Annotated in this window: 55 protein-coding genes and 1 pseudogene (1 of these 56 cut by a window edge); 30 read left to right on the forward strand and 26 right to left on the reverse strand. The window is 72.2% G+C overall.

The window, feature by feature from the left end; genetic code table 11:
• Positions 1-1,885: the 3' portion of an ABC transporter ATP-binding protein gene (locus tag ACWGR4_RS19525; RefSeq protein ID WP_452130667.1), read on the forward strand. The gene continues 17 nt to the left of window position 1, outside the view; only the last 1,885 of its 1,902 coding nucleotides appear in the window; the start codon falls outside the window, past its left edge; it ends in the stop codon at positions 1,883-1,885.
• 68 nt (positions 1,886-1,953) lie between these two features.
• Positions 1,954-3,183 carry an FAD-dependent monooxygenase gene (locus ACWGR4_RS19530; RefSeq protein ID WP_452130666.1) on the forward strand — a complete coding sequence of 410 codons (1,230 nt, stop codon included), beginning with the start codon at positions 1,954-1,956 and terminating at the stop codon, positions 3,181-3,183.
• 13 nt (positions 3,184-3,196) lie between these two features.
• Here the strand turns inward: ACWGR4_RS19530 and ACWGR4_RS19535 are convergent, their stop codons facing one another.
• The 3 genes from ACWGR4_RS19535 to ACWGR4_RS19545 are packed head-to-tail and all read right to left on the reverse strand — an operon-like array spanning position 3,197 to position 4,841.
• On the reverse strand, positions 3,197-3,541 hold the full coding sequence (locus ACWGR4_RS19535) for an Asp23/Gls24 family envelope stress response protein (RefSeq protein WP_380011201.1): 345 nt from the start codon (positions 3,539-3,541) through the stop codon (positions 3,197-3,199).
• Positions 3,538-4,296: an Asp23/Gls24 family envelope stress response protein gene (locus ACWGR4_RS19540; protein ID WP_452130665.1), complete on the reverse strand. Its 759-nt coding sequence runs from the start codon at positions 4,294-4,296 to the stop codon at positions 3,538-3,540. Before ACWGR4_RS19540 ends, ACWGR4_RS19535 begins: the two co-directional genes overlap by 4 nt.
• Complete coding sequence (locus ACWGR4_RS19545) at positions 4,287-4,841, reverse strand: RNA polymerase sigma factor (RefSeq protein ID WP_078977714.1); 555 nt, start codon at positions 4,839-4,841, stop codon at positions 4,287-4,289. The genes ACWGR4_RS19540 and ACWGR4_RS19545 overlap by 10 nt, the downstream gene beginning before the upstream one ends.
• 292 nt (positions 4,842-5,133) lie before the next feature.
• Between ACWGR4_RS19545 and ACWGR4_RS19550 the strand changes: the two genes are divergently transcribed.
• The 6 genes from ACWGR4_RS19550 to ACWGR4_RS19575 all read left to right on the forward strand — a co-directional run bounded on the left by ACWGR4_RS19550 (position 5,134) and on the right by ACWGR4_RS19575 (position 7,819).
• A complete protein-coding gene (locus ACWGR4_RS19550) occupies positions 5,134-5,625 on the forward strand; it encodes an Asp23/Gls24 family envelope stress response protein (RefSeq protein ID WP_380011195.1) in 492 nt (163 codons plus the stop codon).
• Positions 5,622-5,900 (forward strand): hypothetical protein, encoded by a 279-nt coding sequence (locus tag ACWGR4_RS19555; protein ID WP_380011192.1) that lies wholly within the window; start codon positions 5,622-5,624, stop codon positions 5,898-5,900. The genes ACWGR4_RS19550 and ACWGR4_RS19555 overlap by 4 nt, the downstream gene beginning before the upstream one ends.
• 126 nt (positions 5,901-6,026) lie before the next feature.
• Complete coding sequence (locus ACWGR4_RS19560) at positions 6,027-6,209, forward strand: hypothetical protein (RefSeq protein ID WP_078977717.1); 183 nt, start codon at positions 6,027-6,029, stop codon at positions 6,207-6,209.
• Positions 6,209-6,565: an Asp23/Gls24 family envelope stress response protein gene (locus ACWGR4_RS19565; protein WP_126641336.1), complete on the forward strand. Its 357-nt coding sequence runs from the start codon at positions 6,209-6,211 to the stop codon at positions 6,563-6,565. Before ACWGR4_RS19560 ends, ACWGR4_RS19565 begins: the two co-directional genes overlap by 1 nt.
• Entirely contained in the window at positions 6,562-7,179 is a 618-nt protein-coding gene (locus ACWGR4_RS19570) for a DUF6286 domain-containing protein (RefSeq protein ID WP_380011188.1), read from the forward strand. Before ACWGR4_RS19565 ends, ACWGR4_RS19570 begins: the two co-directional genes overlap by 4 nt.
• Before the next feature lie 4 nt (positions 7,180-7,183).
• Positions 7,184-7,819 (forward strand): hypothetical protein, encoded by a 636-nt coding sequence (locus ACWGR4_RS19575; RefSeq protein WP_395788810.1) that lies wholly within the window; start codon positions 7,184-7,186, stop codon positions 7,817-7,819.
• Positions 7,820-8,334: 515 nt separating this feature from the next.
• Here ACWGR4_RS19575 and ACWGR4_RS19580 read toward each other — a convergent pair.
• On the reverse strand, positions 8,335-9,096 hold the full coding sequence (locus ACWGR4_RS19580; protein WP_452130664.1) for an SDR family oxidoreductase: 762 nt from the start codon (positions 9,094-9,096) through the stop codon (positions 8,335-8,337).
• An 82-nt stretch (positions 9,097-9,178) separates the two neighbouring features.
• Between ACWGR4_RS19580 and ACWGR4_RS19585 the strand changes: the two genes are divergently transcribed.
• Positions 9,179-9,937, forward strand: coding sequence for an SIR2 family NAD-dependent protein deacylase (locus ACWGR4_RS19585; RefSeq protein ID WP_452130663.1), 759 nt, complete (start codon positions 9,179-9,181; stop codon positions 9,935-9,937).
• A gap of 18 nt (positions 9,938-9,955) precedes the next feature.
• Here the strand turns inward: ACWGR4_RS19585 and ACWGR4_RS19590 are convergent, their stop codons facing one another.
• A complete protein-coding gene (locus ACWGR4_RS19590; protein ID WP_452130662.1) occupies positions 9,956-10,759 on the reverse strand; it encodes an SURF1 family cytochrome oxidase biogenesis protein in 804 nt (267 codons plus the stop codon).
• A gap of 341 nt (positions 10,760-11,100) precedes the next feature.
• On the opposite strand from ACWGR4_RS19590, the gene ACWGR4_RS19595 reads away from it, so the two are divergent.
• Positions 11,101-11,781 (forward strand): hypothetical protein, encoded by a 681-nt coding sequence (locus tag ACWGR4_RS19595; protein ID WP_452130661.1) that lies wholly within the window; start codon positions 11,101-11,103, stop codon positions 11,779-11,781.
• The gene (locus ACWGR4_RS19600; protein ID WP_380011170.1) at positions 11,778-13,412 is read left to right on the forward strand and encodes a serine/threonine-protein kinase; all 1,635 of its coding nucleotides are present in this window, start codon (positions 11,778-11,780) and stop codon (positions 13,410-13,412) included. The genes ACWGR4_RS19595 and ACWGR4_RS19600 overlap by 4 nt, the downstream gene beginning before the upstream one ends.
• Before the next feature lie 36 nt (positions 13,413-13,448).
• Here ACWGR4_RS19600 and ACWGR4_RS19605 read toward each other — a convergent pair whose 3' ends face one another.
• A complete protein-coding gene (locus ACWGR4_RS19605) occupies positions 13,449-14,366 on the reverse strand; it encodes a zinc-binding dehydrogenase (RefSeq protein WP_452130660.1) in 918 nt (305 codons plus the stop codon).
• Between the two features lie 100 nt (positions 14,367-14,466).
• Between ACWGR4_RS19605 and ACWGR4_RS19610 the strand changes: the two genes are divergently transcribed.
• From ACWGR4_RS19610 to ACWGR4_RS19625, 4 genes are all read left to right on the forward strand, one after another.
• Positions 14,467-15,042: a TetR/AcrR family transcriptional regulator gene (locus ACWGR4_RS19610; protein ID WP_452130659.1), complete on the forward strand. Its 576-nt coding sequence runs from the start codon at positions 14,467-14,469 to the stop codon at positions 15,040-15,042.
• Between the two features lie 262 nt (positions 15,043-15,304).
• Positions 15,305-16,039 carry a hypothetical protein gene (locus ACWGR4_RS19615; RefSeq protein WP_380011161.1) on the forward strand — a complete coding sequence of 245 codons (735 nt, stop codon included), beginning with the start codon at positions 15,305-15,307 and terminating at the stop codon, positions 16,037-16,039.
• A 63-nt stretch (positions 16,040-16,102) separates the two neighbouring features.
• On the forward strand, positions 16,103-17,380 hold the full coding sequence (locus tag ACWGR4_RS19620; protein ID WP_452130658.1) for an MFS transporter: 1,278 nt from the start codon (positions 16,103-16,105) through the stop codon (positions 17,378-17,380).
• 53 nt (positions 17,381-17,433) lie between these two features.
• On the forward strand, positions 17,434-17,871 hold the full coding sequence (locus ACWGR4_RS19625; RefSeq protein WP_380011155.1) for a nuclear transport factor 2 family protein: 438 nt from the start codon (positions 17,434-17,436) through the stop codon (positions 17,869-17,871).
• Here ACWGR4_RS19625 and ACWGR4_RS19630 read toward each other — a convergent pair.
• The 5 genes from ACWGR4_RS19630 to ACWGR4_RS19650 form a co-directional block, all read right to left on the reverse strand.
• Positions 17,841-18,644 carry an SAM-dependent methyltransferase gene (locus ACWGR4_RS19630; RefSeq protein ID WP_380011152.1) on the reverse strand — a complete coding sequence of 268 codons (804 nt, stop codon included), beginning with the start codon at positions 18,642-18,644 and terminating at the stop codon, positions 17,841-17,843. The two genes, ACWGR4_RS19625 and ACWGR4_RS19630, sit on opposite strands and share 31 nt — an antisense overlap.
• Positions 18,645-18,807: 163 nt before the next feature.
• On the reverse strand, positions 18,808-20,094 hold the full coding sequence (locus ACWGR4_RS19635; RefSeq protein ID WP_380011149.1) for an amidohydrolase family protein: 1,287 nt from the start codon (positions 20,092-20,094) through the stop codon (positions 18,808-18,810).
• A gap of 6 nt (positions 20,095-20,100) precedes the next feature.
• Positions 20,101-21,483 (reverse strand): amidohydrolase family protein, encoded by a 1,383-nt coding sequence (locus ACWGR4_RS19640; RefSeq protein ID WP_452130657.1) that lies wholly within the window; start codon positions 21,481-21,483, stop codon positions 20,101-20,103.
• Positions 21,484-21,489: 6 nt separating this feature from the next.
• A complete protein-coding gene (locus tag ACWGR4_RS19645; protein ID WP_452130656.1) occupies positions 21,490-22,380 on the reverse strand; it encodes an SDR family NAD(P)-dependent oxidoreductase in 891 nt (296 codons plus the stop codon).
• Positions 22,381-22,438: 58 nt separating this feature from the next.
• Positions 22,439-23,236, reverse strand: coding sequence for an acetoacetate decarboxylase family protein (locus tag ACWGR4_RS19650; protein WP_380011140.1), 798 nt, complete (start codon positions 23,234-23,236; stop codon positions 22,439-22,441).
• Between the two features lie 244 nt (positions 23,237-23,480).
• On the opposite strand from ACWGR4_RS19650, the gene ACWGR4_RS19655 reads away from it, so the two are divergent.
• Entirely contained in the window at positions 23,481-24,086 is a 606-nt protein-coding gene (locus ACWGR4_RS19655; RefSeq protein WP_380011137.1) for a TetR/AcrR family transcriptional regulator, read from the forward strand.
• An 891-nt stretch (positions 24,087-24,977) separates the two neighbouring features.
• The gene (locus ACWGR4_RS19660) at positions 24,978-26,027 is read left to right on the forward strand and encodes a response regulator (RefSeq protein WP_452130655.1); all 1,050 of its coding nucleotides are present in this window, start codon (positions 24,978-24,980) and stop codon (positions 26,025-26,027) included.
• 206 nt (positions 26,028-26,233) lie between these two features.
• Here the strand turns inward: ACWGR4_RS19660 and ACWGR4_RS19665 are convergent, their stop codons facing one another.
• Entirely contained in the window at positions 26,234-27,445 is a 1,212-nt protein-coding gene (locus ACWGR4_RS19665; protein WP_452130654.1) for a hypothetical protein, read from the reverse strand.
• Positions 27,446-27,542: 97 nt separating this feature from the next.
• Here ACWGR4_RS19665 and ACWGR4_RS19670 point away from each other — a divergent pair, with 97 nt between their 5' ends.
• The 3 genes from ACWGR4_RS19670 to ACWGR4_RS19680 all read left to right on the forward strand — a co-directional run bounded on the left by ACWGR4_RS19670 (position 27,543) and on the right by ACWGR4_RS19680 (position 29,699).
• On the forward strand, positions 27,543-27,869 hold the full coding sequence (locus ACWGR4_RS19670) for a DUF6412 domain-containing protein (protein ID WP_452130653.1): 327 nt from the start codon (positions 27,543-27,545) through the stop codon (positions 27,867-27,869).
• Between the two features lie 130 nt (positions 27,870-27,999).
• Entirely contained in the window at positions 28,000-28,683 is a 684-nt protein-coding gene (locus tag ACWGR4_RS19675) for a YidC/Oxa1 family membrane protein insertase (RefSeq protein WP_452130652.1), read from the forward strand.
• Positions 28,684-28,736: 53 nt separating this feature from the next.
• Entirely contained in the window at positions 28,737-29,699 is a 963-nt protein-coding gene (locus ACWGR4_RS19680) for an exonuclease domain-containing protein (RefSeq protein WP_452130651.1), read from the forward strand.
• A 33-nt stretch (positions 29,700-29,732) separates the two neighbouring features.
• On the opposite strand, the gene ACWGR4_RS19685 is transcribed toward ACWGR4_RS19680, so the two are convergent.
• Positions 29,733-30,425 (reverse strand): ABC transporter ATP-binding protein, encoded by a 693-nt coding sequence (locus ACWGR4_RS19685; RefSeq protein WP_380011119.1) that lies wholly within the window; start codon positions 30,423-30,425, stop codon positions 29,733-29,735.
• Between the two features lie 116 nt (positions 30,426-30,541).
• The gene (locus ACWGR4_RS19690) at positions 30,542-31,618 is read right to left on the reverse strand and encodes an ABC transporter permease (protein ID WP_452130650.1); all 1,077 of its coding nucleotides are present in this window, start codon (positions 31,616-31,618) and stop codon (positions 30,542-30,544) included.
• 165 nt (positions 31,619-31,783) lie between these two features.
• Here ACWGR4_RS19690 and ACWGR4_RS19695 point away from each other — a divergent pair, with 165 nt between their 5' ends.
• The 3 genes from ACWGR4_RS19695 to ACWGR4_RS19705 all read left to right on the forward strand — a co-directional run bounded on the left by ACWGR4_RS19695 (position 31,784) and on the right by ACWGR4_RS19705 (position 34,906).
• Positions 31,784-33,121, forward strand: a complete 1,338-nt coding sequence (locus tag ACWGR4_RS19695) for a histidine kinase (RefSeq protein ID WP_452134221.1) — start codon at positions 31,784-31,786, stop codon at positions 33,119-33,121.
• Positions 33,118-33,747, forward strand: coding sequence for a response regulator (locus ACWGR4_RS19700; protein ID WP_452130648.1), 630 nt, complete (start codon positions 33,118-33,120; stop codon positions 33,745-33,747). The genes ACWGR4_RS19695 and ACWGR4_RS19700 overlap by 4 nt, the downstream gene beginning before the upstream one ends.
• Before the next feature lie 73 nt (positions 33,748-33,820).
• Positions 33,821-34,906, forward strand: coding sequence for an amidohydrolase family protein (locus ACWGR4_RS19705; protein ID WP_380011110.1), 1,086 nt, complete (start codon positions 33,821-33,823; stop codon positions 34,904-34,906).
• Positions 34,907-34,922: 16 nt separating this feature from the next.
• Here ACWGR4_RS19705 and ACWGR4_RS19710 read toward each other — a convergent pair whose 3' ends face one another.
• Positions 34,923-35,414, reverse strand: a complete 492-nt coding sequence (locus ACWGR4_RS19710) for a DUF6924 domain-containing protein (protein ID WP_452130647.1) — start codon at positions 35,412-35,414, stop codon at positions 34,923-34,925.
• Between the two features lie 200 nt (positions 35,415-35,614).
• On the opposite strand from ACWGR4_RS19710, the gene ACWGR4_RS19715 reads away from it, so the two are divergent.
• A complete protein-coding gene (locus ACWGR4_RS19715; RefSeq protein ID WP_452130646.1) occupies positions 35,615-35,809 on the forward strand; it encodes a hypothetical protein in 195 nt (64 codons plus the stop codon).
• A gap of 1 nt (position 35,810) precedes the next feature.
• Here ACWGR4_RS19715 and ACWGR4_RS19720 read toward each other — a convergent pair whose 3' ends face one another.
• Genes ACWGR4_RS19720 through ACWGR4_RS19735 form a run of 4 tightly spaced genes read right to left on the reverse strand, consistent with a single transcriptional unit; the run spans position 35,811 to position 39,716 of the window.
• A complete protein-coding gene (locus tag ACWGR4_RS19720; protein ID WP_380011086.1) occupies positions 35,811-36,491 on the reverse strand; it encodes an ABC transporter ATP-binding protein in 681 nt (226 codons plus the stop codon).
• The gene (locus ACWGR4_RS19725) at positions 36,491-37,231 is read right to left on the reverse strand and encodes an ABC transporter ATP-binding protein (RefSeq protein ID WP_380011089.1); all 741 of its coding nucleotides are present in this window, start codon (positions 37,229-37,231) and stop codon (positions 36,491-36,493) included. The genes ACWGR4_RS19720 and ACWGR4_RS19725 overlap by 1 nt, the downstream gene beginning before the upstream one ends.
• On the reverse strand, positions 37,228-39,150 hold the full coding sequence (locus tag ACWGR4_RS19730) for a branched-chain amino acid ABC transporter permease (RefSeq protein ID WP_452130645.1): 1,923 nt from the start codon (positions 39,148-39,150) through the stop codon (positions 37,228-37,230). The genes ACWGR4_RS19725 and ACWGR4_RS19730 overlap by 4 nt, the downstream gene beginning before the upstream one ends.
• A gap of 5 nt (positions 39,151-39,155) precedes the next feature.
• Complete coding sequence (locus ACWGR4_RS19735) at positions 39,156-39,716, reverse strand: hypothetical protein (protein ID WP_452130644.1); 561 nt, start codon at positions 39,714-39,716, stop codon at positions 39,156-39,158.
• Between the two features lie 302 nt (positions 39,717-40,018).
• Here ACWGR4_RS19735 and ACWGR4_RS19740 point away from each other — a divergent pair, with 302 nt between their 5' ends.
• Complete coding sequence (locus tag ACWGR4_RS19740) at positions 40,019-40,675, forward strand: hypothetical protein (protein ID WP_380011098.1); 657 nt, start codon at positions 40,019-40,021, stop codon at positions 40,673-40,675.
• A gap of 56 nt (positions 40,676-40,731) precedes the next feature.
• A complete protein-coding gene (locus ACWGR4_RS19745) occupies positions 40,732-42,117 on the forward strand; it encodes an ABC transporter substrate-binding protein (RefSeq protein ID WP_452130643.1) in 1,386 nt (461 codons plus the stop codon).
• Between the two features lie 83 nt (positions 42,118-42,200).
• Here ACWGR4_RS19745 and ACWGR4_RS19750 read toward each other — a convergent pair whose 3' ends face one another.
• Positions 42,201-43,175 (reverse strand): D-alanyl-D-alanine carboxypeptidase family protein, encoded by a 975-nt coding sequence (locus ACWGR4_RS19750; RefSeq protein WP_452133710.1) that lies wholly within the window; start codon positions 43,173-43,175, stop codon positions 42,201-42,203.
• A gap of 187 nt (positions 43,176-43,362) precedes the next feature.
• On the opposite strand from ACWGR4_RS19750, the gene moaA reads away from it, so the two are divergent.
• Positions 43,363-44,370: a GTP 3',8-cyclase MoaA gene (moaA, locus tag ACWGR4_RS19755; RefSeq protein ID WP_452133709.1), complete on the forward strand. Its 1,008-nt coding sequence runs from the start codon at positions 43,363-43,365 to the stop codon at positions 44,368-44,370.
• A gap of 45 nt (positions 44,371-44,415) precedes the next feature.
• Here moaA and ACWGR4_RS19760 read toward each other — a convergent pair whose 3' ends face one another.
• The 5 genes and pseudogenes from ACWGR4_RS19760 to ACWGR4_RS19780 form a co-directional block, all read right to left on the reverse strand.
• Positions 44,416-44,673 (reverse strand): hypothetical protein, encoded by a 258-nt coding sequence (locus ACWGR4_RS19760; RefSeq protein ID WP_380011076.1) that lies wholly within the window; start codon positions 44,671-44,673, stop codon positions 44,416-44,418.
• A 519-nt stretch (positions 44,674-45,192) separates the two neighbouring features.
• Positions 45,193-45,498, reverse strand: a pseudogene (locus ACWGR4_RS19765) (DUF3099 domain-containing protein); the annotation flags it as partial.
• 112 nt (positions 45,499-45,610) lie between these two features.
• Positions 45,611-46,150 carry an RNA 2'-phosphotransferase gene (locus ACWGR4_RS19770; protein ID WP_452133708.1) on the reverse strand — a complete coding sequence of 180 codons (540 nt, stop codon included), beginning with the start codon at positions 46,148-46,150 and terminating at the stop codon, positions 45,611-45,613.
• A 444-nt stretch (positions 46,151-46,594) separates the two neighbouring features.
• A complete protein-coding gene (locus tag ACWGR4_RS19775) occupies positions 46,595-48,004 on the reverse strand; it encodes a metallopeptidase TldD-related protein (RefSeq protein ID WP_452133707.1) in 1,410 nt (469 codons plus the stop codon).
• Positions 48,001-49,524 (reverse strand): TldD/PmbA family protein, encoded by a 1,524-nt coding sequence (locus ACWGR4_RS19780; protein WP_380011070.1) that lies wholly within the window; start codon positions 49,522-49,524, stop codon positions 48,001-48,003. The genes ACWGR4_RS19775 and ACWGR4_RS19780 overlap by 4 nt, the downstream gene beginning before the upstream one ends.
• Positions 49,525-49,942: 418 nt before the next feature.
• Between ACWGR4_RS19780 and fabG the strand changes: the two genes are divergently transcribed.
• Together fabG and fabI are read left to right on the forward strand one after the other, a co-directional pair.
• Complete coding sequence (fabG, locus tag ACWGR4_RS19785; protein ID WP_380011068.1) at positions 49,943-50,647, forward strand: 3-oxoacyl-[acyl-carrier-protein] reductase; 705 nt, start codon at positions 49,943-49,945, stop codon at positions 50,645-50,647.
• 4 nt (positions 50,648-50,651) lie between these two features.
• Positions 50,652-51,431: an enoyl-ACP reductase FabI gene (gene fabI / locus ACWGR4_RS19790; RefSeq protein WP_452133706.1), complete on the forward strand. Its 780-nt coding sequence runs from the start codon at positions 50,652-50,654 to the stop codon at positions 51,429-51,431.
• 120 nt (positions 51,432-51,551) lie between these two features.
• Here fabI and ACWGR4_RS19795 read toward each other — a convergent pair whose 3' ends face one another.
• Positions 51,552-51,845 carry a hypothetical protein gene (locus ACWGR4_RS19795; protein WP_126641373.1) on the reverse strand — a complete coding sequence of 98 codons (294 nt, stop codon included), beginning with the start codon at positions 51,843-51,845 and terminating at the stop codon, positions 51,552-51,554.
• 440 nt (positions 51,846-52,285) lie between these two features.
• Between ACWGR4_RS19795 and ACWGR4_RS19800 the strand changes: the two genes are divergently transcribed.
• Positions 52,286-54,634 carry an MMPL family transporter gene (locus ACWGR4_RS19800; RefSeq protein WP_380011061.1) on the forward strand — a complete coding sequence of 783 codons (2,349 nt, stop codon included), beginning with the start codon at positions 52,286-52,288 and terminating at the stop codon, positions 54,632-54,634.
• Positions 54,635-54,779: the final 145 nt, after the last annotated feature.

Genomic DNA, 54,779 nt, shown 5'->3' on the forward strand with positions numbered 1-54,779 from the left:
GATGGGGATGAACCTGCGCTCCTACACGCGCGACGCGTCCGTGGTGGAGCGAAAACTCGCGCCCGGCACGGTGCGCCGGGTGGGCGAGTTCGCGAGACCGTTCGCGCGGCAGATCACCGCGTACCTGGTCCTGGTGGTGATCGGCGCGGTGCTGACCATCGTGCCGCCGCTGCTCGCGCAGCGGATCGTGGACCAGGGTGTGCTGAAGGGCGACGGTCACCTGGTGACCGTGCTCGCGATCGTGGTGGCGGGCGTCGCGCTGCTCGCCGCCGGGTTCGGCCTGGCCGAGCGGTGGTACTCGGCGCGGATCGGCGAGGGTTCGATCTACGCGCTGCGCAGCAAGGTGTTCGCGCACGTGCAGCGCCAGCCGATCGCGTTCTTCACCCGGACCCAGACCGGCGCGCTGATCTCGCGCCTGAACAACGACGTGCTCTCCGCACAGCGCGCGTTCACCTCGACCCTGGCGGGCGTGGTGTCCAATCTGGTCAGCCTGGTCCTGGTGGCCGGGACGATGTTCTACCTCGCCTGGCAGATCACCCTGGTCTCGCTGGTGCTGCTGCCGCTGTTCCTGCTGCCGGCCAAGTGGATCGGCCGCCGGCTGCAGGCGATGACCCGCGAACAGATGCAGTTGAACGCGGAGATGTCGACGGTGATGACCGAGCGGTTCAATGTCTCCGGCGCGACGCTGGCCAAGATCTTCGGCCGGCCCGAGGAGGAGGACGCGCTGTTCTCCGGGCGGGCCGCGCGGGTGCGCGACATCGGCATCCGGATCGCGTTGGTGAACCGGGTGTTCGCCACCGCGCTCACCCTGGTCGCCTCGCTCGCGACCGCGCTGGTGTACCTGATCGGCGGGCATCTCGCGGTGGACGGTCGGCTCACCGTGGGCACCCTGGTGGCGCTCACCGTGCTGCTCGGCCGGCTGTACGGGCCGCTGACCGCGCTGGCCAACGTGCGGGTGGACGTGATGACCGCGCTGGTCAGCTTCGAGCGGGTCTTCGAAGTCCTCGACCTGCCCGCGATGATCGCCGACAAGCCGGACGCGAAGCCGCTGCCGGCGGACGCGGCCACGGTGGAGTTCGACGCGGTCGGCTTCGCCTACCCGGGGGCCGACGAGGTTTCGCTGGCCTCGCTGGAGAGTGTCGCGGTGCTCGATCGGCGGCGCTCCGAACCGGTGTTGCACGACGTGTCGTTCCGGGCCGAACCGGGTCAGTTGGTGGCCCTGGTCGGACCGTCGGGCGCGGGCAAGACCACGATCACCTCGCTGGTCGGCCGGCTCTACGACGCGACCGAGGGGACGGTACGGATCGGCGGACACGATGTGCGCGACGTCACCATGGCCTCGGTGCGCGACACGGTCGGCGTGGTGACCCAGGACTCGCACATGTTCCACGACACGATCCGCGGCAACCTGCGCTACGCCAAGCCGGACGCGAGCGACGAGGAACTGTGGGCGGCGCTGCATGCGGCGAACATCGGCGACCTGGTCGAGGGACTGCCGGACCGCCTGGAGACGGTGGTGGGCGAGCGCGGACACCGGTTGTCCGGCGGGGAGAAGCAGCGTCTGGCGATCGCCCGGCTGCTGCTCAAGTCGCCGCGTGTGGTGGTGCTCGACGAGGCCACCGCGCACCTGGACTCGGAGTCGGAGGCCGCCGTGCAGCGCGCGTTGGCCACCGCCCTGGTCGGTCGTACCGCGCTGGTGATCGCCCACCGACTGTCCACCGTGCGCGACGCGGACCTGATCCTGGTGGTGGACGACGGCCGGATCGCCGAACGCGGCACGCACGCCGAGTTGTTGGCCCGGGACGGTCTGTACGCGGATCTGTATCACCGTCAGTTCCGGGACCGGGAAGAGGATCCGATCGATTCCGCGGTGCTCGCGAGTTGACCGACCGCAGCCCGGGGCGCCGGGTAGTGTGGTGATATTCCAAATGGTTGGCAAGAGGGGCTTTCCGGGTGCGTGTTCTCGTCGCCGGCGGCGGCATAGGTGGTCTTGCTGTGGCACTCAGCCTGCACGACGCGGGCATCACCGAGGTGACGGTGATCGACGCGGCACTGAGAATCCGGCCCCTGGGGCTCGGGATCAGCCTCCTGCCCCACGCGGTGCGCGAACTCGTCGAACTCGACCTCTACCATCCGATCGCCAACCTGGGCGTGCCGCTGTCCGGGGTGGCCTTCCCCGACCGCCGTGCGACCCGGGTGGTACTGGCCCCGCGCGGGCAGCGGGCGGGCTTCCTGTGGCCGCATCTGTCCGTGCACCGGGGTGAGTTGCAGGTCGCGCTGCTGCGCGCGGTGTATCAGCGGCTCGGCCGCGCGGCGGTGCGTACCGGGTCCCGGCTGACCGGGTTCGACCAGGACGACGACGGGGTGACCGCGTATTTCGTGGACGGCGAGGGCCGGCCCTGGCAGGAGCGGGCCGACGTGCTGATCGGCGCGGACGGGATCAACTCGGCGACGCGCGCGACGTTGTTGCCGGACGAGAGCGCGCCGGTCGCCCAGCCGCGCATCCTGATGCGCGGCACCACGCGCTGCGCGCCGTTCGCCGACGGGCACACCATGATCATGACCGCGCACGGCGAGGCGCGGTTCATGGCGCACCCGATCAAGCCGATCGATCCCCGTGACGGGTACACGCTCACCAACTGGCTCGCGGAGCTGCCCGATCGGCAGTCGGCGGGCGAACTCGGCGACACCGGCTGGAACGGCCCGGCGGACCTGCGCCGGCTGGCCCGGGTCTTCCGCGGCTGGAGCATCGCCGGGGCCGACATCGGGGCCATGGTCAGGTCGCCCACCGAGGCGTCCGGCTATCCGCTGGTGACCCGACCGCCGCTGGACCAGTGGTCGTTCGGCCGGGTCACGCTGCTCGGCGACGCGGCCCACCCGTTGTACCCGTACGTGCTCGGCGGCGCGTCCGAGTCGATCGTCGACGCGCGGGTGCTGGCCCGCTCGCTGGGCTCGTACCGGGACCCGGTCGAGGCGCTGGAGATGTACGAGCGGGCCCGGCTGCCGCTGAACAAGTGGCTGCAACTGATCGGCCACGGCCGGGTGCCGCGCGCCGAGGACGCGACCGGGCCGCTGACCGCCACCGAGGAGATCGGCGGCATCATCGGTGCCTACGGCCACCTGCCCGGACACGACCCGGCGGCACTGAACGAGCGGCCGTCGTACGGCCTGGCGAAGGTCTGAGCGAGGGCCTGCTTCACGCCCCCGCGTCGGTGACCAGGACGTGTACCACCACACGTTGCCGGCCCGTGCGCTCGCGCACCTCCGCGGTGACCGCCGTGCGCACCGCGCGAGCCACGTCCAGGACGCGGTGGTCGGCCGCGGCGCGGAACTGCACGTCCACGTGCAGCACTCCGTCGAGCACGCGCGTGGTCACCCCCGGGACCCGGCCCGGGAGCAGGCCGCCCGAGACCTGGGCGACTGCGTCGAGCAGACCCGGTTGCAGGTCCACCACGCCGGGGACGGCCAGCGCCGCGCCGCCGGCGGTGGTCCGGGCCAGGACGGACATCTCGCGGGACGCGCGCTGCGCCGGCTGCCTCATCGGTTCCCCTCCCGAGCGTCGGCGGCCGGTTCCAGGCCCACCACGTCCACGTCCACCTTCGCCACTTCCAGCCCCAGTCGCTCCATCGCGGTCCGGCGCACCCGCTCGCGCAGCCGATCGGCCAGCGCGTGGATCGGCTCGCCGTACGGCACGCCGACCGACAACCGCACCGTCACCGGACCCGGCACCGCCGCCCCTGCCCGGTTCTCGAACGGCCGGATCCGGCAACTGCGGGCCTGCACGCCGGGCTCGGCGTCGGCCGCCGCGCGCAGCGTGCGCGCCGCGGCGGTCTCGGTCAGCATCAACTGCTCGTCCGGTTCGCCCAACGGGAGCAGCCGACCGGTGTGCAACTCGGCCCGGACCAGGCGCATCACCCGAGTGCCCAGATCATCCGGCACCGGGACCGGCAACTCGGCCCACTCGCGGGTGACCTGATCGAGCACCGAATGGTCGCGCAGCACCGCCTGGCACTCCGGACACGAGCGCTCGTGCTCGTCCAGCGCGTCCGCGGCGGCGTGTTCGAGCACCGACTCCGGTTCGCGCCCGCAGGGCAGCAGCTCCTCGTCCGGGTCGAAATCCGCCGGCTCGCCGAAGCCCGAGTCCGGGTCCGGGTCCGGGATCGAGCCCGAGTCCGGGTCGGCGCCGAGGCCCGAGCCCGGGCTCGGCGACGCCCCGCGGGTCCCCGCGAGCAGTTCCGCCGCGGACGGCAGCCGCAGCGCGTCAGGGGCGTCGCCCGTCTCGTCGGTCACGTCCACGGTCGCATCGCCTCCGCCAGGGTCTGTCGTGCTCGGAAGATCCTGCCCCGCACCGCGTTCGTCCCGATCCCCACGGCCGCCGCGATCTCGTCGTAGCTCTGGCCGTGCATCTCGCGCAGTACCCAGCAGGCCCGCTGCTCCTCGGTCAGTGTGGTCATCGCCTCCTGGAGCGCCTTCAGTGCCGCCGATCCCTCCGCCCGTCGCTCCGGATTGTCCGCCATCTGCTCTATCGCCCGATCGGGTACCTGGTCCAGGCCGACCGTGGGTCGCCGGGTCCGGGCGATGTTCAGGGCGCGGTTGGTGACGATGCGATACATCCAGGTCAGGAACGACGAGTCGGCGCGGAACCCGGGCAGTCGGCGCCACGCGCTGATGAACGCCTCCTGTACCGCGTCCTCCGCGTCGCCGGCGCTGCCCAGGATGCGCAGCGCGAGCGTGTACAGGGATCGCCCGTGCCGACGCATCAGCACCTCGAATGCCTCGGCGTCACCCTCTCGAGCGCGCACCACCAGGGTGCCCTCGTCGAGCTCGGCCTCGTCGGCCATCGGCTTTCCCTCCTCGTCCCAACCCGGCGAACGGTACTGCGCTCGGGGGCGCAAGACGAGAACCGCCACCCGAACGGCGGGCCGCGCGTTGGGTACGTGCCCGCGACCGCCCCGGCGGGATAGCGTCGGATTCCGCGAAACATCCTCCGATCGACGCGTGACGTTCGCCCGGTGTGTGTGTCGTACAGGTGTGGTGAACCCGGCAAGGGGCACCGATGACAGGCGGGACCGAGTGGGGTTCCGGTCGCAGGGTTTCGGGCATTCGCAGCCAGTCGAGGAAGGAAGTGCGCCGATGGCGGACACAACGACCCAGGGCAAGACCGGCACGCAGGCGCTCCAGAAGGACGAAGAGCGTTCGGTGGGCAACGGCGCTCGTTCCACGGAGGTCGTCAAGCTGGCCACCGACAAGGGACGCACGTCGATCGCGGACGGCGTGGTGGCCAAGATCGCGGGCATCGCGGCCCGGCAGATCCCGGGCGTGTACGCGCTCGGCGGCGGCGCGGCCCGGGCGTTCGGCGCGGTGCGTCAGCGCATTCCGGGGGGCAAGCCCAACGTGGCCCAGGGCGTCAGCGTCGAGGTGGGCGAGCGGCAGTGTGCCGTGGATCTCAACATCGTCGTGGATTACGGCGTGCCCATCGCCGAATTGGCGCAGGCCGTCCGGGAGAATGTCATCGACTCCGTCGAGCGGATGACCGCGCTCGAGGTGGTCGAAGTCAACATCGCGGTGGACGACATCCACATCGACTACGACGGCGACGACTCCAAGGAGCGCCAGCTTCAGTGACGCGTGCGCCCGGCGACGACGAGCGGCGACAACTGCTGCGCGAATACCGGGAATTCATCCGCACGAGTCACCCCGATCGTGGGGGTGACCCGGCGGAGTTCGTCGCCGGACTCGAACGTTTCAGGGCGCTGATCGACGCGGCGGGACCACCCGCGCCGATCCGTTCGGGGGCCGCGGCGGAGACTACGGTCTACCGCCGCGGCCGCTTGCCGGGCCGGCTCTGGCGGCAGTTGACGGAGCGCCATCGGCGGCGCAACAACCCGCGTGTCGAGTAGCGGGCGGGCGCGGCACCGATGGATTCCGGACAGCTCCGCGGCAGGACACCTCCGCGGCATTCGGCCCGACAGGGGTCGGCAACTCGGCAACAACCAATGGTCGGTTCAGTGAGGAGTCGTTCGCCAATGACTACACCCATGGTCGGCCTGTTGGTCGGCATGGCCCTCGGCCTGGCCGCCGCGCTGGGCGGGTTCGGGGCCTTTCTCCTGGTCGCCGCCCTCGGGGTGGTCGGCTTCCTGGTCGGCCGCTTCCTGGACGGTGACCTGGATCTCGGTGAGCTGTTCAGCTCGCGCAATCGGCGCCGCTGATGCGCGCGGTACCGGCGGAGGGCCTGGCGCCGGCCGCGCACCGCGGAGTACTGCAGATCGGCGGACGGGTGGTGGAGAAGATCGCCGCGCGCGCGGCGCGTGAGGCCACCACCGAGGCCGCCCCGGACACCGTGCTGCGCGCCCCGAGGGCGGGCGCCACGATGCACCACGACCACGCGACGGTGAACCTCGACGTGGACGTGCCCTATCCCGGCCCGGTGGTCGAGATCGCCCGGACCATCCGGCAACGGGTGCGCGCCGACGTGGAGTACCTGACCGGGATGCCCGTGGTGCGGGTGGACGTGACGGTGGCCCGGTTGACCCGTGGGGGGCACGGCAAGAGGAGAGTGCAGTGAGCCTGGAGGCTTCGCCGGAGGCGCAGGCCGACGGCTCGACGGCCCTGGCGGCCGACGACGACTGGGGCGACGGCGCGAAGGTGCGCCGGGCCTGGTCGACGCGGGGGCTGCCGGCCGCGCTGGTGGCGCTGGTCGTGGGCGGCATCGCGGGCACCGCGCTGTACATCGGCGTGACGGCCCGGATCGATCGGGCGCCGCGCTGGTCGCGGGACCTGTTGGAGCGGGCCCAGACGCACGTGTGGCGCGACGGCTGGACCATCGCCGCCGGGGCGATCGCCGCCGCGGTGGGCCTGTGGCTGATCGTGCTCGCGCTCACCCCCGGACGGCGTGCGCTGCTGCGACTGCGCTCGCCCGGCGGCGGGATGACCGTCTACATGACCCGGCGTACCGCCGCCTCGTTCCTGCGGCACACCGCGCTGGCCTCCTCGGGCGTGTTGGACGCGCGGGTGCGGATGGGGCGGCGCAAGGCGGTACTGCGGGTGGACTACCACTTCCGTGATCCGGACGATCTGCACGACGAGTTGATCGAACGCCTGGAGGAACGCGCGAACGCGCTCACGCTGGCCCGGGTGCCACGCGTGGACCTGCGCCTTCAGCCCGTGAGCGGGAGGTGAGGCGATGATGCGCACGGTCTGCAACCGGATCCTGCTGTTCCTGGCCGGGCTGGTCCTGATCGTCGGCGGGCTCGCCGTCGCCGCGCGCGGTCGGGGCTGGTACCCCGACCTGCTGCACACCGCGGACAAGCCGTTCATCACCGCGAGTCAGGCCGAGCGGCTGACCGACCACGGCTGGTGGTGGTGGGTCGCCTTCGGAGTGCCGGGGCTGATCCTGGTGCTCGCGCTGTGGTGGCTGCTGGCCCAGGTGGGGCGGCGTCCGGTGCGGTCGGTGCGGGTGCACGACACGAGCGACCACGCCGGCGAGGGCCCGTCGGGGCTCGGCACCGGGTTCGGCATGGTCGGCGACGAGGCGGACACGCTGACCGTCTCGGGCAACGCGCTGGCCGACGCGATCGAGGACGACTTGGCCTACGTGGCGGGCGTGGAGCACGTCACCGCGCATCTGGTGCGCCGGCGGCACGGGCCCACGTTGCAGGTGCTGGTCCGGGCCGAGCCGGGGGCCGAACCGCGCGAACTGCTCGGCGCGGTGCGCGACCGGGTGTTGCCCAACGCGCGCGAGGCGGTGGGCCTGGAGACGCTGCCCACGGTGCTCACGCTGCGGACCAGCCGAGGGCTGCCGAAGCGACACCTGGACTGACCGGGGCACGGGCCGGGAACGTCACCCCCGGCCCGCACCTCGGCTCTCGGACGGCCTCCGACTCGCCGGCTGCGTCCGGCTGATGCGGCTGCCTCCGGCTGATGCGGGCTGCCTCTGGCCGATGTGCCATTTTCGGCTCGTGTGCCGCGTTCGGCTGCGCGGTCGGGATCCGGGTGTGGTGTCGGGTTGGGGTGGCGTCTTGGGTCTGTGGGCGCGTTGGGTCGGTGTGCTGTTCTCGGCTTGCGTGGCGCGTTCGGCTTGTGCGCGGGCTTCCGGCTATGCGCGTCGTTCGGTTTGCGCGCCGCTCAGGGCCGGGCCCACGCGCCGGGTCGGCTCGTGCGCCGTCTTCGGCCCGCGAGCCTCGCCCGGCTTGCGGCGCCGCCTCCGGGGTGGCGCCGCCGCCGGTCCGCGGGCTGCTCCGGGCGGCGTGCCGCGTTGGGGTCGTGTGCCTACCGACGGGCCGCAGGCCGGTGTGTACGCCCCGGCGTCGGCTCGGGCCGGGGTCGGGGTCGGGGTCAAAGCGAACGGGCCAGGCCGCCGTCGATCGGGATCAGCAGGCCGCTCAGGTAGGACGCCGCCGGGGAGAGGGCGAAGGCGGCCACTCGGCCGAACTCCTCCGGGGCGCCGTAGCGGCCCAGCGGGATGGCCTCGCTCTGCCGGGCCCGGGTGGCCTCCGCGTCGCCGCTGAGGTCGTCCAGCTCGCGGACCCGGTCGGTGTCGATCCGGCCCGGCAGCAGGCCGAACACCCGGATGCCGCGCGGGCCCAGCTCGTCGGCGAGGGACTTGGCCACCCCGGCCAGGCCGGGCCGCAGGCCGTTGGAGATGCCAAGCCCGGGAACCGGCTGACGCGCCGACGAGGAGAGCACGAAGCCGATCGCGCCGCCCGCGTGCAGCGCCGCCGAGGTGGCCCGGGCCAGCCGTACCGCGCCCAGGAAGACCGACTCGAACGACTCCCGCCACTGATCGTCGTCGACCGCGCCGATCGTGCCGGCCGGCGGGCCGCCCACGCTCACCAGTGCGCCGTCCAGCCGCTCGAAGCGGGCCAGCGCGGCGGCGACGAGGCGTTCGGCCGTGCCGCTGTCCCCGTTGTCGGCGGCGATGCCCAGCGCCCGCTCGGGACCGCCCAGCGCGGCCACGGCCTCCGCCGCGCGCTTTTCGTCCCGCCCGGAGACCACCACCCGGGCGCCGTCGTCCACCAGCGCTCGGGCGGTGGCGAAGCCGAGGCCGCGGGTGCCGCCGGTGACCAGATACACACGATCGCGAAGTCCAAGATCCATGCCACCCATCCTGCCCGCTACCGGCCCCGGAGCCCGGTAAATGACAGGCCGTCGCTTCGGCCGGGTCGCTACCCTCGGTGCCATGACCGAACAGATCGACCTCGTGCGGAAGTGGATCGCGGCGGCCGAGGACGGCGTCACCGTGCTGACCGGAGCGGGCATCTCGACCGACTCCGGGATCCCCGACTACCGGGGGCCGCAGGGCGTGTGGACCAAGGATCCCGACGCCGAGAAGTTGGTCACCTACGGCTACTACATGGCCGACGAGGACATCCGCCGTCGCTCGTGGCTGCTGCGCCGGGACAACCCCGCGCGACTGGCCGGGCCGAACGCGGGACACGCCGCGCTGGTCGCGCTGGAACGGGCCGGTCGGCTCAACGCGTTGATCACGCAGAACGTGGACGGGCTGCACCGGCGGGCCGGCACTTCCCCGGAGAAGATCATCGAGCTGCACGGCACGATGTTCTACGTCCTGTGCACCGACTGCGACACGCGCACCACGCTGGACGCCGCCCTGGAGCGGGTCGAGATGGGCGAGGACGACCCGCGCTGCCTGCAGTGCGGCGGGATCCAGAAGACCGCGACGATCATGTTCGGCCAGGGGCTCGACCACGGGGTGCTGGAGCGGGCCGCGATCGCCGCGCAGATCGGTGATCTGTTCCTGGCCATCGGCACCTCGCTCCAGGTGGAGCCGGCCGCGTCGTTGTGCCGGGTGGCGCGGGATTCGGGGGCCCGCCTGGTGATCGTCAACGCGGGGGAGACGCCCTACGACTCGATCGCCGACGCGGTGATCCGGGAGCCGATCGGCGAGGTGTTGCCGGAGCTGGTCGAGGGGTTGTGAGCGGCGGGGGAGCCGGGGTCAGACCTTCGCGGCTTCCTCGTGCTCGTCCGCCGGGTCGGCCTCGTCGAGCGCGGCCAGTTCGGCCTCCAGCTCCCGGGCCTCGCTCCGGATCAGCTTGACGAACATCGCGAGCAGCGCGAACGCGAAGATCCACCACTGCACCGCGTAGGCCAGGTGCGGGCCCAGGTCCTCGTCGTCCGGCTCCGGGATCAGCGCGGGGGCCCTGGCCGGCATCGGGGTCTGCTCGGTCAGTTCGACGTAGCCGCCGAACAGCGGGTGCGGCACCTTCGGGCCCAGTTCGAAGCCGGAGATCCGCAACACCTGGCCCTCGATCGCCGTCTGGCCGCGAATGCCGGAGTCCTTGCGGGTCTCGTCCGGGCGCAGCCGGCCGGTCACCGTGACCTGGCCGGTCGGCGCCGGCGGTACGTCGGGTCGGTCGGCGGCCTGCGGCGGGTTCTTCACCCAGCCGCGGTCGACCAGGAGGGTGCGCCCGTCGGCGCCGACCAGCGGGGTGAGCACGTAGTAGCCGGGCACGCCGTCCTGGGACCGGTTGCGCACGAGCAGTTCGTGGTCGGTGTCGTACCTGCCGGTCAGCGTGACCCGGCGCCACTGGAGATCGCCCGGCAGCTTGCGCCCCACCGCGAGGATCTCCTCGGCGGGCACGGGCTTGCGGTCGACGTTGGCACTGATCAGGTCGTTGTGCGCGACCTTGTTCTCGTGCCGGTGGAACTGCCAGAAGCCGAGCTCGACCATGATGGGGATCAGCACGGCGACGAGCAGCGCCATCGCGATCCAGCGCGGGGTCAGCAGGAAGCGGTACACACCGGCACGGTACCCCTCGTCATGCGCGCCGCGTTTCGCCGGGTGGGGGTCGGGGTCGCGGTTTCCGTCTTGTGTGGGGCGCGTCGGCGCGTCGTGTGGTCTCGGCGCGTCGTGCCGTCGCGTCGTGTGCGTTGCCCTGTCGCGTCATGTGCGTCGCCCGGCGCGGGGTCGGCGACGAAACGGGCGGGGTGTCCGGGTCGGCCGCCGGCCGGGGGTCCCCGCCGATAGGCTGCCCGCACGCCGTCTCCGGAAGCCTCGCCCGCAGGCCCCGACGGGCCACGGTGCGGACGCGGCATCGCGCCGCCGGCTCGGGAGACATCCAGCCTCGGGAGTCACACAGCATGGAAGGTCCCTCGCGCGATCCCGTGCCCGGGCGACGCGGCACCGCCGGTCACTGGGTCGGACTCATCGGGATCGCCGTCGTCGCGTTCGCCTCGATCGGCATGCTGGGGTGGATCGCCCCGCTGGTGGCGGGAGTTCGCACCCGTCGGCGCTGGGACTGGGTGGTCCTCACGCTCAGCGTGGTGTTCCTGATCCTGGCCTTCGTCTGTCTGATCGTGGGCAGCGAGACCGAGGACGAGAAGGCCGCACGCGAGGCGGTGGGCGGACCCGCGCCGCAGACGATCCTGGACGACGTCGGGGCGATCATGCTGCTCGTGCTGATGGTGGCCATGCCGGTCTGGTGGTGTGTGCGGTCGGCCCGGTGGGCGCGCGCGATGCGGGGGCAACTGCCGCCGCGGCAGGCCGGATACGCGCCCTGGGCGGGGGCGCACGCGGGGGTGGGCCTCCCGCCGCAACCGGTGTCGCAGCCGTTGCCGCGGCCGGTGCTGCCGGGCTACCCTCACCCCGGGCCGGCGGTACGCCCGCACATCGCGCCGGTCGCGCCCCCGCCGGTCGCGCCGCCCGCGGCCGGGCCGCCGCCCGCCGTCGACGATCCCGCCGCCCGGGCCCGGGCCCGGCTCCAGGGGCTCAGCGAACGGCTGCGCGAACAGGACGGCGGCAACCCCGGCGGGCCTCGATGAGTGCGCCGGGCCGGGTGATCGCGGACCGCTACGAGCTGTCCGCGGCGATCGGCCGAGGCGGCATGGGCCAGGTCTGGAAGGCGTACGACCGCACCCTCCAGCGCCGGGTCGCGGTCAAACTCCTGCGCACGGACCTCGTGGACACCGGCGGCGAGCGCGGCGCGATGGAACGCCGCTTCCTGCGCGAGTGCCGGGTCACCGCCGGCATCGACCACCCCGGTCTGGTCACCGTGTTCGACGGCGGCGCGGACGCGGGCGAGTTGTACCTGGTGATGCAACTGCTCGACGGTTGCGACCTGGCCGACCTGATCGCCGAGCATCGGCCGCTGCCGTGGGAGTGGGCGGTTGCGGTGGCCGCGCAGATCTGTTCGGTGCTGGCCGCGGTGCACGCGGTGCCGGTGGTGCACCGCGACCTGAAGCCGCGCAACGTGATGGTGCGGCGCGACGGCACGGTCAAGGTGCTCGACCTGGGCGTGGCCGCGGTGCTCGATCCGGAGTCGACCAAGCTCACCACGACCGGCGCGATGCCGGGGTCGCCCGCGTACATGGCGCCCGAACAGATGAACGGCATCGTCGAGCCGCGCACCGACCTGTACGCGCTGGGCTGCCTGCTGTACGAAATGCTGGTCGGCCGCGCGCCGTTCGCCGGGCCGACGATGGCCTCGGTGATGCTGGGGCACCTGAACACCGCACCCGAACCGCCGAGCGCACGGCGGCCGGGGCTGCCCGCCGGCCTGGATCGGCTGGTCCTGGACCTGCTCGGCAAGCAGCCCGATCAGCGGCCGGCGAACGCGCAGGAGGTGTATCGGCGGCTGGCCCCGCTGCTGCCCGCGCCCACGGGCGACGCGAGCGCGGCGCCGGCCCCGACCGCGCCGATGGACCCGACCCGGCCGCTGCGCTTCCCGGCGGCGCCGCAACCGCTGCCGGGGGTGCCCGCGCCGGTGCACGCGCCGACCCCGGCCGCGCCGGCCGCGTCGTGGGGGATGAGCGCGGGGCCGGCCGCGTACGCGCCCAGGACGGATCCGGCCTGGGCCGCGGTGCCCTCGGCGGCGCCGCCCACACCGGATGTGGGCAGTGCGCTCGACGAGGCCAACCGGCTGCTCGGCGAGGGTGCGCTGACCCAGGCCGTGGACGTGCTCGGCGCCGCGCTGCCGGTGGCCGTCGCCCGGCACGGTGAGCACGATCCGCTCGTCCTGGGCCTGCGCCAGGCGCTCGCCGACACGCTGCTCGCGGACCGGCAGTTCCGCCGCGCGCTGCCGGAACTGCGATACATCGCGAGCGTGTTCGCGGCCACGGGTGGGCCGGCCGACGCGGAGGCGATGGAGTACGGCAGGCAGGTCGCCGCGTGCCTGGAGGAGTTGGGCGAACTGCCCGCCGCGCTCGGCGAGTACCGGCGCCTGCTCGACCTGCACCGCCGGGTCCCGGATGCCGACGTGTACCAGGGCTTCGACCTGCGCGAGCGCATCGGGCTGCTGCTCGCCGCGCTGGGCGACCCGTACCGGTCGGAGAGTGTGCTGGTCCCGCTGCTCGCCGAACAGGAGCACCGGTTGGGCCCGCAACACCCGCGTGTGGCCACGTTGCGGCAACACCTGGCCCGGATCCACGGCGCCTCGGGGTATCGCCGCCGCTGAGCCGTTGTCGAGCCGCCGCCGAGCCGCCGCGACGGGTCAGGCGGCGGTCGGCTCCACGTCGAGGACCACCTTGCCTGCGATGCGCCGGTCGAGGAGGGCCCGGGCGGCTTCGGCGACCCGCTCCCAGGAATCGCGCCGGTCCACCTCCGGGGCGAGCCGGCCCGCCGCCACGAAGTCCAGGAGCGTCGCCAGGTCCGGGCCGACGTCGTGGACGTCGCCGAATGTGCTCATGGTCTTGGCCGGCCCGATGGAGAACAGCGAGTACGGCGCGAACACCGCCGGTTCGTCGCAGGCCCAGCCGATGTTCTGCACACTCCCGCCCGGCGCGAGCAGGTCCCAGGCCGCGACCAGCTGCGGGCCGCCGACGGTGTCGAGGACGAGGTCCACCGGTCGGTCGATGCCGGCGAGGCCGACCACGACCTGGTGCGCGCCCAGTTCGGCCAGGCCGGCGGCGCGGGTCGGCGATCCGACCGAGGCGATCACGTGGGCGCCGCCCAGGGCCGCGAGTTGGACCGCGTAGCGGCCGACGCCGCCGGCCGCGCCGGTGACCAGTACCCGTCGGCCCAGAACGGAGCGGATGCGCAGGGTGCGCAGCGCGGTGATGCCGGCCATCGGCAGCGCGGCGGCGTCGGCGAGGTCGACCCCGGCCGGCAGCTCGGCCACGGCGGTGGTGTCCACGACCATGCGCTCGGCCCAGGCGCCGGCGCCGAACGCGGCGACCTCGGCGCCCACGGCCGGCCCGGTGCCGTCCGCGGCGGCCCGTACGACGACACCGGCGGCGTCGTAGCCGTGCACGGTCCCGGCCGGAAGGCGTCCGGCGAACGCCACCTCGCCGCGGTTGAGCGAGATGTGCCGGACGGCGATCACCAGTTGGTGTGGTGCGGGGTGGGGCTCCGGGGCCGACCCGAGACGCAGTGATCCCGAAGCGTCGGGATCGACGACGAGCGCGCGCATGACCATGAGTCCCCCAGAAGTCGTGGATTACACGGACCGTCGGTCCGCTTATCTCCACGCTAATATGCGGACCGACGGTCCGTCCAGCCGGGAGATGCCGATGAGCGAACAGCGCGCCGAGCGCGCCGACGCGGCGCGTAACCGCCGTGCCGTGCTGCGCGCGACCGAGCAGCTCTTGGCCGAGGGCGGCGGGGACCACGTGTCGCTCGACCGGGTCGCCGCGCTGGCCGGAGTCGGGAAGGGCACCGTGTTCCGGCGCTTCGGCAACCGCGCCGGGCTGTTGCAGGCGCTGCTGGAGGAGCGGTCCCGGGAGTTGCGCGACGCGGTCGGGAACGGCCCCCCGCCGCTGGGACCGGGCGCGCCCGCACCGGAGCGCATGCTCGCCTTCCTCGACGGGCTCGGCGCGATCGCCGAGGGCAACGCCACCCTGCTGTCGGCACACGGACAGGCCTGCGCCGAGGACCGGTACGGCGATCCCAGCTACCGGTTCTGGCACCACCACCTCGCCGCCCTGTTCACCGACGGCCGCCCCGACCTCGACGCCGACTTCCTGGCCCACGCCCTGCTCGCGCTCTTCGACGGCGACCTGATCCGCCACACCACCCCACCCGACGACCCCCGCCACTTCACCCGCTCCGTCCAGGCGCTGGCCATGGCACTGCTGCGCCGGGCCTGAGGGGCGCCACACCACCGATCGCGCTCAACGCCCCACGGCGGTAGGGCGGTTCAGGGGTAGGACCGGCCCGGCGGCGCGACGGCTCGCGCGATCGGCCGGCATCGCCCACATCCCGCCGGCGTCGAGCGGCTGCACGGTGATCGTCCGACGCGCGCGGGGGTGGAGGGCATATTTTCTGCCACTTGTCCGACATCGTGGTCTTCCGTAGCGGGCCGTCATGGGCGACCGTGGAGACATCGACGCGCGGAGGGGTGACGTGGCGATGGAGCTTCACGATGTGTCCCTGCCCTGGTTTGTGGTCGGTGTGGCCGGCGCGGTGTCGTCTCTGGCGCTGCCCTGGTTCCAGACCCGGACCTATCGTCGGGCGCGCGCGCTCGACTTCGACGAGTCGCGCTACGGCACCACGCCCGACACGGTCTTCCGGGTCCCGATCACGCCGCTGAAGGTCTACGCGGAACCGGTCGCGGCGCGGGCGGTGGGGCTGCCGCTGGGTGTTGCCGGTGCGGTGTTGTTCCTGGTCTTCGGCCTGTGGCCGTCGATGCTCACGTGGTCGGTGTGCGGTGGCGTGACGATCCTGCTCACCCCGGTGCGCCGCGCGCTGGGCCTGCGGGTGACCCATCGGATCGCGCGGGACGTGCAGTTCCGCAACGGGCCGCTGCGCGATCGGGACGGCACGGTGATCGCCGAGCAGAGCTGGCCGCAGGTGGTGCGCACCTGGTACCGGCACGAGTACCGTGATCGGCCGCCGGGCGAGGACGATCTCTCGGTGGCGGTGCTCGGCAAGTTCTGGTGGCTGGCCGGACACCTGCTGTGCTGGCCGATCACCCTGCCGGGCACCCAGATCGTGCAAACCGCGATGTGCCAGAACCCGGCCTGGTCCCTCGGCCACGTGGGCGACGACGCGGGTGCGCCGTGGCTCGCCGATCTCGGCGAGGCGCGAACTCCTGTACAACGCGACTCCTCCGGAAAGGCTCGCCAGACCGCGCCGGACGGGTGACCGCCGCGTGGGTGACCACGTCCCCACCCGGTCGTTGGGCGGGGTGTGACTCGAAATGTCTCCATGGTCCGGATCGCGGCGGCGTCCTTCGTCGGTACCGCGATCGAGTTCTACGACTTCTTCGTCTACGGCACCGCCGCCGCCCTGGTGCTCGGGCCGCTGTTCTTTCCCGGCTTCTCGCCGATCGCCGGCACCCTCGCCGCGTTCGCGACCTACGCGGTCGGGTTCGTCGCGCGCCCGCTGGGTGCGGTGGTGTTCGGGCGCCTGGGCGATCGGCGCGGGCGGCGGCCGGTCCTGGTGGTGTCGCTCGTCCTGACCGGTGTGGCCACCGTGCTGGTCGGGCTGCTGCCGACCTACGAGCGGATCGGCGTGGCCGCGCCGATCCTGCTGGTGGTGTTTCGGTTCTGCCAGGGCTTCGGGGTGGGCGGCGAGTGGGGCGGCGCGGTGTTGCTGGCCGCCGAGCACGCACCGCCGGGGCGGCGGGCGTTGTGGGCCGGGATTCCCCAGGCCGGCCCCTCGATCGGGTTCCTGCTCGCCAACGGGCTGATGTTGATCCTGTCCGGGTCGCTGACCGACGCGCAGTTCCACGCGTGGGGCTGGCGGGTGCCGTTCCTGTTCGCCGGGGTGCTTGCGACCGGCGGGCTGCTGCTGCGCGCCTCGGTCGAGGAGACGCCCGCGTTTCGGGCGCTGGTGGCCGGCAACGAGACCTCGGCGAGTCCGGTCGCCGAGGTCCTGCGCGGGCACTGGCGCCTGGTCCTGCTCGCCGCGGGGGCGCTGGCCTGCGGCTACGTGGGCTTCTACCTGACCACCACGTGGTCCCTGCAGTACGCCGACGACCGGCCGACGGTGGGCCGCACCACGATGCTGGCCTGCATCATGATCGCGGTGTCCGGGATGGCCCTGGTCACCCCGCTGTTCGCCGTGGTGGGCGATCGGTACGGGCGCAAGCCGATGTGCCTGGTGGGCTGCGCGGGGATGGGCCTGTGGGCGTTCCCGATGCTCGGCCTGCTGGCCACCGGCGAGCCGATGTGGATGACCCTGGGATGCCTGGGCACGCTGGTCGCGTTCATGGCGATGTTCTCGGTGGTCGGGGCGTACCTGTCCGAGCTGTTCGAGCCGCGGGTGCGGTGTACCGGCGCGTCCACCGCGTACAACCTGGGCGGGGTGCTCGGCGGCGCGCTGACCCCGATGGTGGCCACCGAACTGGCCCGAGGCGACGGCACACCGTGGGGCGTCGCGGCCTATCTGGCGGGCGCGGCGACGGTGAGCGCGACCTGCCTGCTCCTGCTGCCCGAGACGAACGTGGTGCCCGTCACGGACGGTGAGCCCGCCGCGGCCTGATCCCACGCGGAGGCGATCTTCCATCGCGGGCCGATCTGCGCCAGGGTGCGGCCATGACCACGCATTCGACCGAACCGGCCGAGGCACGCCGCGCGCACCACACCCGCGTCGCCGAACGGCTGCTCGCCGCCGTCGGCGCCGGCGACCGCGCCGCCCAGGTGGCCTGCTACCACCCCGACGTCGTGCTCGAATTCCCCTACGCCGCGCCGCCGGTGCGGATCGAGGGCCGGGCCGCGGTGGAGACCTACCTCGCCATCGCGCTCGGCGTCTTCGAGCTGAGCCTGACGGTGACCCGGGTCCACGACTGCGTGGACCCGGACACCGTGATCGTCGAGTTCACCGGGACGGGTCGGGCCCGGACCACGGACCGGCCCTACGCCAACACCTACATCGCGGTGCTGACCTTTCGGGACGGTCTGGTGGTCGGGCAGCGCGAGTTCTACAACCCGGTGCCGGCCGCTCAGGCCTTGACCGCGACGCCCGCCAGCTGAGGCAGCTTCACCGCCGGGTCGCCGAGCGGGCCCTCGGGGCCCCACACGTCGACCGGAACCAGGCGGGCGGGCAGCAGTTCCAGTCCGCCGAAGATGGCCAGGATCCCGTCGTGCGAACGGGCGTGCATCTGCTGCACGTTGGACGAGTACTCGCTGAGCGCGCGGTCCATCCCGGCCGGGCGCTCCTCGCTGCGGTGCGCGTGGGACAGGGCCAGGTGGCTGCCGGGGACGGTGGCGTCCATGTACTGGCGCACCACGCCGACGGGGTCCGCCTCGTCCGGCAGGAAGTGCAGCACCGACACGATCAGCACGCCGACCGGCTGGGAGAAGTCGATCAGCTTGCGCACCTCGGGCGAGTCGATCACCTTGGCCGGATCGGTCAGGTCGGCGCCCACCACGGTCGCGTTCGGGTTGTCCGCGAGCAGCAGTTGGCTGTGCGCGACCGCGACCGGGTCGTTGTCCACGTACACCACACGCGCGTCCGGGTCGGCCTTGTGTGCGATCTCGTGCACATTGCCCACGGTCGGGATGCCCGAGCCCAGATCGAGGAACTGCCGGATGCCCAGGTCCAACAGGTGGTGGACGGCGCGGGTGAGGAAGACCCGGTTTCCGCGCAGCACGTCGCGCAACTCGGGCATCGCCTGGGTGACCAGCTCCGCGGCCTCGCGGTCGACCGCGAAGTTGTGCGCGCCGCCGAGCGCGTAGTCGTAGACGCGGGCGACGCTGGCGCGCGTGATGTCGATGTGCTCTGGAGCCCAGTCCGGTCGAGTCATGGCTCGGACTCTAAGCCGTGCCGACACGATTCACCGGAAAAATCGCCCGCCCGCCGGTACGAAGCCCTGTGCAAGGCGTCACACCCCCGGCGGCGGGAGCGGAACGAGGGTTCCACTCCCGCCACCGACAGCCTCGGCCGGCGCCGACCCGGCTCGACCGGCCCTACGGCTTGACGCCGGTCACCCCGACGAACGCCGGGCACTTGTCCGCGCCGACCGGGATGTCCTCCGGCGCGAGCGGTGCCCAGACCTGCTCGACCCTCGGGCCCACCCGGGCCGCGATCGGGGCCAGCGCGTCGAGGTCGAAGCCGTACAGCTTCGCCGCGTTGCCGCCGACCATGGCCGCGACCTCGACCGGGTCGATGCCGTTGTAAGTGAGCTGGAGCGCCTCGCGGCTGAACGGGTGGCTGGCCTCCTTGTGCGGGTAGTCGCTGCCCCACATGACCCGGTCCACGCCCACCTGGTAGCGCAGCTTGGCCTCGGCGGGACGCTGGAAGCTGGCCCCGACGTGGCACTGCCGGGCCCAGTACTCGCTGGGCTTGAGCGCCATCCGGCCGACCAGTTCGCTGCCCCACTCGTACTCCTGGGAGCCGACCGCGGTGCTCATCCGGTGCCAGTAGTAGTCCAGCCGCCGGGTCTCCTCCGGGATCCAGGCGGTGCCCTGCTCGGTGAAGACGAACTGGAGATCCGGATGGCGGTCCATCGCGCCGGAGACCACCAGGTGGGTGAACGCGCGGTGCGCCCACCAGGACACCTCGGTCAGGAACACCACCTTGTCCACGTCGGTGTCCCCGGCCGGCGGCGCCGCCGAGCCGGTGTGGTGGTTGAGCGGCATGCCCAACTCCTCGCACACCCGCCACAGCGGCTCGTAGTGCGCGTAGTCGAACATCGGCACCAGGCCGGAGCCGGGCGGGGTGCCGGGCAGCAGCACGCCGCCGGTGAGCCCCGCCTCCTTGGCCCAGCGGATCTCCTCCACCGCCGCCGGGATGTCGTGCAGCATGATCTGGACGATGCCCGCGCGGCGTCCGGGAGCCGCCGCGCAGAAGTCGACCATCCAACGGTTGTGCGCCTTCAGCCCCTCCCAACGCAGCGCCAGGTCACCGGCGTTCGCGGCGGGCGGCTGGTCGGTCAGCGACGGCTTGGGGAAGAACGGCGGCACGGTGTTCGGGAAGATCACCTCCGCGACCACCCCGTCCGCCTCCAGGTCGCGCAGCCGTCGATCGGAGTCCCAGTTGCGCGGACCCAGATCGCCCTTCAGGTCCGGGTACGGGATCTCGTAGCCGGCCACCCACGCGTCGAACTCGGCGTGCAGACGGGCCGGCAGGTAGTCGCGATAGCCGTGGATCTCGCCGCCGCCGTGGCAGTCGGCCGAGATCACCGTGTATCGCTCGGGCAGATCGGTGAACGGGGGGCCGCCCGGGACGGCGGGCGGGGTGGTGCGCTCGGTCATCGGGGATCAGACCTCCTGGGCCGGCGCGTTCGGGTTGATCGCGGCGCCCGTGTCGTGTCCGGTGAGCCAGTGCCGGCCGATCTCGGCGGCGGCGGCCCACTTGGTCGTCAGGTCCTTCGCCGAACCGTCCGCGTTCACCTGGCCGAGTGTCGCGGGGGTGACCCCGACCCGCTCGGCGTGCGGCTTCAGCGCGGCCAGGTCGAAGCCGTACACATCCGCGACCGCCTCGCCGAGCATCACGCGCGTCTCGGCGATCGGCACGTCGGAGAACGTCTTGCGCAGGATGTTCAGCGTCTCCGGCCAGGTGCCTTCCGGATGCGGGAAATCGTTACCCCAGCAGATGTTGCCGATGCCGATCTCGTAGCGCATGCCGATCTCGCGGCGCTTGGTGTTCGAGGCGCCGATGAAGCAGTTGCGGTCGAAGTACTCGCTCGGGAGCAGCTTGATCTCCTCGAACCCGGCCAACTTGGCCGCGCCACGCGAGCCGAGCAGCAGCCGGTCGGTGAACCACAGCAGGTTGCCCACCCACCAGCAGCCCGCCTCGGTCACCCCGAACCGCAACCTCGGGAACCGCTCGAACACGCCGGACCACAGCAGGAACCACAGCGGCCGGGACGGCCACCAGGTGACCTCGGTGACGTAGATGCCCAGGTGGTTCCCATACGCCTCGCGGTCGGCCGGACCCGAGTGGGTGACCACCGGCAGCTCCAGCTCCTCGCACAGCGCCCACACCGGGTCATACCTGCGGTCGTGGTACGGCGTCTGGTTCATCCACATCGCCGGGATCATCACCGCGCCCAGGCCGTCGGCCTTGATCCGGCGGATCTCCTTGAGTACGTCGTCCAAAGCCGCGGTGATCGGGATCAGCGCGACCCCGCGCCGCCGCTCCGGGCTGGTCTTGCACAACTCGGCCAGCCAGCGGTTGTGCGCCTGCGCGCCGGCCAGGCCCAGTTCGGGATCCAGGTCACCGGACAGGCCCAGGCCCGCGCCGAACGGCACACACGTACGCGACTCGACCGCGTCGGCGTCCGGGAAGATCACCTCGCCGACCACGCCGTCCTTGTCCAACTCCAGGTCGCGCCGGTCCACTTCCCAACCGCTGCGCAGCACCTCCTCGTTGGTCTCGAACCAGTTCGCCGCGAAGTCCTCGTTGCGCACGCCCAGATCGGTGATCGCCTTGAGTTGCGCCTCGCGCTCGGACATGAATTGGTCGAACGCCGCGTGGTGCTTCGTGGCGAGGTAGTCGCGATACAGCTCCGTGGGCAGGCCGGCGTGGGTGTCCGAGGAGATGATCGTGTAGGGGGTGGTGAGTTCGGCGTTGTCGCGCTGCCCGATGTGTTCGGTCGTCTGCTCGGGTGTCGTCTGCTCGGTCGTCGCTTGCTCAGTCATCGTCGCTCACTTGTCCAGGACGAAGGTCTCGAGGTACGAGGGGTTGCTGCGGTCGAGCATGCTGCGCGACCGTGCGGTGATCTGGGCGTCGCTGTGCTCGCTCGCGGGCAGGATCCAGAACCGGTTCTCCCGGATGCCGTCGAGCACGTCGGCAGCGACCGACTCGACCGGGGTGAACTCGATCTCCCGCCCCGCGTCGCGCATCGCCTTCTCCCACGCGTCGAGCGTGTTGTAGGGAGTCTTGCGCGGTACCGACTTGGCGAAGCGCTCGGGTCGGTTGCGGTACGACTCCCACAGGCCGGTACGCAACATCTTCGGTCCCGGGAACAGCACGGACGCGCCCAACTTGGCGCGTACCTGGCCCAGTTGCGCGTACAGCGCCTCGGTCATGGTGACCACGGCGGCCTTGGTGGTGGCGTATACCGAAGCGTTCGGCAGCGGGGCGATGCCGCCGTCGCCGGAGGAGGTGTTGACGATGTGCCCGGGGGTGTCCTGCGCGAGCATCCTCGGGACGAACGCCTGGATGCCGTTGAAGACGCCGAACACGTTGACGGCGAAGCACCAGTCCCAGTCCTTGGGGTCGTGCTCCCACATCTTGCCCTCGGAGCCGGACCCGATCCCCGCGTTGTTGCACAACACGTCCACCGCGCCGAAGTGTTCGAACGCGGCGTCGGCCAGCGCGAATACGGATTCGCGCACCGACACGTCCACCACGTGTCCGAACGCCTGTCCGCCCGCATCGGTGATCCGCACGACCGCCTTGTCCAGCGCGCCCTGTTCGATGTCGCCGAGCACGACCTTCATGCCCTCGGCGGCGAACCGTTCGGCCATCGCGAGCCCGATGCCGCTCGCGGCGCCGGTGACGACGGCGACTCTGCCGTCGAATTCCTGCAGCATGTGTCCCGTTCCCTTGTCGTCTGTTTGTCGTCGCTGCCGTTGCCGTGTCTGCGGCGTGCTACTTCGTGGCGGGCGGCGGGTCGTCGGTGATCTGCTGCACGTCGTCGTAGCGCTGGTGGATGTACGGCAGCACCAGGTCGGCCTTGACCCGCTCGGCGACGAAACCCTGCTGGTCGGAGGTGCGCTCGCTGAGGGTGATCGAGATCAGCCTGCGGACCGGGAGGTCGGCGACGGGATCGAAGTCCGAGTCGCGCAGGATCACCTCGCCGGTCACGGTGTGTGCGCTGCGGGTGCGCTCGTTGCGGGTGACGTGGACCAGGAGCGGGTCTGCGTCGAAGCCGTCGCCGTCCACGGCGGGCAGGAACTTGTAGTAGAAGCTGAGCGTCTGCCGGGGCTCGGGCAGCGGCAGTTCCTCGCCGACCGTGCCGCGGACCTCGATGTAGGTGACGCCCATCCGGTTCACGGTGGCCACGACGGAGTCGCCGTCGCGCTCGACCTTGACGTCGGCCAGCTTCTTCGGCTCGCCGAACACCTCCCGGCCGCCGATCACGGCACGCTCGGTGGTCATCGGCATGGTCAGCGTGTAGTCGCCCTCGATGTCGCCGTGCTTGCAGCGCACCGCGATCGCGCCCGCGCCGAGCGGGTAGCCGTTGATGTCGCAGCCGGAGATGTTCGCCCGGACCAGCGGCCGGTCGGCGGGCACCAGCGGCGGCGGCAGTACGGCCGCGATCACCTCGGGGTCGGTCTCCCAGATCGCCATCACGCCGGTGGACCAGATCTCCGGAAGGCTGGACCGTTCCCGGGAGGACTTCTTCAGCGCCTCCGCCGGCCGGGCGCCGTACCGAATGCGTGCCACGTACCTCACCTCTTCCGCTCGTGCCGTGCTCGTGCGTGTGCTTGCGCCTGTGCTCGGTGCTCGGGTGCTCGGGTGCTCGTGCGAGGGCTGCGCGCGGGTCGTCGACCCCCGTTGTCGCGATCTCGTGCGCAGTGGTGCCGGTTGCTCTGTAACACTGTTACACCGGTGGGTCGGCGAGGTAAAGACCTGCGGCCCGGTTGACCGTGTATCGGGCCGGCGGCCCGGGGCGCGAGAATGGGACGTGATGGACAGGATCACGCGAGACACCGTGCTCGACACCGCCATGCGTCTCGTCATGGAATCCGGTATCGAGAACCTCAGCATGCGCAAACTGGCCGCCGAGTTGGGCGTGGCGGTCACCTCGATCTACTGGCACGTGGGCAACCGCGACGTGCTGGTCGACCAACTGGTGGATCGGGTGATCGCGGAGATGGGCGCGATCTCGGTGGACGGGAGCACGCCGGTCGAGCGGGTCGTCTCGATCGCGCGATCGACCCGGCGGATGATCCTGGAGCGCCCGCACCTGGTCGGCCTGGTCCGCGAGCGCGGCCTGGAGTCACTGATGATGTTGCCCGCCCGCAAGGCGCTGGTGCACGAGATGACGGCGGCCGGCCTGCGGGGCGCGCGGGCGGGCGAGGCGGTCCAGGCGGTGCAGTACCAGGTCGCCGGCTTCGTGATGCTGGAGCGGGCCCTGGAGAACAGCGCGGCCGAACCGCCGGCGGTGGACGAGTGGCGAGCCGAGCTGGCCCACGACGACCCGGAACTGGCGGACAGCCTGAACAACGTCACCGACGGCGACCGACTGTTCGTGCTGTCGGTCCGAGCGCTGGTGGAGTCGCTGCTGGGGTGAGCGGCCCGCGCGGCGGAACCTGGGCCGAGCCGTACCCGGGGGCGTGGATCACCCCGGCGCCATCACCCGTCCGGCGCGGTCTGGCGAGCCTTTCCGGACGCATCGCGTTGTACAGGAGTTCGCGCCTCGCCGAGATCGGCGAGCCACGGCGCGCCCACACCCGCTCCTCGGGCCGTCCCGTAAGCCCGGATCCGCTCGAAGACGGCCGGCCGGCGGTTGGTGCAGATGTCCGGCGTTTGCCGTTCTTCTGCCGCGCGGGCCGATTCTGCTCGGCTAGCCTCGACCCATCTGCAATCCGTCCCCTGAACCTGGACACGACGACGGGTCGAACCCGGGCCCACGATCGAGAAGGACCGTGTCTCGGTGACTGGCGGGTACGACTCGGCGAAGGTGCGAGCGGCGCTTCAGGTGTGCCCGAGGTGTGGCTGGGCGCCTGAGCAGGGAATCGGCGTACGGTGCGGCACCGTCGGGGTGTTGCCGGCTCGTTGCCGAACGTTGGCCGAACTCCGTTGCGGGGCCTGCAACATGCGGCGGCCGATCGAGAATCGTGTCCTCAGGCGCGGCATCCGGCAAGGTCCGGCCGCGCACGTCGACGGACCGAGAAGAGAACATGACCCATCCTTTGTTATCCCTCCGGGCAGCCCTCGTCTTCCTCCTTGCGGGGTTGACCGGCGCCGGGGGTGGTGTACTGACCGCGATGTCCGGCTCCGGCCACTCGCAGTCGGTGCTCTATGGCGCCACGGTGTTCGGGTTTGCGGTGGGTTTCTTCGACCGCATCGTCGGTCCGGGGCACGGGTGCTCCACTCCTGTCGCGGGGAACCCGACCGGGGAACCGACTCGCCTGCCTTCCGTCCGCGACTGACGAGGGATCGTATGGGATCACTCCGCCCCTTGGACGCAGGAATCACCAAGGAGTGCCGCGACTTCGTCGAGGCACTCCGGCACCTGTTCGGCTTGCTGGACATCTCCGTTCGCGGCTACGGCGCACAGCGCTTCCGCGACGCCGGGAGCATCTCCCGGTTCCTCAGCGGCGCACGCATTCCGCCGTGGAAGTTCGTCGCCGAACTTCTGGACGATGTCGGCGAGTGTCAGGAACAGCCGCTGTCTCCGGACGAGGTCGCGCGCGTGCGACGCCTTCATCGGGCAGCGCTGCGACACAGCGGAGTAGCGGCCGGCCCGGTCAAGGCCGCTCTCGAACTGCAACTCGCGGAAGCCGAGTTGGACGCCCGTCGTTCGACCGTGGAGGAGGGGGTGATCGGCGACGCCCTCCTCGACCGCAGTCACCGAATAGTCGAACTCGAGACGCGGCTGACGCGGCTTGAGGCGACCTGGGTCGGATCGGAGCCGCCTCCACACCACACCGTCCTCGAATCGGAGCATGACGTGCTCGCGATGCAGGTGGGCAGGCTGTCGGCCGAGTTGGAAACCGCCCGACGCCGGGGGATGGACGCCGAGGCACGTTGCGACATGCTGGAACGGCAACTTGCCGCGTTGGAACGGAATTGGCCGCGCCCTGCGGATCCGACCGGCGGGGCACAACCCAAGATACTGCTGGTCGACGACCAGCCGAACAACCTCCTGGCGCTGGAGGAGGTCGTCGCCGCGCCGGGTTATGACGTGGTCTCCGTCAGGTCGGGGCATGAGGCGCTCAAGGCCCTGCTCGACCACGACGACTTCGCGGTGATCATCCTCGACGTGCAGATGCCGGGCATGGACGGGTACGAGACCGCGGCCCACATCAAACGACGGTCCCGAACGCGCAGCATCCCCATTATTTTTTTGACCGCGATGGGTCTCGATGCCGCACATTCGATCCGCGGCTACTCGGCGGGAGCTGTCGACTACATCGTCAAGCCCTTTGACCCGTGGGCGCTCCGGGCCAAGGTTGCCGTGTTCATCGAGATCCATCTCGAACGCCGCGAGCGCGGCACAGGCCTGTGACTCGGGGTACTCGAAGCGCAATTCGTCCGGGGAGGCTGCGGGTCGGAAGGCGGCCATGATGGCGCCGATCCTCCGGATCCAGGAACAGCAGCGGCCGGGCTGTCCGCGTGCATCGAGGGGGTCGCGGGATTTGTGGGGTGGGGTTCCGGGGTGGCGCATTCGTTTGTAGCGGGCCGCCGACGTCCCGCGTTGTGTGTGGGTGAGGTTCAGGGTTCGGGGGTGGGTGGGGGTGGGCCGGCGAGGATTCGGCGCCAGGTGGTGGGGGTCAGGGTGGATTGGGATTCCTGGTGGGTGATGCGGGTGAGGGTGTGTGTGGGGAACGTGAGGGCGATGGTGGCGGACCACAGGGCGCCGGGGATTCGGCGGGGTTCCCGGCGCAGGCTCAGGGATTCTTCCGCGGTGTCGCGGTAGGGCTCGAGGCGTAGTGCGATGCGGAGTATTTCCCGTGCGGCGCGGCGGCGGCCGGCTCGGGCGGCGGTCCATACGCCCGCGTGGGCCTGGCGGGTGCGGACGTCGGGGCGGCCCCATGGCATCGAGGGTGGCGTTTCGCCCCGGGAGACCGCGATCAGCGCGGCGACCAGGTCCGTGCCGCTCGCGGCGGCGTTGCCCGGTTCGGCCAGATGGGGGCGGACGTCCAGCCAGGCCGGGCCCGACGTGGTGCGCACGGCGTCCAGGGACAGGGCGCCGTGCCAGCCGAGGTGGCCGCCGAGCATGGCCACCTGTTCGCGGATGTCGGGGGCGACCACGCTGCGCCGCACCGCCGGGCCGTGCAGATGCTCGTACGCGTGCACCGCGACCAGTCGGCCGTGCTCGAACACCGCCTGGGCGGACAGGACCGGACCCGCCGCGGGCTCCTGCACCAGCACCCCGGCGCCGTCCACGAACGCGCCGGCGCGGTCCAACTCGTCGGCCAGGTGCAGCAGTTGTTCGCGCCGTTCGACCCGATGCGAGCCGAGCAGGGTCTTGACGTAGAGCGGCGGGTCGGCGACCTGGCGCAGTTCCTCGGCGGTGTGCACCACCACCGTCCCGGCGGGCTGCGGCATGCCGATCTCGGTCAGCGTAATTGCCGCCGAGGCGCGGTCCGCGACGCGGCGCAGCGCGGCGAACGACGGTACGGCCAGGGCCACTTTGTGCGCGGTGATCCGCTCCGGGGCCCGGGCCAGCACCGCGACGTGCTCGTCGGTGGGCAGCAGCACGTCGTACGGCTCGGCCCCGAGCACCGCTTCCGCCCGGGCCAGCCAAGCCCACGGATCCGTGCCGAAGGCGGGCACCTCGTACACCCTCGTCACCGACCGGGGGCGACCCGGGATCGGCCGACCGGGCGGCGCCAACACCGCCGGCTCGTGCCCCGATCGCCCGACCGCCACCGCGATCTGACGTGACGTCACCCCGAAGCCGTCCCCTAGCAGCACGCGCACGGGGGTCATCCTGGCACACCCGCCCGCCGTCGGAGCGGGCGGAATTCGTCGGCTCGGGGCTGCGTGTGGGGCGGTCGGGCGGAATAGGATGATGTGCATGTATCGCCAGGGTCGGATCACCGCGTCGACATCGCCGCTCGCGGCGTTGCTCGTGCTGATCGGCCTCGGGCTGTTCGTGGACGGGGCGTTGCCCGCCCTGGTCGCCGTCGCGATGACCGTCGTCCTCGCGCTGGCCGGTGCCGCCGCGGCCTGGGCGCCCTCCGCCGAGTGGGCGCAGGTGCGCGGCGCGGCGCTGCGCAGACAGGCCGACCGGCTGGCCTTCCTGCCCTCGCGCGACCCCGACGGGCCGGGTCGAGCACGGCCCCGAGCGCCGGGAACGGGCCCGGCGGCCCACCGCCGACCCGACCGCTTCGGCATCGCGTAGCTCCGGCGCCGGCCCGCGCACCCGCTCCTGCACCCGGTCACGCTTGCGCTTCCGATCCCGATCCCGGTCCGGTGATTTCGGCACGGCCGCCCGACGCATCCCGATTCCCGCGTCACGGAAGGCCCTTCCCATGTTCGGCATCCCCGTCCTCGGCGTCGCGCACGACGCCCTGCTCACCCTCGCCGACGCGCTCGCGCCGCTGCTCGGCACCGGCTCGGTGGCCGGCGCCGTGGTCGTGTTCACCGCGTGTGTCCGGCTCGCCCTCGTCCCGCCGGCCTACGCCCAGGCCCGCGCCGAGGTGGCCCGCGTCCGGCTCGCCCCGCAGGTCGAGCGGCTGCGCCGGAGGTATGCCCGGGATCCGCAGCGGCTCGCCCGCGAACTCGGCGCGCTGCACCGGCGATCCGGTACCTCGATGTTCGCCGGCGTACTCCCGGCCCTGGCCGGACTGCCGTTCCTGTTCCTGACCTACCGGCTCTTCGACGGCGACCGCGACCTCCTCGGCCACACCCTCGCGGGCGCGCCGCTCGGCCTGCACCCGGTGGCCGGCCTCGGCGGGCCGCATACGCCCGTACTGCTCGCCCTGACCGCGCTGATCGCGGGCGTGGCGTGGCTCCAGTACCGCCGGGCCGCCGCGGTGCCGAACACCCCCGCCCTGCTGCGGTGGATGCCCTTCGCCACGGTCCTGACCGCCGCGTTCGTGCCGCTCGCGGTCGGCCTGTACCTGCTCACGAGCACCGCGTGGACCACCGCCGAGCGGCCGCTGTTGCGCCGACTGGCGACGGCTCGTGCGGATCGCGTCGTACCCGGGCACTAGCGTTTCGGGCAGTGACGACGTGAATCTGATCCGCGATCGGAAAAGGGCACCCCATGGCAACGAACAAGTTCGGCGCGACCTGTGCCACGTGCACGACCTATGTCAAGGCCGGCGACGGGCTGTTGATCCGCCGGGACGGCAAGTGGGTTACGTACTGCGCCGATTGCGGCGAGCCGAAGCCCGCCGCGCCGCCGCGCGGCAATCACGACGGCTGGCACCGGGGGCCGATGGCCGCGTTCGACGTGGAGACGTCCGGAGTCGATCCGCTGACCGATTTCATCGTCACCGCCGCCCTGGTGGACTCGACCGGCACCCGGCGGTCGTGGTTGATCGACCCGGGGGAGCGGGAGATTCCCGCCGAGGCGACCGCGATCCACGGGATCGACACCGTGCGCGCCCGGGCCGAGGGACGGCAACCCGCCCTGTGCCTGGCCGAGATCGGCGAGGCGATGGCCGAATACCTGGCCGCCGGCACCCCGATCGCGATCTACAACGCGCCGTTCGACCTGACCATCCTGCAGGCCGAGCTGCACCGCCACAATCTGCCGCAACTCCCGTACACCGCACCGATCATCGACCCGTTGGTGATCGACAAGCAGCTCGACCGCTACCGCAAGGGCAAGCGCACCCTCGCGGCCACCAGCGCGTTCTACGAGGTGGTGCTCACCGACGCGCACACCGCCGACGGCGACGCGCTGGCATGCCTGCTGCTCGCGCAGGATCTGGGCGCGCGTTTCCCGGAGTTGGCCGCCGACTCGCTGCGCACGCTGCACGAGAAGCAGGTGCAGTGGTACGCGGAGCAGGCGGCCTCGCTGCAGAGCTACTTCGACCGGCGCAACCCGGACGGCGGCGGCGCGGTCGTCGATCCGAACTGGCCGGTGATTCCCGGCGGTCCGGACGGGCCGGGCTCGCCGAGCCTGCCGGGCACCACCGGCGGATCGAGCGCGTGGCGGGCGGCGGACGCGGAGCCGAGCCTGTCCGGGTCGAGCGCGTGGCGGCCGGAGGCGGGGGAGTAGCCGGCGGCGCACGAAGCCGCCCGGCACCGGGCGCTACGCCGTCGCGAGCGCGCGCAGCCGGCCGTCGATCAGTTCCACCGCCCGGTCCGCGTGCGGCAGGTGGCTGCGGTCGTGGGTGACCAGGACCGTGGCCGCGCCGCTCGTGCGGGTCAGGTCGGCGAGCAACGCCACGATCGCCGCGCCGCGTTCGTGGTCCAGCGCGCCGGTGGGTTCGTCGACCAGGAGCACGCTCGGCTCGTGCATCAGCGCCCGGGCGATGTTCACCCGCTGCCGCTGGCCGCCGGAGAGCCGGTGCGGGCGATGCTCCGCCCGGTCCGCGAGGCCGACCCGGTCGAGCAGTTCCAGCGCCCGGGCGCGGGCCTTGCGCGCACTGCCGCCGGCCAGGTGCGCCATCACCTGAAGCTGCTCGACACACGTCAACGAGGCGAGCAGGTTCGGCTGTTGGAACACGATCCCGATGGTGCTCCGGCGCAATCGGGCCCGCTCGGCCGGCCGCAGGGCCACCGCGTCCAGGCCGGCGATCGACACGCGGCCCGTGTCCGGCGTGGTCAGCGTGGCGGCGACGGCGAGCAGGCTCGACTTGCCGGACCCCGACGGCCCGACCACGGCGGTCAACGTCCCGGGCGGCACCGCCAGCGAGACCCGGTCCAGCGCGGTCAGCCGACCGTCGCCGTCGGGATAGGTGAGCGTCACGTCGGCGAGTTCCAGGCCGGGGGACGGGTGCATGGCGGGCCTCTTCTCGGGCGTGGGGGAATCGGGCTGCGGGGCCATGGCCGTGTGGTTCCTCGCCGTGCGGTTCATCGGTGGGTGGTTCATCGGTGGGTGGTTCATCGCCGTACACCTCACCGGATCCCGCCGAGCGCGGTGTGCGGGTCGACCGAGGTCACCCGACGCACCGCGAGTCCCGCGCCGACCATGCCGAGCAGGATCAACACCGCCCCCGGCAGGACCGTGGTCGAGGCGTCCACCACGTACGGCACCCCCGCCGGTGCGACCGCGCCGAACAGCGCGGCGACGCCGATGCCGACGGTGGTGCCCGCGAGCAGCACCAGGAACGCCTGGCCGAGCGCGTCGCGCAGCAGGTAGCCGGTGGGTGCGCCGAGGGCCTTGAGTACCGCCACGTCGCCCGCCCGCTGGATGGTCCAGACGGTGAAGAACGCGCCGACCACGAGCGCCGAGATGGCGAACAGGAACCCGCGCATCAGCTGCAGCGAGCCGTTCTCGGCGGTGTACGACCCGATCGCCTTCCGGGCGTCGCCGATCGAGGTGCTGCGCGTGCCGATCGCCCGGTCCGCCGCCCCGGTGTGCCCGCCGGCCAGGTCGAGCACGATCACCGTCGCGTGCGGGCCGCCGCGCCGCGGTCCCGGGCGCAGCGGTTGCCAGTCGGCGAGGGTGGTCCACGCGACCGGCGCGTGGCTGTACGAGGATCCCGACACCACGGCGGCGACGGTCAGCACGGTGTCCGCGCCCACGGTCAGCCGCTCGCCGACCCGTACGCGCAGCTCGTCGGCCAGGCCCCGGGACAACACCACCGTCCCGGGGGCCAGCCCGGCGGGGGCCATCGGCCCGCCCGGCTCCACGCCGAACGCCGCCGCGGCGGTGGTCCGCGTACCGACCCCGAGCCGGGTCATCGCGATGCCGAGCGGCGCGGCCGAGCGCACCCCGGGCTGCTCCGCCCAGCGCTGCCACTGCGCCTGCTCCACGGTCGAGTCGGCGAACGAGACACCCTGTCCGGGGGCGGGCGCGGCGAACGCGAGCCGATCGGCCGGCAGCGCGTCGATCGCCGACGTATTGGCCCGCCCCAGCCCCACGGTCAGCCCGGACACCAACCCGACCAGCGCGGTGACCAGCACCACGGTGACGATCATCAGGGCGAACCGCCCCCGGGCGAACACGAGGTCCCGCAACGCTACGAACACAACGCCAAGCCTGGTCGCCGGCCGCTTCCGCGTCATCGATCGGGTTGACCGGCCCCGGTCAACCTTTTGATCGATGGCTGCTCCACCCGCCCCGGTTAGCCTTGACCCGATATGTACGCCGGTATCCCGAACCCCGTCTCCGTGCCCCGCACGCTCCGCGCCTGTATGCATGCGCTGGTCGCGCTGCTGCTCGCGGTGGCCGCGCTGCGCGCCCTCGTCGGCACCGACGCCTCCGCGGTACGGACCGCGCTGATCCCGATCGCCGCCGCGGTCACGGCCGCGGTGTACGTGGTGGGCAACCTGACCCCCTCGGTGGGGCCGTCGCGGCGGGCCTCGGTGTGGTGGCTGGGCGCGCTGACGTTGTCCTGGTGCGGGTTGTACGCGCTCACGGCGGAGGGGATCTGGTTCGCCTTCCCACTGTTCTTCCTGGTTCCGCACCTGCTGTCGGTACGGGTCGCGCTGCCTGTGGTGGGCGGGCTCGCGGTGATCGCCGTCGGGGGCTACGCGGCCCATCGCGGCGCGGTGTCGTTGGGCATGGTGCTCGGTCCGCTGCTGGGCGCGGCGGTCGCGGTGGCCACCGTGCTGGGCTACCAGGCGCTGCACCGGGAGAGCGAGGCGCGGCGCCGCCTCGTGGAGGACGTGGTCGCGGCCCGGGCCTCGCTCGCGGCGGCGGAGCGGCGCGCGGGGGTGTTGGCGGAGCGGGAGCGGCTGGCCCGGGAGATCCACGACACGCTCGCGCAGGGCTTCAGCAGCATCCAGTTGTTGCTGCGCGCGGCCGAGCGGGCGCTGCCGGCGGATCCGACGGCGGCCGATCGGCACGTACGGCTGGCGCGCGTCACCGCGACCGACAGCCTGGCGGAGGCGCGGCGGTTCGTCCGGGCGCTGGCGCCGCCGGAGTTGGACGACTCCTCGCTGCCGGCGGCGCTGGAGCGGCTGTGCGCGCGGACGGCCGCCGAGGCGGACTTGGACGTGCGCTTCCATCGCACGGGGGAGGCGGCCGGGCTGCCGACGGCCGTCGAGGTGGCGCTGCTGCGGATCGCCCAGTCGGCGCTCGGGAACACGGTGCGGCACGCGGGCGCGTCCCGGGCCGAGGTGACGCTCAGCCACATGGAGGCGTCGGTGACGCTCGACGTGGTGGACGACGGATGCGGGTTCGATCCGGCCGCGCGCCCGGTCGGGGCGGATCGGGGCGGAACCGCCGGCACCGGCTTCGGGCTGGCGGCAATGCGGACTCGGGCGGCCGAACTGGGCGGAGCGCTGACGGTGGAGTCGGGTCCGGGCCAGGGGGCGGCGATCGCGGTGACGTTTACGGTGCCGGCGGGGGAGCGGACGGGGGCTTTGCCGGCGCCTGCGGGGGAGCGGACCGAGGGCCTTTCGACACCTGCGCGGGAGGGGGCCGGGGCCCTTCCGGTGCCTGAGACCGACGACCCCGGGACCGTCCCGGCGCCCGCCCGAGACTGGCCGGAGACCCTGCCGGCCCCCGCGGACAGGGCCGCGCGGTGATCCGGTTGTTGTTGGCCGACGACCATCCCGTCGTCCGCGCCGGGCTGCGCGCCGTGTTGGCGGCCGAGCCCGACTTCGAGGTGGTGGGCGAGGCGGACACCGCGGAGCGCGCGGTCGAGTTGGCCGGCTCCCTCGCGCCCGACGTGGTGCTGATGGACCTGCGCTTCGGCCCCGGCGCCATGCACGGCAACGCGGCCACGGCGGCCATCGCGGCGCTGCCCCGCGCCCCGCACGTCCTGGTGCTGACCACCTACGACACCGACGCGGACATCCTGGCCGCGGTCGAATCGGGCGCGCTGGGCTACCTGCTCAAGGACGCCCCGCCGGAGGAATTGGCGGCGGCGGTACGAACGGCCGCCGCCGGCGAGTCGGCGCTCGCGCCCCGGATCGCGGGCCGCCTGCTGAGCCGACTGCGCCGGCCGCAACCGGTGTTGAGCCCGAGGGAGATCGAGGTGCTGGGGCTGGTCGCGGAGGGGTTGTCGAACCTGGCGATCAGCAAGGCGCTGTTCCTGAGCCAGGCGACGGTCAAATCCCACCTGGTGCACATCTACGCAAAGCTGGAGGTCGACTCCCGAACGGCCGCCGTGGCCGCGGGGGTCAGGCGGGGACTGGTGAAACGAGGGTGAAGCCCGCCCTCGACCTCGGCGGCGGTGGTACGCAGCGGTGGGGTCGGGGGTGGTCAGGTCGTAGGGTCTCGGCATGACCGTGCTGCACGTGAAGGGCCGCGTTCTGGTCGGCCCCGAGGATGTCCGTGACGAGATGTGGGTGATCGGCGGGCGGATCACCTTCGAGCGGCCGACGTCGCTCGCCGTCGACGCCACATTGGAAGGGTGGGTACTGCCCGGCCTGGTCGACGCGCACTGCCATGTCGGGATCGACGCGCACGGCGCGGTCGACGCGCCGACCGCCGAGCGCCAGGCGATCACCGACCGGGACGCGGGCGCGCTGCTGCTGCGCGACGCGGGCTCGGCCGCCGACACCCGCTGGATCGACGGCCGCGAGGACCTGCCCCGGCTGATCCGCGCGGGGCGGCATCTGGCCCGGCCCAAGCGCTACATCCGCAACTACGCGCACGAGATCGAGCCGGGTGACCTGACCGCGTTCGTGATCCAGGAGGCCCGGCGCGGCGACGGCTGGGTCAAGCTGGTCGGCGACTGGATCGACCGGGACACCGGTGACCTGTCGCCGCTGTGGCCCAAGGACGCCCTCCAGGAGGCGATCGCCGCCGCGCACGCCGAGGGTGCCCGGGTCACCGCGCACTGCTTCGCCGAGAACTCGCTCCCGGACCTGGTGGAGGCGGGCATCGACTGCATCGAACACGCCACCGGATTGACCGCGGACCTGATCCCGCTGTTCGCCGAGCGGGGCGTGGCGATCGTGCCGACCCTGGTGAACATCGCCACCTTCCCCGGGATCGCCGACCAGGCGGGCGCCAAGTTCCCGACCTACGCCGCGCACATGCGCGCGCTGCACGCCAACCGCTATGCCACGGTGCGAGCCGCCTACGACGCGGGCATCCCGATCTTCGTGGGCACCGACGCGGGCGGCTCGCTGCCGCACGGCCTGGTCGCCGACGAGGTCGCGGAGTTGGTCGCGGCCGGCATCCCGGCCCGCGACGCGCTGTCCGCCGCGTGCTGGTCCGCCCGCCGCTGGCTCGGCCGGGACGCGATCGCCGAGGGCGCGTCGGCCGACGTGGTGGTGTATTCGGCCGATCCGCGAGCCGATGTGGGGGTATTGGCCGACCCGCGCGCCGTGGTGCTGCGGGGCACGGTGATGCCGCGCTGACCGCTTCGCGGCGGGATCAGTCCGCGAGGGGCCGCAGGACGCCGTCGGGCTCCGACCGGGCATGCGCGGCGTACTCCCCGAAGGACAGGTTCGCGATTCCCAGGTTGGCCTGCACGTCGTGCACGGCGGCCGGCTCGGTTCGGAACTCGCGTAGGGGTGGGTCGTCGACCGGATCCGGGTTCTCGTCCTCGGGCCGGGTGTCGAGGGCGAGCAGCGCGCGGTCGGTGGAGCGCATCGCGTGCCGGTCGGCGACGAACACCACGAACTCGTTCTCGCCCCGGCGGACCGCGGCGACGATGTCGTCGGGCCCGGCGTCCGCCCAGGCGGGATCCTCGACGAGGAGCAGGCCCATGTTGAACTCCCCGTCCCGCCCCCGGGATTGCGACAACTCCGCGACCACGGCCGCCCAGCCCGCGGCGTCGGTGTAGTCGGTCCTGATCACCACGGCGGTGAACTCGTCGTGCTCCTCGATCCGGGGCAACACGCCGATCTCCTCTCGGTAGGCCACGCTCGACCCTGGCACTCGCCGCCGACATCCCGCGGGCCCGCCGGCCGTGGCCGAAAACCGCCCCCGCGCGGGGCCGCCGGAGTGACCCGGCGACACTCCGCCCCCGCCCGGTCGTTGAACGCCGTGTCCGTCGACGTGGTTCGACGGGCGCGGCGTCGGGGCATGGGACCTCGGGGCCGGCGCAGCGAAAGGCAGCCCCCGTGCGAGGTTCGGCCCTGATCGCCCCCAACCCCGATCCGCACCACCGCCGCCCGTTCGGCATGGTGCCCCTGCCCTACCGGGTGACCGATATCCCCGGCCCCACCCTGGGCCCCGCCCCCGCCGCACCCCTCGGCCTCCCACCGGTGACCGGGCTCGACGCGCCGGAGCCGTGGTATCGCGCCGAAGGGCGTTGACCTACACGCGGTGGGCGCTGTCCGGGTGGGACTCGTATTCGGTCGGGTCGCCTCCGAAGGTGATCGTGCCTCGGCTGAGGGCGTAGACGACCTCGGCGCGGCGCAGCGCTTCGCCCGTGTGTTGTTCGACCAGGATCACCGTGCGCTCGGCCGTGGCCAGGCCGGCCACCACGTCGTACAGGTGGGCCGCCACGCGGGGGGCCAGGCCCTGGCTGAGTTCGTCCAGGAGCAGGAGCCTGGCGGGGGTGAGCAGGGCCCGGCTCACCGCGAGCATCTGCTGCTCGCCGCCGGAGAGCGTGCCGGCCCGCTGCCTCAGCCGATCGGCCAGCACCGGGAACGCGGTCAGGGCCGGCGCCGTGTCGCGGCCGTCGGCGAACAGGCGCAGGTTGTCGGCCACGCTCAGGCCGGCGAACACCCCGCCCCGCTCCGGGATCAGGGTCAGGCCGGCACGGGCGCGGCGGTCGGCGGGCCAGGCGGTGATGTCCACCCCGTCCCAGGTGATCGTGCCGGCGGTGGGCCGGACCAGTCCGGCCAGCGTGTCGAGGAGCGTGCTGCGGCCCGAGCCGTTGCGGCCGACCAGGGCGGTGAGGGCACCGGCGGGGATGTCCAGGTCCACGCCGTGCAGCGCCTCGACCGGGCCGTGCCGGACCCGAAGTCCGGCGACCGACAGGGTGATCGGCATCAGAGGTACACCTCCCGGGCCCGCGCGTCGCGGCGGATCTCGTCCGGGGTGCCGGCCGCGACGATCCGGCCCGCGGCCATCACGTGCACCGTGTCGGCCACCCCGAACACCAGGTCCATGTCGTGTTCGACCAGCAGGATCGCCAGGCCGTCGGCGGCCAGCGCGCGCAGTTCGCGGCGCAGCCGCTCGGTCTGCGCGTCGTCGAGCCCGCTGGCCGGCTCGTCCAAGAGCAGTACCGACGGGGACGCCGCCAGCGCGCGGGCCAGTTCGACCATCCGCAGTATCCCGGCCGGGAGTTCGCCGGCCGGGGTGTACGCGTGTTCGGTGAGCGCGAGCCGGTCCAAGGCCGCCTCCACCGCGTCCCGGGTCCGTCCTCGGGCGGGATCCGGCAGCCCGAGCAGGCGGGCCGGGGCGGAGGATCCGGACCGGTTCTCCGCGGCCACCCGCAGGTTGTCCACCACCGTCAGACTGGGGAAGACCGACACCGTCTGAAACGTCCGGGCCAGCCCGAGCCGGGCCCTCCGGTGCGCGGGCAGTCGGGTCACGTCGCGCGCGCCCAGGTACACCCGTCCGGCGTCGACCCGGCCACCCGCCAGGCAGTCGAACAGGGTGCTCTTGCCCGCCCCGTTCGGCCCGATCACCGCTGTCACCACCCCCGGCGGCACGGTCAGGTCGACCCCGTCCACGGCCCGCAGCCCGTCGAACCGGCGGACCACTCCCTCGGCCCGCAGCGCGCTCACCCGCCCACCTCCGCCCGGCCCGACCGCACCCGCTCGCGCAGGGTGCGGCCCAGCGGGCTGAGCCGGACCGGCGGGGGCGGCGCGGCGGGCACCGGCGCCGGCCCCGCGGCCAGGCGCAGGAGCGTCGCCGAGACACCGCCCGGCATCCGGGACAGCAGTACCGCCAGGCCGCCGATCACGATCGTGGACATGCCCGCCGTGGTGGCCGCGTCCAGGGCGACCACCAGGCCGGCGGCCAACACCGCGCCCGCAGCGCTGTCCACGCCGAACACCACCACCGCGGCGAACCAGACCAGGCCGAGCACCGGATCGAAGGCCGCCGCGTCGAAGGCTCGCCCACCCATCCCGAGCAGCGCGCCGCCGAGCCCGGCCACACCGGCGCTGACCGCGAAGACGAAGACCTTGGCCGAGGAGACGTCCACGCCGGCCGCCGCCGCGCCGCGCTCGTGGTCGCGCACCGCGACCAGCATCCGGCCGAGCCGGCTCACGTGCAGCCGGCGAACCACCAGGAGCACCAGGACGAGGCAGGCCAACTCCAGGGCGTAGAAGGAGCGTTCGCCGTCGAACGGCCACGGGTGGTCGAGCGCGAGGTCGGTGGTGAAGCGCGGCTGGGCGAAGACGAACCGGCTGACCACCGCGGCCACCGCGAACGTGGTCAGCGCCAGGGTCAGCCCGCGCCGCCGGATCGCCGGCCACCCGGTCAGCAGGCCCACCGGCACCACCAGGAGCGCGGCCAGGAACAGCGCGAGCAGGGCCGGGACACCCCGGCCGGTCAGCTGCGCCGCGAACAACGCGCCGAGTCCGGCGAAGCCGGCCTGGCCGAGCGAGATCTGGCCGGCGTACCCGGTGAGCATCACCAGCGACACGAATACGATCGCCATCGCCGGCACCTGCTGCGCGACCCGCAGATGTTCCGCGCCCAACGCGAGCGGCGCCGCGGCGACCGCGACGAACGGCACCCACCAGCCCATCGGCGCGCTCTCCCCGTGCCCGGTCCCTATCCGGGCCCCGGCCGCGCGTTGCGGGTCGGGGCCGCCGACCTCGACCATGCGGGGCAGTACCAGGAGCGCGACCAGCATCACCACCACGAACAGGTTCGCCTGGAGCGCCTGGATCAGCCCCCACGAGTCGACTTCGAGCCGGGACAACTCGCTCTGCCCCACCCCGATGGCCAGCGCCGCCAGGATCGCCACCGGCAGACTGGCCAGCCGGGCCACCACCGCGACCCCGATGGTCTCCAGGACGAGCAGGGTCAGTCCGTACGGATCCAGCCGCAGGTGCGGCGCGAGCAACACGCCGGTCAGCCCCGCCAGCATCGACCCGAAGGCCCACCCGGCCGCGGCGACGCGGTCGGCCGGCACCCCGGACAACTCGGCCAGCGCCCGCCGGTCCACCACCGCGCGCAGCCGCACCCCGAAGCGGGTGAACCGGGTGACGACGGCGACCAGGACGGCGACCGCGGCCACCACGCCCAGTTCGACCAGCGTCCCCTTGGCCACCGACGTGTCGCCCGGCAGGCCGACCGTGCCCGTCGGCACGATCGAGGGTGGGTCGAGCCGGGCCTGCGTACCCCAGGCCAGCGTGGCCACGCCGACCAGGAGCACGAACACGCCCAGCGAGGCGACCAGCATCCGGGCCGGACCGGCCCCCTCGCGGTGCAGCCCGCGAAAGACGAAGCGCTCCAGGACCAGGCCGAGCGCCGGCGCCACCACGCCCACGTCGAGCAGCACCGCCGCCCACAGCGGCCAGCCCCACACGCGCACCTGCTGCCAGACGAGGTAGGCCACGATCATCGCGAGCGCGCCGAAGGACAGGTTGAACACGCCGGTGGCCCGGTAGGTGGTGATCATCCCGACCGCCGCGAGCGCCGCGATCGCGCCCACGCCCAGGCCGGCGAGCGCCAGTTCGACGGTGAGCACGGCGCTCAGCCGTCGGCGCCGGGCGCGCTCGGCCCGTCGGTCCCGACATCGCCCCCGGAGACCCCGTCCGACCGCTCACCGGTCTCCCGGAGGCCGGGCCGCTCATCGGCCACACCGGGATCGCACACCCGGCACGGCCGCAAATCCCGGTCCCGCACCGCCGCCGCGTCCACCGGCGTCACCCCGTTCTTGCCCCGCACCAGCGAGCACCCGCTCCGGTGATAGCGCGCCCCGCCCGGGACCGTCACCCACGCCGCCCCGGCACCCGCCTCGCTCGCCGCCTCGGCCGGCTCCGGCTCGACCAGCAACTCGTACAGCCGGCCCATCATCCGCCGCAACTCCGCGTTCTCGACGCTCGTTCCGGCAGGGGCCTGCGCCGTCCCGCGCCGGGTCCCCACCACGAGTACCGCGCCGGCGACGATCAGCGCGGCGCCCGGAATGGTGGCCGACGCCAGGTAGGGCAGTTGGCGCGCCTCGTACCGTTCACCCGACACGCCGTACCACCCCACCGCGCACAGCAGCGCCCCGCACAACCCGACGAGCCAGCCGCCGTGCGTGCGCGCCAACCGCCGCAAACCCTCGATGGCCGGGGGCGCGGCGGCCGTACGCTGTCTTTCGGCAAGGGGGTTCGCCTTTCCCGTGGAACCTGCCGAGTTCGTCGAACCTGCCATATGGTCCACCCGTCGAATCCGCCCGATTGCGTATCGGTGCCTCAGCGTAGTTCGCCGGGATCTGGTCATACGGCCCGGAACACGATTGGATACCGAGTCGCGCATGGCAACATGACTTGCCGGTAACCCAGGTACTACCTGGCTACATCAACAGCAACAGGACGCCGGGCGACCGGCGGAACGGGTGGTGAACGCACGTGAGCGTGGACTTGATCAACGAGCGGGCCAAGCAGAACGGCACCGGTGTGGGTCGGCGCAAGGGCGCGCGCCGTGCGCTGCTGGCCCTGCCGCTGGTGGCGGTGCTGGTGATGTCCGGGTGTAGCAGCGACGACAAGGACGACAAGAAGGACAGCAAGTCGTCGCAGTCGGCGAGCGCGCCGGCCGCGGGCGGTCAGACGAGCGCCGCGACTCCGCCGTCGACCGCCGCCTCCTCGCCCGCCGCCTCGGGCGGCAGCACCGGCGCCCCCGCGACCGGCGGCAGCGGCTCGACCACGTTGACCGGCGAGGAGAAGAAGGTCGCCGACAACTGGGACAAGCTGTTCGACAACGCCCAGCCGCTCGACGCGCGCAAGGCGGTCCTGGAGGACGCGAACAAGATGGGCGCGCTCGTCGAGACGCTCGCCAACGACCCGCTGGCCAAGTCGGTCACCTCCAAGACCACCGCGGTGAAGATCAACGGGGACACCGCCGACGTCACGTTCGACATCCTGCTCGCCGGCACCCCGGCGCTGCCCGGCCAAAACGGCAAGGCGGTCAAGCAGGACGGCACCTGGAAGGTCAGCCTGGGCACCGTCTGCACGCTGGTCGGCGCGCTCAAGCCGGGCACCGTCGCCCCGGGTTGCCCGACGGCCTGACGCCCCACTCCGCACGGGCGGGTTCCCCGCCGGCCCCGGGTCACCGAGGAGCACGCATGCATCGTCGTATCCACGGACGGCGCATGCCGTGCGCCTCGGTGGCCCTGGTGCTGTCCGGCGTGTTGTGCGCGGTCGCCGCACTGACCGGGTGCGGTTCGCGGCTGCCGGAGCGCGACTTCCGCGAGGAGCGTGGCCCGGCACCCGCGTCCGCCGGCACGGCGGCGAATACCAACACCGCGTCCGACGTGGGCATCACGCCCACCGAGATCACCGTGGGCATGATCGACACCGTCCAGGGGGTGCTCGGCAACGAGACCTTCTCCGGGCCGATGTACGGTGCCCAGGCCTATTTCAAGGCACTCAACGACCGCGGCGGGGTGAACGGGCGCCGAGTGAAGGTGTCCGCCTGCGACGACAACGGCTACGGCGTGGCCAACCAGCGCTGCGCCCGTCGACTGGTCGAGGACGACAAGGTGTTCGCCTTCGCGGGCAACAGCATCTACAGCTACAACGCCGCCCAGTACGTCAGCGACAAGGGCGTGCCCGACGTCGGCGGGCAGCCGATCGGGACCGCGTACGAGACGTACCCGCACCTGTACTCGATCTACGGATCGCGCGCGCCACGCGACGGCAAGGTGGGCTGGGACGGCCGGCTGTACGCGAGCACCGAGGTCTACCGCTACTTCAAGGAGAAGCTCGGCGCCCGCACCGCCGCCGTGGTGTCGTACAACCAGGCCGACTCCGCGCGCTACGCGCAGACCGTCGCCGACGGACTGCGCGCCGAGGGCTACACGGTCGTCGAAAAGCAGGTCGACTTCGCGCTGCCGAACTTCGCCGCCGCGGTGGTGGACATGCGCAGCAAGGGTGTCGACATCGTCTTCGACGCGGTGGACACGCGCGGCAACGTCGAACTGTGCAAGGCGATGGACGGCAGCGACCTGCGGGTGACCGCCAAGGTGACCAACGTACAGAACTGGAACGCGCGCGTCGGCGAGGACTTCAAGGCGTCTTCGACCTGCCGCAACAGCATCTACGCGACCGGCAACAGCCGCGGCTACACGGACACGGGGCAGCCCGCGGTGGCCGAGTTCCGGGCCGCGATGAAGAAGTACTTCCCCGACCGCGAGGACAAGCTCTCCCAGTGGGAACTGGAGGGCTGGGCCTCGGCGATGTGGCTCGCCGACGCGATCGCCTCGTGCGGCGCGAAGGTCACCCGGTCCTGCGTCGAGGGCTTCGTCAACCGCCCCGAGGGCTACGACGCGCACGGCCTGCTGATCCCGGTCGACTTCAAGGCCGAACCGGTCGACCGCGTCGCCGCGCCCACCCGCACCTGCTTCGACGTGGCCCGCTGGCAGGACGGCGCCCCGGGCGGCTGGATCGCCCAGGTGCCGGACATGACCACGAACTGCTTCGACGTACCGTCCCTGCCGTACAAACCGTGAGCCCGGATCGCCGTCAACGCCCGTCGGCACGCCACGCGCGCGGAAGCCGGCCGGCTTCCGCGCGCGTGGGGTCGGGCGTGGGGTCAGTCGGCGTCCAGGGCGCTGGGGAGGCGGGGTGGGCAGCCGTTGGTGTATGAGGCGTTGTACTCGAAGTGCCATTCCTCGTTGTCGTACATCCGGCACCACCCGTACTTGCTGCCCTTGGCCTGGAGCCAGGCCTGGGCGTTGGCCGGGTAGATGTCCACCGCGACGCCCTGGACGTGCATCGACTTCTCCGGCGGCAGCACCCAGTGCAGCGCCGCCTCGCGCGAGCCGACCTCGGCGATCTTCTCGTCCAAGAGCCGTTGCTGGTGTGCCCAGCCGCGTTTGCCGGAGTTCAGGTTCAGCTTGATGCCCTCGGCCGCCATCGCCTGGTCGATCTTCTTCCACGCGGCGTACGCGGCCGGGGTGAGCGCCTTCGGGTCCTTCGGCGCGTCCTTGTCGTTGGCGGGCGCCTTGGCGGTGCTCGACGCGGACGATTTCGGCGGCTTGGTCGTCGCCGACTTGCTCGACGGGGAGCCGGAGGAGGGGGCGTTCGTGGGGGCCGTCTGGGTGTTCGGGGCCTGTTCGGGGTTCGGCGTCACCTGCGCGCCCACCGAGTCGGCCCGGTCCTTCTTGTCGTCGTCGCCACCGCCGAGGAACAACACCGCGCCGACCCCGGCCCCGCCGAGGATCAGCGCGCCCGCCAGGCTCCAGGCCACCAGCTTGCCGCGCCGACGCCGTGCCGGCTCCGGTTCGTCCGCGGGGGCCGGTCGGGGAGGCTCGGCGACGGGCGCGGCCGAGCCGACGGGCGGCTGCTCACGCGTGTACCAGTCGGCCGGAACCGGCGTGGTCTCCGCGTCGAACCTGCCCGGCGTACCGGGTATGCCGGTGCCGCCGGGCGGCTGCGATCCGGGTGGACCGGCCGCGTGCCCCGAGCCCGAACTGTGCTGTTCCCACGAGGTGTCCAGGAAGTGCGCTCCGTCGGGTGTGCCCCCTTCGTCGGGCTGTGGTTCTCCGCTGCCCGCTGCGTGTCTCACTGGTGAAGCCTCCTCGTAGTGAGCCTGGATCCTCTCGCGGATCACGCGCGCCGAGCGAGCCACGGTTGTCCCGACCTGTGTGGGATACACCACTGCAACCGTTCCGGCGTCCGGCTCGTAGCCTGGGGACCGGTCGAAGCGACCCGCGTAACCTGGGAAGCTTGCCGCAAGGAGAAAGGGGTCGAAGGTGAGCACGCACCACCGCACCGGAGGACTCGTCGACGGTTTCGGTCGCATCGCGACCGATCTGCGGGTGTCGCTGACCGACCGCTGCAACCTGCGGTGCACGTACTGCATGCCCGAAGAGGGGCTGGACTGGCTGGCCAAACCCGAGCTGCTGACCGGCGAGGAGATCTCCCGCCTGGTACGGATCGCGGTGACCATGCTCGGTGTGCGCGAGGTCCGCTTCACCGGCGGCGAGCCGCTGCTGCGCCGCGAGCTGGTCGACATCGTCCGCGAGGCCGCCGCCCTGGAGCCGCGCCCGAAGTTGTCCGTCACCACGAACGGGATCGGCCTGGCCCGCCTGGCGCCCACGCTGCGCGAGGTCGGCCTGGACCGGGTCAACGTCTCGCTGGACACCCTCGACCCGGCCCGATTCAAGGCGATGACCCGCCGCGACCGGCACGCCGATGTGGTGGCCGGGCTGGCCGCCGCAGTGGACGCCGGGCTCGGTCCGGTCAAGGTCAACACCGTGCTGATGCGCGGAGTGAACGACGACGAGGCCGCCGCGCTGCTCGCGTGGTGCCTGGAGCGCGGCTACGAGCTGCGCTTCATCGAGCAGATGCCGCTGGACGCGCAGCACGGCTGGCAGCGCTCGGAGATGATCACCGCCGGGGAGATCCTGACCGCGCTGCGCTCGGCGTTCCGGCTCGACCCCGAGTCCGGGCGCGGCAGCGACCCCGCCGAGCGCTGGCTCGTGGACGGCGGCCCGGGCACGGTGGGCGTGATCGGCTCGGTCACCCGCCCGTTCTGCGAGGCGTGCGACCGGACCCGGCTGACCGCCGACGGGCAGATCCGCAATTGCCTGTTCGCGCGCGAGGAGTCCGATTTGCGCGCGGCCTTGCGCGGCGGCGCGGACGACGCGGAGATCGCCGACCGCTGGCGCGCCGCGATGTGGACGAAGAAGGCCGGCGCCGGCATCGACGACCCGGAGTTCCTCCAGCCCGACCGACCGATGTCGGCGATCGGCGGCTGACCCACCGGCGTCGTCGCACGCCGACGCGCGCTCGCGCGATGCCTCTCAGGACCGTTCGTGGGCCGATCCGCCCGGGGGCTCCGGCTCGTGCCAGTCGGCGAACGCCACCGTGTCCTTGAGGAATCCGCGAATCCCCAGAAACTCGGCCAAATGCTCACGGTGCTCGTCGCACGCGAGCCACGTTTTGCGCCGTTCCGGGGTGTGCAGCTTGGGGTTGTTCCAAGCCAGAACCCACCGGGCGTCGGCGCGGCAACCCTTCGCCGAACAGATCGGTCGACCGGGATCGGCGGGGGTGGGAAACATGCCCACCAGTGTCGCAGACGAGGCCGTTCACCCCGCATCGGTGCCTGTCACCAGGAGCTGACCCTGTGTCAGGCACCAACCGGAGCGCTGCTCTCAGTAAGCAACGGGCTGGTGCGGTATCGCCGTGCGGATCCACCTGCGGACCGGCGAAAGACCCCGGACACGGGCGATGCCGGGCAGCCACGGGGGGAGCCGCCCGGCATCGCGTCGGTCGCTCCGACGGGGGATACGGAGCACGTTTCGAAGTATGGCACGTCCGGCCGGCGGTTGAAGCACCAACCCGCGTAGCGCTTGCCGCTAATTTTTGACGCTGTGCGAAGGGGCACCCTTCGGGTCACCGATGTGGCCCCGATCGGCAGCCTCGGGGTCACCGTGTGTATCCGAATTCGTGTGCGACAAAAGGTCGGTCGGTTCCGCGCCGGCCGCCGGTGGGGTCCCGACGGTCGTCGTCCACGAGTCCTCGGAGTGTGTGTGCAACGTCTCCCGCTCGGCGCTGGTGAGGACCGCGCCGGGCGGCGGCTCCAGCGCCTTGGGCGGCAGCGGGGGTACGAACTGCGCCTGCACCGGCGCGTTCGAGGTGGGCTCGCGACCCGCGTTGGCCAGCACCACAGCGATGTAGGGCAGGAACAGCGCGCCGGCGACCAATATCCACCGCCACGGCGACGGGGTGAACACCGCCGCCACGAAGCACACGGTGCGGATCGACATCGAGATGACATACCGGCGTTGGCGCCCGGCCACGTCCTCGGTCAGCCCCTTGCGCGCACCACTGATCTGGAACACCGCGCCCTTGGTGTTTTTCACGGTCCCACCGTCTCCGCCCATGTGACCACACACTCGTCCGCATCTTCACGGTACGCCCGCGTGTGCCCCACACCGAGAGCGGGGGCGGGAGCTTTGCCGCGAGCTGACCCGAGTGGGGGATGCGCCGGGCCGGTCAGTCGCGCCGGTCCAGATACTGCGGCGGCACCGCCGGGACCAGCCAGACGCCGTTGTCCGAGCAGCGGAACACATGCCCGTCGGCGACCATGCGCTCGGCCCGCACCGCAAACACCACCGGCCGACCGCGCCGCGCGCCCACCCGGCGCGCCGTCTCCACGTCGACGGACAGGTGCACGTCGTGCCGATCCATCGGCCGCAGCCCCTCGACCAGGATCGCGGCCACACTCCGGGGGCTCGTCCCGTGGAAGAGCACGGCGGGCGGCACCGCCTCGACCAGCCCCAGGTCCACCGCGACGGTGTGCCCCTGACTGGCCCGGATCCGGGTCCCGTCCGCCGAGAACGCGAACCGCCGCTTGTCGTTCTCCGCGACCACCCGTTCGAGCTGAGCGCGCGACAACCCCACCCCGCGCGCGGCACAGGCCGCGAGCAACACATCCACCTCGACCCACCCGGCCTCGTCCAGGACGATCCCGAGCCGCTCGGGCTGATGCCGCAGATGCCGGGAGAGATACTTCGAAATCTTGACGATGTTCATGATGAACCCCAACAAAACCACGAAGCCCCACCCGAGCACACCGGCTTTTCCCGGTCAGGCCAACGCCGGGCGAGCCCATAAAGCCCACCCGACGTCCGAGAAAACCACAGCCATCTCCGGGCCCGAGCCGAACACCCGCCCGCCCAACGCGCCGGCGACCCGCCACCGCCTCCACAACCCGAGCCCAAGATCCAGCCCGCCCAACGCGCCGGCGACCCGCCTCCGTAACCCGAGCCGGACTTCCGCCCGTCCAGCGCGGCAGCGACCCGCAACCGCCCCCGTGATCCGAGCCGAATATCCAGCCCGTGCCGAATATCCAGCCCGTCCGGCGTTTGAGGACACCGGGCCGGAGGCCACCGGCAAACGGCAGCCTCCGGCGCCAGGCGGTGCCGAAACCCCTCAGCCGGCCGGCGCTTGAGGACAGGCCGGCCCGCTCCCCAACCGCTACTGCGCCCGACTCGGCGACGACATGTTGAAGTCCCGCACCCGCAGCGCCGGCATCGCCGCCCGCGTGAACCAGTCACCCCACTCGCGCGGATACGTACGCTCGGTCCGCCCCGCCTCGACGGCCCGCCCCAACACGTCCACCGGCGACTCGTTGAAGCGGAAATTGTTCACCGCCCCGACCACCTCGCCGCCCTCCACCAGGTACACCCCGTCCCGGGTCAACCCCGTGAGCAGCAGCGTCTGCGGATCCACCTCGCGGATATACCAGAGGCACGTCAGCAGCAGCCCGCGCTCGGTCGACGCGACCATCTCCGCCAACGTCCGCCCGCCGGCCGGCGCGTCCAGGATCAGGTTGTCGATCTCCGGCGCGACCGCGAGCCCCGTCAGCTCGGCGGTGTGCCGATTGGTCCCCAGCGCCGTGAGCACGCCGTCGGTGACCCAGTTCGTGCGCTCCAGCGGCAGCCCGTTGTCGAACACCGACGCCGTGTCGCTCGACGCGTGCGCGATGGTGAACGGCGCGCTCTCCAGGCCCGGGTGGTTCGGGTCGCTGAACAGGGTCAGCGGCAGCTCGGTGAGCCGGTCGCCGACCCGCGTGCCGCCGCCCGGCCTGCTGAAGACCGTACGGCCCTCGTGCGCGTCCCGGGCGCCGCCCTGCCAGTACATGTAGACCATCAGGTCCGCGACCGCCGACGGCGGCAGCAGGGTCTCGTAGCGGCCCGCCGGCAGGTCGATTGTGCGGGTCGCCCAGGACAGCCGCTCGGCGAGGTCCGCGTCCAGCGCCGCCAGGTCCACGTCCCGGAAGTCGCGGGTCGGCGCGCCGCCCCACGCGGAGCGGGTCAGGTCGCCCGACTTGGCGTTCAACTCGACGTGCCCGGTGGGCTGGTCGTGCCGGCGCCGCAGCCCGGCGGAGGTGCCCACGTAGCTGGAGGTCAGCTGGTGCGAGGCGAACCCGTACAGCAGCCGGTCCGCCTCCCGGGCCCGCCCGAACGCGGCGCCCAGCTCCGGCGCGAAGTCCGCGAACACGCCGATGGACGTCTGCGCCGGCGCCTCGGTGAAGCCGTCGTCCGGGCCGCCCGAGGCCCCCAGGAGCGGTCGCGCGTCCTCGGCCGGACCGGCCTCGCGGGCCGCCGCCTCCGCGGCCCGTACCAGGTCCTCCAGCCGATCCACCGTCACGCCGCTGCGCGAGACGGTCCCGGACGCGGTGCCCTCGGTGCCCGCGACCGTGGCCACCACGGTCACCCGCCGGCCCCGCGTCTCGCCGTTGGTGGTCAGCGCGTTGCCCGCCCAGCGCAGGTTCGCCGCCGACGTCTCCTCGGCGATCACCACGCAGCCGTCCGCCTTCGACAGCGCCAGCGCCCGCTCGACCGTCTCGTCCGGCCGCGTCACCACGGTCTGCCCGCCGCTCATCGACCCGCCTCCTGAACCGTGTTGAGGACCTTCACGCCGCGGAACAGCGCCGACGGACACCCGTGGCTGACCGCCGCGACCTGCCCGGGCTGCGCCTTGCCGCAGTTGAAGGCGCCGCCGAGAACGTAGGTACCGGGACCGCCGACCGCCTCCATCGAGCCCCAGAAGTCGGTCGTGGTGGCCTGGTAGGCGAAGTCCTTGACCTGCCCGACGATCCGGCCGTCCTCGATCAGGTAGGCCCGCTGGCCGGTGAACTGGAAGTTGTACCGCTGCATGTCGATCGACCACGACTTGTCGCCGACGATGTACAGGCCGCGATGCACCCGGCCGATCAGCTCGGCGGTGGACAGGTCGTCCGCGCCCGGCTGCAGCGAGACGTTGGCCATGCGCTGCACCGGGACGTGCCCGGGGGAGTCGGCGAAGGCACAGCCGTTGGACCGGCCCAGGCCCTGCATCAGCGCCATCCGCCGGTCCAGCTGATAGCCGGTCAGCACGCCGTCGGTGACCAGGTCCCAGCTCTGCGTCGCCACGCCCTCGTCGTCGAAGCCGATGGTGGCCAGGCCGTGTTGCACGGTGCGGTCGCCGGTGACGTGCATCACCGGCGAGCCGTACTTGAGCTTGTTCAGCTGGTCGAACGTGGCGAACGAGGTGCCCGCGTAGGCGGCCTCGTAGCCGAGCGCGCGGTCCAGTTCGGTGGCGTGCCCGATCGACTCGTGGATGGTCAGCCACAGGTTGCTCGGGTCGATCACCAGGTCGTACTCGCCGGCCTCGACGCTCGGCGCCTTGACCCGCTCGGCGAGCAGCCCCGGCAGCGACGCCAGCTCCTCGTCCCAGTCCCAGCCCACGCCCTTGACGTACTCCCAGCCCCGACCGACCGGCGGCGCGATGGTGCGCATTGTCTCGTAGGCGCCCGACTCGCGGTCCACCGCGATCACGGTCAGCTGGGGGTGTATCCGCACCCGCTGCTGCGTGGTCGTGGTGCCGGCCGAGTCGGCGTAGAACTTGTTCTCCTGGACCACCATGCACGTGGCATCCACGTGGTCCACGCCGTCGGCGGCGAGCAGTTCGCGGCTCCACCTCGCCAACAGGCCGATCCGCTCGGCCTCGGGCACGTCGAACGGGTTGATCCGGTACGCCGAGATCCAGGTCTCGTCGGCGTGTACCGGCTCCTCCGCCAGCGCCACTATCTCGCCCGCGCCGGCCGCCTCGCTCACCGAGCGGGACACGCGCGCGACCGCGACCGCCTGCTCGGCGACGTACGCCGCCGCCTCGGGGGTCAGATCAACCCCCGCCGCGAAGCCCCACGCCCCCTCGTGCACGACCCGGACCGCGAAGCCCACATCGGTGGTGTCCACGGACGAGTCGGTGCGTCCGTCGCGCAGCCGGAAGGACGCGTCTCGTACGCGCTCGAAGCGGAAGTCCGCGTGTTCGGCGCCCAGTTCCCCGGCTCGGGACAGGGCCGCGGCGGCCAACTCCCGAAGGGGATAGGCGAGGAACGTCGGATCGATCTCGTTGGGCACCCATTCCTCCATACGTTCGGCCTGTCGGCTCGCGTCGTTCAGTCAACCAGACACGCCGTCGCCGGCATTCCGGTCTCCCGGAAGGACCGGTCGTGTGCTCGGACGGGTCTTGCGCCGGGGCAACCGGAACGAAACATGCCGGAGGCAGGCCGGCCGGATTCCGTCGGTGCCCGAGCGGTGGAGGGGATCGTTCCGTTTTCCGTCGGTCTTGTCGGGTTCCCACAACGAACCGTCCGGGGACGCTGTGCCGGACCGGATTCCCGTTACCCCGGGGTAGCCCGATAGCGTCATCGTGACGCGAGTCGAGGTCTGCCCGGGCGCCACCCGGGACGTGCGTGAGCACGGCCGAGGACGGTCGAGGAACAGTCGGCGATATTCGGGGATACCCCGGAACATCCCAGAACAGAGGAGTGATCCGTTGAGCCGGTCCGTACTGGTCACGGGAGGAAACCGGGGCATCGGCCTGGCCATCGCCCGGGCCTTCGCCGCCGACGGCGACAAGGTCGCGATCACGTATCGCTCCGGCGAGCCCCCGGAGGGGCTGCTCGGCGTGCGGTGCGACATCACCGACGGCGAGCAGGTCGAGCAGGCGTTCAAGGAGGTCGAGGCCGCGCACGGCCCGGTCGAGGTGCTGATCGCCAACGCCGGCATCACCCGGGACACACTCCTGCTCCGGATGAGCGAGGAGGATTTCACCAGCGTCGTCGACACCAACCTCACCGGCACGTTCCGCGTGGTCAAGCGGGCGAGCAAGGGCATGTTGCGGGCCCGCAAGGGACGCATCGTGCTGATCTCGTCGGTGGTCGGGCTGTCCGGCTCGGCGGGGCAGGCCAACTACGCGGCCTCCAAGGCCGGCCTGGTCGGCTTCGCCCGTTCGATCGCCCGCGAGCTGGGCTCGCGCAACATCACCACGAACGTGGTGGCGCCGGGCTTCGTGGACACCGCGATGACCGAGGTGCTGGGCGAGGAGCGCAAGGCGCAGATCCTCAAGGAGATCCCGCTGGCGCGCTACGCCGACGTGGACGAGGTGGCCGGCGTGGTCAGGTTCCTCACCTCCGACGCCGCGTCGTACATCACCGGAGCCGTCATCCCTGTGGACGGCGGACTTGGAATGGGGCACTGAACTCATGGGCGACCTGCTTGCGGGCAAGCGCATTCTCGTCACCGGCGTCATCACCGACGCCTCTCTCGGCTTCCACGTCGCCAAGCGGGCCCAGGAGGAGGGCGCCGAGGTCGTACTGACCGGATTCGGCCGGCTCTCGCTGGTCAACCGCATCGCGAACCGGCTGCCGAAGCCGGCCCCGGTGATCGAGCTGGACGTGACGAACGCCGAACACCTCGCGGTGCTCGCGGACAACGTGCGCGCGCACGTGCCGGCCCTGGACGGCGTCGTGCACTCGATCGCGTTCGGCCCGAAGGACGCCCTCGGCGGCAACTTCCTCAACACCGAGTGGCCCGACGTGGCCACCGCGGTGGAGGTCTCGGCGTACTCGCTGAAGTCGCTGACGATGGCCTGCCTGCCGCTCATGGAGGCGAACGAGGGGCGCGGCGGCTCGGTCGTCGGCCTCGACTTCGACGCGCAGGTGGCGTGGCCGGGTTACGACTGGATGGGTGTGGCCAAGGCCGCGCTCGAGTCGACCTCGCGCTACCTGGCCAAGTACCTGGGCGAGAAGAACATCAGGGTCAACCTGATCTCCTCGGGCCCGGTCAAGACGATGGCCGCGAACAGCATCCCGGGCTTCGAGAAATTCGAGGGCGTCTGGAACGAGAAGGCCCCGCTGGGCTGGGACCTGCGCGACTCGGACCCGGCCGCGCGGGGCGTGTGCGCGCTGCTGTCCGACTGGTTCCCGAAGACCACGGGCGAGGTCATCCACGTCGACGGCGGCCTGCACGCCATCGGCGCGTAGCGCGCGAGACGTCCGACGCAGCCCGATCGCCCGGCCGAACAGGTCGGGGGGTCGGGCCGCGTCGTTGTGGGCTGCGGCGTTGTTCGCGGGCGTAACGGCCGAGGGAGCGAAAAGCCTCGCTCAACCGGTCGCGGCGGCGATCGTTGCCGCGATGCCGATCAGGACCGTGATCAGCAGCATGATGCCCAGGATGCCGCCGAGTTGTCTGGCGGAGGACTTGTTCGGGTCCGGCGGCGCCAACACCGTCTGCCGGATCCCGTCGTCGCCGGACTCGGCGGCCTTGCGGGCCAGGATCTCGTTGCGCGCGTCGGAGCGCGCGACTTCCTCTGCGTGTGTGCGCTCCTCGCGGGCCTTGCGGGCCGCCATCGCCCGCTCGTACCGCGCCTTCGAGGATTCGCCGGATGTAGCAGCCATGCGGACGAGTTTCGCAGACCGGAACCGTCGGGCCGGCGGAGGGTGAGCCCGACGCCCGACCCGCCGCCCGTCCGCCTCGTACACCCCACCGGCCGGCGGCCCGTGTGTTCGAATCCCCGCCCCGGGAACTCCGGCCGGCCGCCCGGGCGTTGCACACGTGTAGATCCCTCAAACGAGTGACACCTCCCTCGGAAGATCGTTTCGGTATCGCCGCAGGTCACAGGGGTGTTTGGAGAACGTTCCCCTTACACGTATCCCGGTATGCCCCGAGTGATCACCGTGGCCCTCCTTCTCAGGGGTGGGGCCAGCCCTACTACGCAGGTGTGTCTGCCCCCCGGGCCAAGACACCGGTCCGCAGGATGTGGACCCCGGTCGCCCGCCAATAGCGTTTCCCGTGTCGAGGAAAACCTTCGGCAGCGGAGAACATAGGAGCGGGGACCATGGCATCCAGGCGCAATTTGGCCGCCTCGATCGGTGGCTGGAGTGCACAGCATCGGAAAACGGCGGTATTCGGGTGGCTGCTGTTCGTGGTCCTCGCCGTGGTGATCGGCGGTATGAGCGGGACGGACAAGATCACCAAGGCCGAGCGCGGTGTGGGGGAGTCGGGTCGCGCGGCACGCATCATCGACGACGCGGGCATCAGTGAGCCCGCCGGCGAGATGGTCCTGGTGCGCAGCGACAAGCTCGTCGCGCAGGACCCGAAGTTCCGCGCCGCCGTGGACGACGTGATCAACCGCGTCAACGCCACGCAGATCAAGGACAAGGGCCCCGCCACTCAGCACCTGCGCTCTCCGTACGCCGGACAGGGCGGCATCTCCTCCGACAAGCACTCGGCGCTGATCCAGTTCGACATGGCCGGGGACAGCGAGAAGGCCGTCGACAACATCCAGCCGGTCCTGGACGCGGTGGCCGCGGCCCGCGGCGCGCACTCGGACGTGGTCATCGAGCAGTTCGGTGACGCCAGCGGCGACAAGTGGTTCAAGGACACCATCGCCAAGGACTTCACCCGCGCCGAATGGACCGCCGTCCCGCTCGCGCTCGGCATCCTGCTCGTCGCGTTCGGCGCCGTGGTCGCCGCCCTGCTGCCGGTGGCCCTCGCACTCACCGCGTTCATCGCCGCGGGCGGCCTGCTCGCGCTGAGCAGCCACCTGATGCCGGTGGGCGACAACGCGCAGTCGGTGATGTTGCTGATCGGTCTGGCCGTCGGTGTCGACTACTGCATGTTCTACCTGCGCCGGGAGCGGGAGGAGCGGGCCAAGGGCCGCGACCCCGAGACCGCGCTGCGGATCGCCGCCGCCACCTCCGGCCGGTCGGTGCTCATCTCCGGCATCACCGTGATCGTCGCGATGGCCGGCATGTTGCTCTCCGGTCTGAGCGAGTTCGAGTCGATGGCCTCCGCGACCATCCTCGTCGTGCTCACCGCGGTGCTCGGTTCGCTCACCGTGCTGCCCGCGCTGCTGTCGATGCTCGGCGACAAGGTGGACTTCGGCAAGATCCCCGGGCTGGCCAAGATGCGTCGCCCCACCGGCGGCAGCAAGGCCTGGGGCAAGATCCTGGGCGTGGTGCTCACCCGTCCCCGGGCCACCGCGGTCCTCGCCGGCGGTCTGCTGATCGCGCTGACCATCCCGGTGGTGGGCATGAAGACCGCCCAGCTGCCGCTCGACAAGGAACTGCCCACCGACCTGTCCATCGTGCAGACCTACCAGCACATCGAGAAGGCCTTCCCCGGCGGCCCGGCGCCCGCCCAGGTCGTGGTCAAGACCAAGAACCCCGACGACCCGAAGCTCCCCGCGGCCTTCGAGAACTTCCGCCGCGCCGCGATCGCCACCGGCAAGATGCACGAGCCGATCGAGGTCGAGCGCCAGGGCACCACCAACATCTTCAAGATCTCCGTACCGCTCGCCGGCGGCGGGCTCGACAAGACCAGCAACGACGCCCTGGCCACACTGCGGGACAAGGTCGTCCCGGAGACCCTGGACAAGGTCGACGGCATCCAGGACGCCCCGGTCACCGGCAACACCGCGGGCAACAAGGACTTCAACGACAAGCTCGGCGCGGCCCGCCTGCCGATCTTCGCCTTCGTGCTCGGCTTCGCGTTCCTGCTCATGCTGGTGTCGTTCCGCTCGATCGCCATCGCGGCCACCGCGATCGTGCTCAACCTGCTGTCGGTGGGCGCCGCGTACGGTGTGATGACGCTGGTCTTCCAGCACGGCTACGGCGACTTCCTGGTCGGCACCGACGCACCGGGGGCGGTCGTCTCCTGGATCCCGATGTTCCTGTTCGTGATCCTGTTCGGCCTGTCGATGGACTACCACGTGTTCGTGGTCTCCCGGATCCGTGAGGCCTACGACAAGGGCATGAACACCAAGGAGGCCGTGTCGCACGGGATCCGCACCACCGCCGGTGTGGTGACCAGCGCGGCGACGATCATGGTCGCGGTGTTCGCGGTCTTCGGCACCCTGTCGATGCAGTCGATGAAGCAGTTCGGTGTCGGCCTGGCGGTCGCGGTCCTGCTCGACGCCACGATCATCCGCGGTCTGCTGCTGCCGGCCGTGATGAGCCTGCTCGGCGACCACAACTGGTACCTGCCGCGCTGGCTGAACTGGCTGCCGCAGATGGACCACGGCGACGAGGCGGTCGACGTGCCGGCCCCGGCCGCCGAGCCGGCTCCGGCCTACGCCGGGGCGAACGGTTACCAGGCGCCCGGCTACGAGCCGGCGTACCCGGGGACCGGATACGACGAGAACGTGTCCTCCTCGCGGCGGATCCCCCGCCCGCCGGCCGGCTGATCGAAGGTCGGGTCACCACCGGCACCATGCCGGCGGTGACCCGACCACCCGCCACCTCCGCCGAAAGCACGGGTCGGGACCGGATACTCGGTCCCGACCCGTCGTGCGTGTCGGCGCCACCCGCCCGATTCGGCCGGCGCGGAAA

The organism is Embleya sp. NPDC055664 (assembly GCF_053618075.1).

Bases quoted from the DNA above. Each gene is read 5' to 3' on its own strand.
- ACWGR4_RS19620 (WP_452130658.1), top strand. From the start codon at position 16,103: ATGGTCCGGATCGCGGCGGCGTCCTTCGTCGGTACCGCGATCGAGTTC.
- ACWGR4_RS19560 (WP_078977717.1), top strand. From the start codon at position 6,027: ATGACTACACCCATGGTCGGCCTGTTGGTCGGCATGGCCCTCGGCCTG.
- ACWGR4_RS19535 (WP_380011201.1), bottom strand. From the start codon at position 3,541: ATGAGGCAGCCGGCGCAGCGCGCGTCCCGCGAGATGTCCGTCCTGGCC.
- ACWGR4_RS19770 (WP_452133708.1), bottom strand. From the start codon at position 46,150: ATGAACATCGTCAAGATTTCGAAGTATCTCTCCCGGCATCTGCGGCAT.
- ACWGR4_RS19720 (WP_380011086.1), bottom strand. From the start codon at position 36,491: ATGCCGATCACCCTGTCGGTCGCCGGACTTCGGGTCCGGCACGGCCCG.
- ACWGR4_RS19610 (WP_452130659.1), top strand. From the start codon at position 14,467: ATGAGCGAACAGCGCGCCGAGCGCGCCGACGCGGCGCGTAACCGCCGT.
- ACWGR4_RS19565 (WP_126641336.1), top strand. From the start codon at position 6,209: ATGCGCGCGGTACCGGCGGAGGGCCTGGCGCCGGCCGCGCACCGCGGA.
- ACWGR4_RS19630 (WP_380011152.1), bottom strand. From the start codon at position 18,644: ATGACTCGACCGGACTGGGCTCCAGAGCACATCGACATCACGCGCGCC.
- ACWGR4_RS19705 (WP_380011110.1), top strand. From the start codon at position 33,821: ATGACCGTGCTGCACGTGAAGGGCCGCGTTCTGGTCGGCCCCGAGGAT.
- ACWGR4_RS19635 (WP_380011149.1), bottom strand. From the start codon at position 20,094: ATGACCGAGCGCACCACCCCGCCCGCCGTCCCGGGCGGCCCCCCGTTC.
- ACWGR4_RS19670 (WP_452130653.1), top strand. From the start codon at position 27,543: ATGTATCGCCAGGGTCGGATCACCGCGTCGACATCGCCGCTCGCGGCG.
- ACWGR4_RS19595 (WP_452130661.1), top strand. From the start codon at position 11,101: ATGGAAGGTCCCTCGCGCGATCCCGTGCCCGGGCGACGCGGCACCGCC.
- ACWGR4_RS19800 (WP_380011061.1), top strand. From the start codon at position 52,286: ATGGCATCCAGGCGCAATTTGGCCGCCTCGATCGGTGGCTGGAGTGCA.
- ACWGR4_RS19575 (WP_395788810.1), top strand. From the start codon at position 7,184: ATGATGCGCACGGTCTGCAACCGGATCCTGCTGTTCCTGGCCGGGCTG.
- ACWGR4_RS19645 (WP_452130656.1), bottom strand. From the start codon at position 22,380: ATGCTGCAGGAATTCGACGGCAGAGTCGCCGTCGTCACCGGCGCCGCG.
- fabI (WP_452133706.1), top strand. From the start codon at position 50,652: ATGGGCGACCTGCTTGCGGGCAAGCGCATTCTCGTCACCGGCGTCATC.
- ACWGR4_RS19640 (WP_452130657.1), bottom strand. From the start codon at position 21,483: ATGACTGAGCAAGCGACGACCGAGCAGACGACACCCGAGCAGACGACC.
- ACWGR4_RS19585 (WP_452130663.1), top strand. From the start codon at position 9,179: ATGACCGAACAGATCGACCTCGTGCGGAAGTGGATCGCGGCGGCCGAG.
- ACWGR4_RS19600 (WP_380011170.1), top strand. From the start codon at position 11,778: ATGAGTGCGCCGGGCCGGGTGATCGCGGACCGCTACGAGCTGTCCGCG.
- ACWGR4_RS19615 (WP_380011161.1), top strand. From the start codon at position 15,305: ATGGAGCTTCACGATGTGTCCCTGCCCTGGTTTGTGGTCGGTGTGGCC.
- ACWGR4_RS19760 (WP_380011076.1), bottom strand. From the start codon at position 44,673: ATGTTTCCCACCCCCGCCGATCCCGGTCGACCGATCTGTTCGGCGAAG.
- ACWGR4_RS19625 (WP_380011155.1), top strand. From the start codon at position 17,434: ATGACCACGCATTCGACCGAACCGGCCGAGGCACGCCGCGCGCACCAC.
- ACWGR4_RS19795 (WP_126641373.1), bottom strand. From the start codon at position 51,845: ATGGCTGCTACATCCGGCGAATCCTCGAAGGCGCGGTACGAGCGGGCG.
- ACWGR4_RS19605 (WP_452130660.1), bottom strand. From the start codon at position 14,366: ATGCGCGCGCTCGTCGTCGATCCCGACGCTTCGGGATCACTGCGTCTC.
- ACWGR4_RS19655 (WP_380011137.1), top strand. From the start codon at position 23,481: ATGGACAGGATCACGCGAGACACCGTGCTCGACACCGCCATGCGTCTC.
- ACWGR4_RS19695 (WP_452134221.1), top strand. From the start codon at position 31,784: ATGCATGCGCTGGTCGCGCTGCTGCTCGCGGTGGCCGCGCTGCGCGCC.
- ACWGR4_RS19675 (WP_452130652.1), top strand. From the start codon at position 28,000: ATGTTCGGCATCCCCGTCCTCGGCGTCGCGCACGACGCCCTGCTCACC.
- ACWGR4_RS19580 (WP_452130664.1), bottom strand. From the start codon at position 9,096: ATGGATCTTGGACTTCGCGATCGTGTGTATCTGGTCACCGGCGGCACC.
- ACWGR4_RS19680 (WP_452130651.1), top strand. From the start codon at position 28,737: ATGGCAACGAACAAGTTCGGCGCGACCTGTGCCACGTGCACGACCTAT.
- ACWGR4_RS19685 (WP_380011119.1), bottom strand. From the start codon at position 30,425: ATGCACCCGTCCCCCGGCCTGGAACTCGCCGACGTGACGCTCACCTAT.
- ACWGR4_RS19545 (WP_078977714.1), bottom strand. From the start codon at position 4,841: ATGGCCGACGAGGCCGAGCTCGACGAGGGCACCCTGGTGGTGCGCGCT.
- ACWGR4_RS19550 (WP_380011195.1), top strand. From the start codon at position 5,134: ATGGCGGACACAACGACCCAGGGCAAGACCGGCACGCAGGCGCTCCAG.
- ACWGR4_RS19745 (WP_452130643.1), top strand. From the start codon at position 40,732: ATGCATCGTCGTATCCACGGACGGCGCATGCCGTGCGCCTCGGTGGCC.
- ACWGR4_RS19775 (WP_452133707.1), bottom strand. From the start codon at position 48,004: ATGAGCGGCGGGCAGACCGTGGTGACGCGGCCGGACGAGACGGTCGAG.